This window comes from Phaeobacter sp. JH20_29, assembly GCF_048056175.1.
GTDB classification, from domain to species: domain Bacteria; phylum Pseudomonadota; class Alphaproteobacteria; order Rhodobacterales; family Rhodobacteraceae; genus Phaeobacter; species Phaeobacter bryozoorum.
Window position 1 is genome coordinate 1 of record NZ_JAYMWO010000018.1, and the last position, 57671, is coordinate 57671.

Sequence of the window (57671 nt, forward strand, 5' to 3'; positions counted from 1 at the left end):
GATTGTATCGTTCCCGGATCCGCCGGTCACGGTGTCGTTGCCGCCGCCTGCGATAATCTCGATCCCGCCTGTGTCGCTGGTAATATCCACCACATCGGCTGAGGCGCCCAGGATCAGCCGCTCGATCTGCGAGAAGCTGAGCGTGCTTGTTCCGTCGCTTATCGTGCCCGCGCCGGAGCCGGTGAAGGTCACGGTGACCGGGTTGGTCACGGCGGAAAGGTCGATGGTGTCGTAATCCGTGCCGGTGGTGACCCCTTCGCCGCCGATGATCGTGTCCGCGCCAAAGCCGTCCTCGACCACAAACGTGTCGGCATCGTCCCCGCCCGACAGGCTATCAGCGCCAGTGCCGCCCGAAATCGTGTCCGCGCCCGCGCCGCCGTCCAGCAGGTTATTGGCGCCGTCGCCGGTCAGGCTGTCATTGGCGGTGCCGCCAAGGATGTTCTCAATCCCGCTATAGGTGTTGCCGTGCTGGTCCGTACCGGTCGTGAGATCGATGATGAAGTTGACATACGACGCATCAGAATTGACGATATCGTAGGTATCAATCCCGGCACCTCCGATAAAGGTGTCGGCGCCGAAATTGGCCAGAAGCGTATCATTGCCGCTGCCGCCATCGATTGTGTCGGCGCCGCCGCCGCCGTCCAGCACGTCGTCGCCTGTACCGCCATCGATTGTGTCGGCCCCGGCACCGCCGCCCAGAACGTCGTTGCCGCTACCGCCATCAATTGTGTCGGCGCCGGTGCCGCCGGTCACGCTGTCATCCCCAGATGAGGCATCAATCCGCATGCCGGTGCTGCCACTCGACAGGTCGATGGTGTCGTTTCCAAGGCCTGTGGAGATGAATTCAATCTCGGAGAAATTGATGGTCGAACTGCCACCGGTCACGGAACCGGCCTCGCTACTGGTTAGCGTGACGGTAAGCGGATCGTTTTCCCAGGCGCCGCCGTCCTCAAACGTCAGTCGTAGCCAGTCGCCATTCCCGTCTTCGTCCCCTTCGCCACCGATGATGCTGATCGTGCCGCCTATGCCTTCTGGTGCATAGTTATAGAAGGTATCGTCGCCGGTCCCGCCCTGTGCTGTATCGCCAGCACCTGTGACAAAGACGTCGTCGCCTGCGCCGCCAGTCATCAGGTCGGCCTCGGTTCCGCCGTAGATCGTGTCTTTGCCGTCTCCGCCGATCAGGGTATCGCTGCCGCTTCCGCCGTAGACGATATCGTTGCCCGCGCCCGCGACGATGCTGTCGTTGCCGGCTACGGCATAGATTGTATCGTCGCCCGCTCCAGCATCCACGGTATCGTCGCCGCCATAGGCGTTCATCTGGGTGCCGTCGGCATCGATATAGCTGGCGCCGATGCTGTCATTCCCTGCGGTGCCGTCGACCGTGCCGTCGATAAAGGCATCCTGTTCGAGGTCGGCAAAGGCAAAGGAGTAGTTGTCACCGATGACTGACGTGAGCTGAATGGATTCGATCGGCTTGTCGTCGAGAACGTTGTTGGCAGGGTCACCTTCTCTGTAGGGATTAAGGAACACCCGACCTGATGTATCCTGCAGGATCAGCATCTGCGTCGTAGCCGTGGTGCCATCGGAATAGGTGACAAGGACATTGTAGTCGATGGCGCTGTCGATATCGGAGGATATTCCGCCATAGATCAGCTGATCGGCGCTTTGTCCGTTGTCGTTCTCAAGGAGCTGCCCGTCACTGTTGAGGTCGTTTACTGTGAGGCTGTCGATGTTGTCATAAAGCGGCGCGCCCGAGCTGCCGAACGTGGCGCCAACCAGGATGGAGGAGTTTTCAGATGCAAAGTTGGCTTCGTTTGGATCCAGATCGGAAAACGTTCCGAGGTAAAACGATTCGATTGTTCTAGTTACCAATTTTCACCTCGGGTTACTGTACGATACGCAAGACGCGTTGTTTGTACCGGTGCTGGAGCCGTCCAGATCTGAGCGACTAAATTAGAAGATGGTGCTTAAAGTTTAGTTGAAACGGCCAAATCGGGCCCAAACCGCCGCTCCAAGTGGCAGGGAGTACAGCCTCCAGCGTGGATTTGGCCGCTGCCTGACAATGGTTTCCGCGGCTCCGGCAGATGTTCATCGCAAGCGGTTGCGGGCTGGGATCCGCCTTGAATCCTGCCTCTGTGTCGATCGGCGACGGCGTCGCAGGCGATGTTGCGGATGTTCCTGGGCAGGGCTATCAGTTGCCTCGTGGATGCGGGGGCGAGGTGACTGTGAAGAAGAACATTCTGATTGTCGGCGGAAGCTCTGGCGTCGGTCTAGCACTGGCGCGGCACTACGTTGCCGAGGGACACCGGGTCACCATCACCGGACGGGCCGATCCGGGCTGCAGCGGCGTACGGTTTCATGCACTTTCGGTGACTGAGGATTCCAGCGATCTGATCACGGAACTGGATCGGTTGGCGCGGCAGGTCGGAGATGTGCAGACCCTGATCTATTGCGCGGGCTTTTTGCAGCAGGGGACGATTGCCTCGCTAGAGGATGCCGCGCTTGCGCAGATGACCAATGTCGGATTGCTGGGGCCTATGATGCTGATCCAGCGACTGGTCCGGCAGGCATCCGGACCGCTCAAACTGATGCTGATCACCTCAAGCTCACAGTATATACCGCAGGCGGGAATGCCTGCCTACTGCGCGACCAAGGCCGGTCTTGGCATGTTGGGCGCGGCGCTGGTGCGCAGCGAGGGGATCGGCAAGGTGCTGGTCGTCGCTCCGTCAGCGATACGTACGAATTTCTGGGACGGCACCACGGAAGACACATCGACCATGCTTGACCCCGGCTGGGTGGCCGGGCGGATTGTGGAACTGTCCAGCGGTGCCTTCAAATACAAATACGCAAAGCTCCTGCGCAGCCCGGCAAGGGTTGAGGTGGTCGATCATCTCGACAATGCTTTCCAGCCGATAGATCCCTGATGGCACCATGCTCTGACCCGGGCAGGGGGCAGGGGTCAGGCCAGCCGCCTGAGGCAGCTGATCACATGATCGGTCTGCGCGTGGCTTTGATGCGGGCCGATGGGCAGGCTGATCACCTCCCGGGCCAGCTGAGTTGCCAGTGGCAGCATCGAATCCGTCAGACCCAAGGAAGCATAAGCTGCCTGCGCATGTGGCGGGATCGGATAATGCACCAGGGTCTGGACGCCGGCCTCGGCCAGATCTTTCGCCAGCCGGTTCCGGTCCGGGTGCCGCACCACAAACAGATGCCAGACGGGATCGGCCTTGGCCGCGACATTGGGCAGCGCAATGCCAAGATCGCACAATTCCGACAGGTAGCGCGCGGCGATCTGCGCCCGCCGTGCGTTCCAGTCGTCCAGCACCGCCAGCTTCACGGTCAGGAAGCTGGCCTGAACCGGATCGAGGCGGCTGTTGAACCCTGCAACCTCATTGCGGTATTTTTCGTGAGACCCGTAATTGCGCAGCAGCGATAGCCGGTCGGCCAGTGCATCGTCATTGGTGGTGACCGCGCCGCCGTCTCCCAATGCTCCGAGGTTCTTCCCCGGATAAAAACTCCAGCAGACGATATCACCGGTTCCGCCGATGGAGCGTCCGTCCCAGCGCGCGCCATGCGCCTGCGCGGCGTCCTCGATCACCTTCAGCCCCAATTCGCGGGCAACCGCCATGATCGCGGTCATGTCTGCGGGCTGGCCATATAGGTGAACGGGAATAACCGCCTTGGCGCCGGGCACCATGGCGGCGCGTATGCCGTCAGCCGTGATATTATGGGTTGCCGGATCAGGCTCCACCGGTACCGGAATCGCGCCACATTGCGATACTGCCAGCCAGGTGGCGATATAGGTGTTGGAGGGAACCAGCACCCGATCTCCCGGCCCGATTTCCAGCGCCACAAGTGCCAGGCGCAAGGCATCCAGCCCGTTCGCAACACCAAGCGCATGTGAGACGCCGCAGTAGCGGGCAAACGCCTGCTCGAACCCGGCAACATCCGGGCCGAGGATATACCAGCCGGAGCGCAGGCTCTCCAGCATCCGGGGTTCGCTGCGCTCTGCCAGCTCATCATAGGCCGCTTTCAGATCGAGAAACGGAACCTGCATCACGTTGCCCCCACAGCCTGCCGGAAGTCGGTGTAGTCGCGAATATAATCGCTTTCGTCATAAGGCGCGGATGCCATCACCATGCAGACCGCACCGGAGGAGAAGTTATCGAGATATCGCCACATCATCGGGCAGATGTAGATGCCGAAATATGAGCGGTTCAGATGAAAGCGTTTCTTGTCGAACCCGTCATCCAGAACAACGTCAAAGCTGCCGGACATCGCGATCATGAACTGGTGCAGACCCTTGTGCGCATGCGCGCCGCGATCCGATCCGCCCGGTACATCGTAGAGGTAATAGACGCGTTTGATATCAAACGGGATGTGGTTCATCCCTTCGACAAATGTCAGGTTGCCGCGGGCATCTTCGATCTTGGGCAAGTCGATAAATTTGCAGTCGCTGAGTGGCAAATCCGTACTCCGGTCTTGTGGCAACGACCGGCTTTGGCAGCTGATCGGAGCAAACGTCGGATCTATCATCGAATAAGAGCGATCCAGTCTGGTCTATTGGCACAGCTGTCTACCATATTGTCATCTCCGATCAATCGAATTGGCGCATGCCGCGCCTGCATTGCGGAACTTGGCCTACGTGGCTGTAACCGCCAGAAGACCGCCGGGATCACTCGATTGCGGTGCCAGCGGGCAGGCAGTGTCATTGGCTGCGCACACGGGCAACCGCAGCTGTCGGGCATGGCTCCTTCTTGCAAACTGCAGTATTGGTGGTCTAACGGCGTCGGCGTCCAGGTGGTAAGACAGGCCTGAGACCCGCAGGGGCAACAGCAATGGATTTTCTGCGCGTGCGTGCAGGTTGGATTGGGTTGAAATGAACAGATACAGCTACTCAGTTGTGCTTCTTACCTACAATCAGCGGGACTATGTGAAAGAGGCGGTTGAGGCCGTGCTGGCACAAGACTGCGATCCTATCGAGATTCTGCTGTCGGACGATTGTTCGCAGGATGGCACCTTTGAGGCGATGGAGGCGCTGGTCGCCGATTACTCCGGGCCACATTCCGTTGTGCTTAACAAGAACCCGCAGAACCTGGGCGTCAACAAACATATCGAACGATGCTTCAACCTGAGTACAGGTGACGTCATCATTGCCGCGTCCGGCGATGATATCTCTCTTCCGGGACGCGTGGCACGGACCATTGAAGTCTTTGAGCGTGACGATCCGCTTCTGGTCTTCTCGCACGGCCAGGTCGAGACATTGGACGGCAAACCGATGCCCAAAACCTATGCCAAGGCAACATTCTACACCCGGACCGATGCCATGTCCGCGGCCTGTTCAATGCAGTTGTTCCTTGGGGCGACCTGTGCCTGGCACAAGGATCTCTTCCGCAAGTATGGTCCGATCCAATATGCAGACTGCTACGAGGACCTTGTGCTTGGGTTCCGTGCTGCGCTGGAGGGGCGCGTCGCATTCATCGACGAAGATCTTATCATCTATCGGGTCGGTATGGGGCAGACCAGCACGCAGCAATCCATCACAGATGCCGAGGCTTTTCGAAAAAAACGTCTGGCAGAGGTCGGCCGCGAGGTTTCGCTTTTGCGCCAGCGCCTGTCCGATGCGCAGGCTTTCGGTCTGACCGAAGGTGACCCGATTCTCGAGGCCATCCGCAGCCGACTTGAGGAACGGCAACTTCGCCGCACCTATCTGAAGGGCGGGTTGCGGAAACTGGACAAATCGGCCTTGAAGCATCCCTGGTCGGTGCTGGGCTTCATTTTATCCGAGCGGCGGCGTCGCAAGAAGGCGCTCAAGACGTCTTAAGGGAGATTGCGGCGGCTCCGGGCGCTTAGCCGAAATCCTCCAATCGTTGCAGCAGCGTTTCGCAGGAGCCGGTGATGTGGTCGCGTGTGAGCGCCGCTGCAAGGTCAGCGTCGCCTGCAACACAGGCCTCCCAGATAGCGATGTGCTCACGATTGGCCCGTTCGTTACCATTGGTCAGCACCAGCTGCGCCCTCAGGTAGCTGTCAACGCGGTCCATCGCATTGTCGATCACATCCATGTGGTATTGCAACCCGCTCTCTCGATAGAGTGTGGAGTGGAAATCCCGGTTCAACTCGCCCCAGGTCATCGGATCTTCCGACTGCGAGAACGCTTCCAGGCAGGCCTTGGCATTGGCCAGCGCCAAAGGTGACATCCGCGGGACAGCACGGCGGATCACCTCCGATTCCAGAACCGCTCGGAAATCGAAAATCTCCTTGGCTTCCTGCGCCGACAGGCCTGAGACGACAGCGCCCTTGTAGCGCTGGGTTTTGACCAGGCCCTGTTCCTCAAGTCTGGAAATCGCTTCGCGCACGGGGATTCGGCTGGTGTTGAACATCTGGGCAATCTCATCCTGCCGCAGCGGCTCACCTTCCTTCAGGTCACCTTCGATAATCGCCTTGCGCAGGGCGTCAAAGACGATCGTCGAGGCAGACGCGGTCTTGGATATATCAACGGATTTCAACTTCATATCTTCGCTCCTTGTCCGGTTTATACCCTTGATCGTCATTGCGGGGAAAGTGCAGATAAATATCATATTGAATATTGGATCCAATATGTATTATGCAATGATGCATAGCGCCGAGAGCCAGCACCCTCGGGTTCATATCCATTGAAGAGGATCCAACAATGACACACCCCGTATTCTCCGGCTGTATCCCGGCCCTGATGACTCCCTGCACAGCCGACCGCCGACCGGACTTCGATGCGCTGGTCAAAAAGGGGCAGGAGCTGATTTCGAAGGGCATGTCGGCGGTGGTCTATTGCGGATCGATGGGAGACTGGCCACTGATCAGCGATGCCGAGCGGATGGAAGGCGTTGCCCGATTGGTTGCCGCTGGCGTGCCGACTATCGTCGGTACTGGCGCTGTCAATACGGCGCAGGCCGCTGCCCATGCCGCTCATGCCGCCGAGGTCGGGGCCGCCGGTCTGATGGTGATCCCGCGCGTTCTGTCGCGCGGCAGTTCCGTGGCTGCGCAGCGCGACCATTTCGCGGCCGTGCTCTCTGCCGCACCCACGCTGCCTGCGGTGATCTACAACAGCCCCTATTATGGGTTCGCTACGCGCGCTGATCTGTTCTTTGACCTGCGTCGTGACCATCCGAACCTGATCGGATTCAAGGAATTCGGCGGCGCTGAGGACCTGCGGTATGCAGCCGAGAACATCACCTCGCAGGACAGCAGCGTTACCCTGATGATCGGCGTCGATACCACCGTGTTCCACGGCTATGTGAACTGTGGGGCCGGGGGCGCGATCACCGGGATCGGCAATGCGCTGCCTGCTGAGGTGCTGCATCTTGTTTCGCTTTGCCAGTTGGCGGCCAAGGGCAATGCAACAGCCCGTCGGCAGGCGCTTGAACTGGAAGCTGCACTGGCGGTGCTGTCCTCCTTCGACGAAGGTGCGGATCTGGTTCTCTACTACAAGCACCTGATGGTGCTGAACGGCGACAGCGAATACCAGCTGCACTTCAACGAAAGCGACCGGCTCAGCGCCAGCCAGAAAGCCTATGTCGAAGCGCAATATGACCTCTTCTGCAGCTGGTACGCCGACTGGAGCCAGCAACCCGATGTTGCGGCGCTATGCGGGTAATCGACAGCCATACCGCTGGAGAGCCGACCCGTCTGATCCTCTCGGGCGGGCCGGACCTTGGCAGTGGATCACTGGCGGAGCGGGCCGAGCGCCTGTTCCGCGAGCATCGGAGCTTTTGCACATCGGTGCTGTCGGAGCCTCGTGGTCACGACGCCATCGTTGGTGCCCTGCTGGTGCCGCCGACAGATCCCGGCTGCGCCGTCGGTGTCATCTATTTCAACCCGGTCGGACCCTTGGGCATGTGTGGCCATGCCACCATAGGAACCGCAGTGAGCCTGCATCATCTCGGGCGCCTTGATCTGGGCCGACACCATATCGAAACGCCGGTTGGGACCGTCGGCGTCCATTTGCAGTCCGCCAATCGCGCCGCTGTCGAAAATGTCGAGAGCTACCGCTATCGCGCCAACGTCGTGGTCGAGGTGCCAGATCAAGGCCCCGTCACGGGCGATATCGCCTGGGGTGGAAACTGGTTCTTCCTGACCTCCGATGCACCGGCGCCGCTCACTTTGGCTCATATCGACCAGCTGACCGCGCGGGCCGTTGCCTTGCGGCTTGCCTTGGCCGAGCAGGGGATCACCGGGCGCGACGGCGCCATGATCGACCACGTCGAGTATGTCGCGCCACCGCTGACCTCCGAAGGGCATGCACGCAACTTCGTGCTTTGCCCGGGAACAGCCTATGACCGCTCGCCCTGTGGCACCGGTTCGGCGGCGAAACTGGCCTGCCTTGCTGGTGATGGCGATCTGGCGCCCGGCGTGACCTGGATTCAGGAAAGCGTGATCGGCAGCACCTATTCGCTGCAATACCGCAGAGGCTCCAGCGGCGGAGTGATTGCGACCATAACCGGCACGGCCTTTGTGACCGGAGACACAGTTTTGAACTTTGATCCCGCAGACCCCTATCGGGCGGGGATCACCACCCAAGAGGTATTTTGATGGACTATCGCAACCTGATCGCCGGCGACTGGTCGGAGACCGCCGCCGCCAGCGCCAATATCAACCCGTCCGACACGCAGGACATGTTGGGCTACGCCGCCAACAGCCAGGCCGAAGACATGGATCGCGCGATTGCCGCGGCGAAGGCCGCCGCCCCGAGCTGGGCCGCCAGCACGCCGCAACAGCGATTTGATGTATTGGACGCCATCGGCACCGAAATCCTGGCCCGCAAGGCCGAACTGGGTCGGCTGCTGTCGCGCGAAGAAGGCAAGACGCTGCCCGAAGGCATCGGCGAGGCGGCGCGGGCCGGGCAGATTTTCAAGTTCTTCGCGGGTGAAACGCTGCGCCAGGCGGGTGAGATACTTGCCTCGGTTCGCCCCGGCGTCGGTGTCGAAGTGACCCGCTCTCCGGTCGGGGTTGTCGGCCTCATCACGCCCTGGAACTTCCCCATCGCCATCCCGGCCTGGAAAGTCGCCCCGGCACTGGCCTATGGCAATGCGGTTGTTCTGAAACCGGCCGAACTGACACCGGGTTGCGCCCATGCGCTGGCCGAGATCATCAACCGCTCCGGTTTGCCCGATGGTGTCTTCAACATCGTCTTTGGCACCGGCAGCACCGTTGGTCAGCGGCTTGTGGACAGCCGTGATGTTGATGCTGTCTCCTTTACCGGTTCGGTTGAGACCGGCAGCGCCATTGCGGCTGCCTGCGGCGCGCAGCGCAAAAAGCTGCAGCTGGAAATGGGTGGCAAAAACCCAATGGTGGTGCTGGATGATGCCGATCTGGAGACCGCGGTCGAGGCCAGCCTCAATGGCGCGTTCTTCTCCACCGGTCAGCGCTGCACGGCCTCTTCGCGGCTGATCGTGACCGAAGGCATCCACGACCGTTTTGTCGCGGCTCTGGGCCAGCGGATGACAGATCTTCGGGTCGGCAATGCGCTGGATCAGGAGACCCAGATTGGTCCGGTTGTGGATGAGCGGCAGCTGGAGAAGGATCTCTACTATATAGATGTCGCCGCCAGCGAAGGCGGGCGGGTGCTCGGAGGCCAGACGCTTCAGCGCAGCACCAAGGGATTTTATCTTTCGCCTGCTCTGGTGACCGAGACCTCGAACGAGATGCGCATCAATCAGGAAGAGGTCTTTGGCCCGCTGGCATCGGTTATTCGCGTTGCCGACTATGACGAGGCGCTGATGGTTGCCAATGACACACCGTTTGGTCTCAGCGCAGGGATTTGCACCGGATCGCTCAAATATGCGACGCATTTCAAGGCCAATGTCGAGGTCGGCATGGCGATGGTGAATCTTCCGACCGCCGGGGTGGATTATCACGTTCCATTTGGCGGCACCAAAGGGTCCAGTTTTGGTGCCCGCGAGCAGGGCAGCCATGCGAAAGACTTTTATACAAAAGTCAAAACTGCCTATACCTTGGCGTAACGCCGGTTAGCAGGTGGCGGGGCGGGGGCCTCGCCACAGTCACGAATGGGGGGCAGATGACAAAGACGGTTGTGGTTATCGGTGCAGGTGTCGTGGGTGTCAGCACGGCTCTGCGGTTGCAAAGCGAGCTTGCAGCCAGCGGCGGGCAGGTTGTCCTGCTGGATCGCAAGGGCGTGGCCGAGGAAACCTCCGCAGGCAACGCCGGGGCCTTTGCCTTCACCGATGTTGAGCCGCTTGCGACGCCCGGCATCATGAAAAAGGCGCCGGGCTGGCTCCTTGATCCGCTTGGCCCGCTGTCTGTGCCGCCTGCCTACGCGCTGCAGCTGACGCCATGGTTGATCCGCTTCTGGCGGGCCAGCTGGCGGGATCGTTATCAGGCCGTGGTAAAGGCCCAGGCCGCTCTGATGCACCTTGCCAAGGCCGCGACGGAACGCCAGATCTCCGATACCGGCGGCGAAGCGATGATCCAGCGCGAAGGCGCCCTGCAGCTATATGAATCCGAGGCCGAGTTTGCGGCCAGCCAATACGGCTGGCAGCTGCGCCGTGATCACGGCATCCGGTTTTCTCTGCTCCACAGCCCGGCTGAAATCGCCGAGATCCAACCCGGTCTCAGCTCCCGGTTTACCCATGCAGGGTTTACGCCCGACTGGATGAACACCTGCGATCCCAAGGCCTGGGTTGAGCATCTGTTTCAGGCCTTCACAGCGCGAGGTGGCCAGTTTCGCAAGGGCGATGTGCGCGATCTGGAGACCGGCGACGATGGCATTCGCATCATGACAGAGAGCGAGCCGCTCTTGGCGGATCATGTCGTGATAGCCGCCGGTGCCTGGTCACATCACCTGGCACGCAGGCTGGGGGACCGGCTGCCGCTGGAAACCGAGCGCGGCTATAATACGACCCTGCCGGCGGGGTGTTTTGATCTGCGCACGCATATTACCTTCAGCCGACATGGCTTTGTGGTGAGCCGGATTCGCGGGGGAGTCCGTGTTGGCGGCGCGGTCGAACTGGGCGGGCTGAAACTGCCTGCGAATTTCAAACGCGCGGACACGCTCCTGGCAAAGGCCGCGCAGTTCATGCCCGAACTGGACACGGCCAATGGCACCCAGTGGATGGGTTATCGCCCCTCATTGCCCGATAGCCTGCCAGTGATCGGTACCGCCACCCGTGACTCGCGCGTGATCTATGCCTTTGGCCATGGCCATGTCGGCCTGACACAATCGGCGGCCACGGCCGAGCTAGTCGCGGATCTGGTCGAGGCGCGTCGGCCCGCCATCGACCTCTCTGCCTTTGCAGCGGATCGCTTCTGACACAACCGTCTGCATCTATTGTCGTTTTCGCCGTGCCGAAAGGCGCGGCGTTGTTTTTTCCACAGTTGTTCGCAAACCGAACGTGAACGAAATAGAAGGAATTGTCTGGCTATCTCTTAGGCTATTCGGTCGCCTTGCGACAGAATCGGCACTTTTAAGAGGAGACATGCGCGTCATGCCCAAGGCCCCGAAACTCTCGCTCAAGCTGAAATTGCCCCTGATTATGGTGGCCTTGACGGCAACGTTTCTGGTGACAGTCTCATTCCTCGTCTATTCGATGGCGGAGAAGAGCATTCGCGATTTCGTTTATGCGTCGAAAGCGACCACCGCCCGTTCCGGTGAGCAGGCGTTGAGCTTCATGATGGAGGCCGCGCGCCGCGACTTGTCGATCAACGCGTCGCAGCCAACGGTATTCCGGGCCATCAGCAACTTCGACCGCGTCTACACGATGATCGAAGAAGAGCCGGTTGGGTTCCTGCGGCGTCACTACATCGAGGAAAACCCCAACGCGGCGAACGAACGTCATCTGCTGAGCGATCCGGGCGATGGCTCCTATTACAGCCAGTCCCATGCGACCTATCACCCGACTTTCCTGCAGTCGCTGGAGGTCAACGGTTATGAGGATCTCTATCTTCTGAACGCATCCGGCCAGCTGATGTATTCGGTAAAGAAACGCGAAGACTTCATTCAGCAATTCGGTTCGGGCGAGAATGCCGAAAGCGGCCTAGGCAAAGTGTTCAGCGCAGCGCTCAACGCCGAGGAAGGTCAGGTTGTGACCGCTGATTTTGCGACCTATGCGCCGGGCGGCGGCGGTGCAGGTGCCTTTATGGCGGTGCCGGTATTCAACAAGAAAAAAGAAGTCATCGGCGTGATGGCGGTTCAGATTTCAAGCGCTGCAGTCGTGGCCGCGCTGACATCCAACATGGACGTCGATGGGCATCAGAACATCTTCCTGGTTGGCAGCGACGGCACCGCACGCAGTACTTCGGTGATCGAAGGGGAGTTTGCCATTGGCGATGCCTTGCCGGAGAACGCCGTAACCAAGGCGGCCGCGGCGGGCGATAGCGGTCTGTTTGAGGGCGCCACATCCATCTCTGGTAAACCCATCATTGCCATGGTGCGGCCATTGGACATTGCGGGCTTTGACTGGTCTTTGGTGCTACAGACCGAAGAACAGGCAGCTTTTGCAAAGGTTCGCGACATCCGGCTTGTGGCGATGCTGATGATCGGGGTTTCGGTCCTGATTGCTATCGTGGTGTCTTTCGTCGCGGCACGCCATGTCACCCGCCCGATTCTGGCGCTGCGCGAGGCTACAAATGCGCTGGCTGCCGAAGATTACGCAAGTGAAATCAGCGGCCGTGGCCGTGGTGATGAGCTGGGCGATCTGGCCCGGAGTCTGGATATGTTCCGCGACAAGCTGCTGATCGCGGATGAGGCCGCCGAGCGCGAAGAAGAGGCCGCAAAACAGACCGCTGCGGTTGTCGAGGAGATGAGCGGCGCCCTGGCCGAGTTGCAGCGCGGCAACCTGGCCTGCGACATCCAACAACCTTTTGCGGAGCACTACGAAACGCTGCGCGAGAATTTCAATCGCAGCCTGGTCAACCTGCGCGATTCGCTGTCTGAGGTGGTGGATGCGGCTCATAACGTCGACAAGTTTTCCGAAGAGCAGCGCGCCTCCGCCGAGGAAATGGCGCATCGGACCGAAGCGCAGGCCGGCACTTTGGAGGAAACCGCAGCAGCGCTGCAGGACCTGACCAATAGCATTCGAGAGACCGCCGACCGGGCCGGGCAGGTCGATGAGACCATGCGCGGTACACGCGACGAGGCCGAACACAGCAACCATATCGTGACGTCTGCGGTCCAGGCGATGGACCAGATTCAGGATGCCTCCGAGCAGATTTCGCAGATTATCAACATGATTGACGATATCGCCTTCCAGACCAATCTTCTGGCACTGAACGCAGGCGTCGAGGCGGCACGGGCCGGTGAGGCCGGTGCTGGTTTTGCAGTTGTCGCCTCTGAGGTGCGTGCCCTCGCAATGCGGGCCTCCAAAGCTGCTGGGCAGATCAAGGGGCTGACGTCGGCAAGCGAGGAACATGTGGCAAACGGGGTGGCCATGGTGGGGCGTGCGGGGGATGCGCTCAGCGGGATCATCGAAAAGGTCACGAATGTATCCGACCTCATCACTGAAATCGCAGATGGCGTGCAGAAACAATCCAAAGGGTTGGAGAACATCAACGGCGCTATGGGGCGTCTGGATGGCACCACTCAGCAAAACGCCGCAATGTCCGAGGAAGCCTCTGCCGCCAGCCAGCTGCTGCAACATGAAGCACAGGCGCTGACCGGCGTGGTTTCGCGGTTCCAGCTCGGCAATGGCGCAGCCAGCGCAGGCTCAGGTGACTGGGCGGCGGATGGGGCTGCTGGCGCACACTCAGCCTACGGCTGACCGCATCAAGACATGAGACAGAATCGCCCGGTCTGATTTTCAGATCGGGCGATTTTTTGTGATCGGGTGTTTGTTTTTCCGGGATCGACACCGCAGCTGCGCAAACTCATCGGTACGCCCTAGAGGATGTCTCGATCAGCAGAAATGGATGCAGTTCTGACAGCCGTCGCAGGTCGTGAACCACCGAAAGGGGTTATTTGGTGAGCGTCATGAACCCACCCTGCAAGGCAGTGACAGCCGTTTGATTGGTATCGGTCACAGCGTTGCGGTGGGCCATCCGCTCGAGATTGACGATGGTCGACAACATGATCCGGTCATGGCTCCAGTCGCCGGGCCGCTGCATCAGGAGCGCGGTGGCAATCACCCCGGTCGCCAGCATCGTCGAAACCAGCATCCAGCCGAACATATGGGGATCTTGGGGCTGCTGCGCTGCGGTGACCACATCAATGCGCCGGGCCAGCGTGGCCCCACGGCGCAGTTCGCGCCGATCTACCAATGCGACCGAGGGGCTGCGCTGCACGAAGCGGATCGGATCCCGCGCCGCCAGGGTGCAGGCCCGGATCAGACATTCGCAATAGGCGCGGATATCCCGCTGCCCGCGCGTCATCAGCGCCTGGTCACAGGCAAATTCCCGCAGCATCTGCACTTCACGACGCCAGAGGTGATAGGCGGGGTTCCAGAACAGGAAGGGGCGCAGTGCCTCCAGCAGGAATTCGCATTCCACATCCCACTGGCGGAAATGCTGCAATTCATGGGCAACGCTCAACCGCAGATCCGATGGGTTTGTGACCAGCGCGGAGGGCAGCACAACATAGCGGGTAAACAGGCCGCGCGTGGAGAAGGCGACTGTGCTCCGGTCGCTGATGCGGATTTCGATACGGCCAAGCCGCTTCCAGATATAGGCCTGTCGCAATCCCGCTCGCAGCCGCAGCACGGCCAAGCCCAGCTGCGCGAGAGAAAGGAGGGCACCGACAATGAGCGCGGCAATGGCAAGCTGCGCCCAGAGGCTGGTCTGCGCCATCAACGCCCTCACCAGATCTTCGCGCAGGCCAAGGATGCTCTCAAACCGTGTGGCGCTCATGTTGACATTGCCCTGCAGATACTGCGCCACCAGCATGTCCGACAGGGTGGGCGGCTGGGAGACGACATAGGTGGTCAGAGCAACCACCAGTATCGGTGACACCGTCAGCAAAAGCGTCATGCCGTTCAGCAGCCTGAGCTGTGGGCGAAACGCCGGGCCCAGCCGACTGCGTGCCAGGATCGCCCGCAGAGCCAGCCAAAGAACGGTGCCGGCAAGGAGCAGTAAATTCAGGTCAATATAGGCGTTCAGAAAACTCTCAGCGTTCATCGTCCCCCAACCTTTCATTCAGCAAGGCCCGTATCTCCACGAGCATCTCGTCGGTGACATCCTCGTCATCCACCAGGCGGGCGACGAGGGCCGCCGGGGCGCCGTTGAAGAGCTTGCTCGAAAGGTTCTTGAGAGTGGTTTTCTGATAATCCGCCTTGGGCACCGCAGGACGGTAGACCAAGGATCTGTCAGCTCGTTCGCTGCTCAGAAACCCTTTTTGTTCCATAATCTTCAGCACGGTCGCGACCGATGTGTAGGCCCGTTCTTGGCTTTTGTTCAGTTCGGCCAATATATCGCGCACCGTGCCGCCGCCGGTTTCCCAGACAACAGTCATGAATTCGAGTTCAACCTCTGTCAAAAGCGGGTTGTCCTGTTTCTTTCGCATCATGTCTGTCCGGTTGTCCTGGGCTTTGATCATGCTAGGGGATTGGGGGGAGGTTTGAAAACTACTTTTTTAAGAGAGTGGTCCCGAGACCGCGAAAAACACGGTGATGGTCTTGCGACAAAGGGCCCGCCAAGGGGCCCTTTGCCAATGAACTGCGGTCAGACCTTCCAGAAGGTGAAGACAAACCAGCCGATCGAGAGCCCCAGCGGCCACCACAGCGGCATCCCCACCAGACCCAGCCAGGCCAGGAAGATGTAGGAGGTGCCCAGCAGGCTGATGAACAGCCGGTCGCCACGGGTTGTCACCAGCCCCAGCGCGCCTTTGCGGGTGTCGCCTCCGGGTTGGCGGATTTCCAGAACGATCATCAGGCCGATGGCCGAAAAGATCCCGATGAACACAAGGGCGGTGGGCCAGGTCCAGGCCATCCAACTCAGCATTATACCCTCCCCATCGCAAAGCCTTTTGCGATGTAGTTGCGGACGAAATAGATCACGATCGCGCCCGGAATGATTGTCAATGTGCCCGCGGCCGCCAGCAGGCCCAGCTCATACCCGGCACTTGAGGCGGTTTTGGTCATGGTGGCCGCGATGGGTTTTGCGGCAACGGCGGTCAATGTCTTGGCCAGCAGCAGTTCCACCCAAGAGAACATGAAGCAGAAGAAAGCCGCCACGCCGACGCCTGCCTTGATCGACGGGATGAAGATCGTGGCAAAGAAGCGCGGGAAGGAATAGCCGTCCACATAGGCGGTTTCATCCAGCTCTTTGGGGATGCCGCCCATGAACCCTTCAAGGATCCAGACCGCCAGTGGAATGTTGAACAGGCAGTGCGCCAGAGCCACCGCGAGATGGGTGTCGAACAGGCCGACAGCGGAATAAAGCTGGAAGAACGGCAGCGCAAACACCGCAGCCGGCGCCATCCGGTTGGTCAGCAGCCAGAAAAACAGCTGCTTGTCGCCAAGAAAGCGGTAGCGCGAGAACGCATAGGCCGCAGGCAGGGCAACAGCGACGGAGATCACCGTATTGATCGACACATAGATGATCGAGTTGATGTAGCCCCAATACCAGCTCGGATCGGTAAAGATCGTTGCATAGTTCTCAAGCGTAAAGGTTTGCGGGAACAGCGAGAACCCGGACAGGATTTCATTCGTCGTCTTGAAGCTCATCGCCACCAGCCAGTAGATCGGCAGCATGAGGAACAGGATATAGACGATGGGGACGATGGTACGTTTTTGCATCGTATCAGATCCTCAATTCTGGTCGTCTTTGGTCATCAGCGTGTAGAACAGCCAGCTGACCAGAAGTGTGATTGCGAAATAGATGAGCGACATGGCGGCAGCCGGGCCTAGGTCGAACTGACCAAGGGCGATCTTCACCAGGTCAATCGACAACAGAGTGGTGGAATTGCCGGGTCCGCCGCCGGTCAGAACAAACGGCTCGGTGTAGATGTTGAAGCTGTCCATGAACCGCAACAGGATCGCGATGGTCAGCACCGTCTTCATCTTCGGCAGCTGGATGAACCGGAACACGGCCCAGTTGGAGGCACCGTCGATCTTGGCCGCCTGATAATAGGCGTCGGGGATCGACACGAGACCGGCATAGCTCAGCAGTACCACCAGCGAGGTCCAGTGCCAGACATCCATGGTCACGATGGTCACCCAGGCCGCAATCGGGTCCTGTGTCATATCATAGTTGATGCCCAGCACGTGGTTCAGGAAATACCCCAGGAGGCCGATATCCGGCAGGGTGAAGATGTTCCACATCGCGCCGACCACATTCCACGGGATCAGCATCGGCAGCGCCATGGTCACCAGACAGACCGGCACCCAGAACCCTTTGCGCGGCATCGACAGCGCAATGGCGATGCCCAGCGGCACCTCGATGATCAGGATCAGGAAGGTGAACAGGAACTGGCGTCCCAGCGCGGCATGGAACCGGTCAGAGCGCAGGATCTGCTGGAACCAGTCGAGCCCCTGCCAGAAGAACACGTTGTCGCCGAATGTCTCCTGAACGGAGTAGTTGACGACGGTCATCATCGGGATCAGCGCGTTGAAGGCAACGAGCAGAAGGACAGGCAGGACAAAGAACCACGCCTTTTGGTTTTCGGTTTTCATTATGCCTGCTCCTCGGTCGCGGTGGCAGATTGGGCAGCTTCTGTCGCGATCCAGCCATCGACATAAAGCCGGGTCTGGTCCTGACGGAAGGACAGGTGGACCGCCTCGCCCTTGGCGGGGCCTGCACCTTCGATCACGGCATTGATCCGCTGGCCTTCAGCTTCACATTCGACAACGGTGTGCCGCCCGACGTCCGAAACCTTGGTCACAGTTGCAGGCAGGCCGTTCGCGGCGAGCGTGACAAACTCGGGCCGGATGCCGACCTCGGTCTTGCCTTTGGCGTCACCCAAAATCGGGCCTTCCAGTGCAATCGGCTGGGTGCCGATATAGGGCTGGCCTGCGCGCAGGTCGCAAGGCAGCACGTTCATGCCAGGTGAGCCGATGAAATGGCCAACAAACGTATGTGCGGGGCGTTCGAACAGCTCAACCGGGGTGCCGATCTGTACCACCAGACCATCCTGCATCACCACCACCTGATCGGCAAAGGTCAGCGCCTCTGTCTGGTCGTGGGTCACATAGATCATCGTGGCCTTCACGCGCTGATGCAGTTCTTTCAGCTTCGAACGCAGTTTCCACTTCAGATGCGGGTCGATCACGGTGAGCGGCTCGTCGAACATGACGACGTTCACATCCTCGCGCACCAGGCCCCGGCCCATGGAGATCTTCTGCTTGTTGTCCGGGCTCAACCCTGCGGCGCGGGTGTTGAGCAGATCAGTCACTTCCAGCATCTCGGCAATGGCCATCACGCGCTCTTTGACCGTCGCCTCGTCACGGCCGCGGTTGCGCAGCGGAAAGGCGAGGTTGTCGTAAACGGTCATGGTGTCGTAGATCACCGGAAACTGGAACACCTGCGCAATATTGCGCTGATCTGGGGGCAGTTTGGTGACATCCTTGCCGTCAAAGAGGATCTGCCCTTCGGAGGGCACCAACAGGCCGGATATGATGTTCAGCAGCGTGGACTTGCCGCAACCCGAAGGACCAAGCAGGGCGTAGGCACCGCCATCGGTCCAGTCGAGGTCGATTTCCTTCAGGGCGTAGTCGGATTCGCTTGAGGGGGTCGGCACATAGCTGTGCCGCAGTTTTGAGAGTGTAATTTTTGCCATTTGCGCCTCACGCCACGCGGGAGCCATCAGGGGCAAAGACATATGCCGCTGAGGGATCCATATAAAAATCATGCAGTTCGCCGACCTCATAGGGGTGAACCCCCGCAGCAAGGGAGACCCAGCTGCCGTGATCTGCATCCAAGCCCATGTCGAAATGGGCACTGCTTTCAGAGCCGGACAGCTCCGTCACCTGCACCCGGCCCGACAGCTGCACCGTGGTCGCAGGGCTGGCGATCGGCAGAACGTGGTAGGGGCGGATCGCGATGGTGTAGGGGCCATCTGCCAGATCTGCCGCCGCGCCGGTCAGCGACCAGCTGACGTCATTGCCCAGGCGCGCTGTGCGGCCCTGCTTCACGATTGGGGCGGTGTTGATCGGCGGATCGGAGAATACGCGCGCCGCTGCAACATTATCGGGGTTGCGATAGATATCGGCAGTGGTGCCGAACTGGGTGACGCGGCCATCCTGCATCAGCGCGGTCTTCCCACCCAGCAGCAGCGCCTCTTCCGGTTCGGAGGTTGCATAGACCACAACGGCGCCACGACCAGCAAACAGCTCGGGCAGCTGATCGCGTAGCTCTTCGCGCAGCTTGTAGTCGAGGTTCGCCAGCGGCTCATCCAGGAACACCGCACGGCTTTCCTTGGCAATTGCGCGGGCCAGCGCGGTTCGCTGCTGCTGACCACCGGACAGCTCATGCGGGCGACGGTGCAGCATCGGGCGCAGCTGCAGGATGTCTGCGGCTTCTTCGACGCGGCCTTCGATCTCGGACTTCGCCATACCAGCCACCTTCAGCGGCGAGGCGATGTTCTCGTAGACGGTCATATGGGGATAGTTGATGAAAAACTGGTGCACCAGGCTGATATTGCGCTTCTGAGTGCTGAGCGAGGTCACATCCTGACCATCCATCAGCACCTGTCCGCTGGCAATCGGGTCAAGACCCGCCATCATCTTGATAAGAGAGGTCTTGCCTGACCCGGTGGCGCCCAGAAGGACGTTGAAGTGACCTGGCTCCAGCACAAGGGAGGTTTCCTTGATATGCAGCTGGGCGCCGACGCGTTTGGTCACGTTTCTGAGTTCGAGTGCCATCTTGCTTTGACTTTCCGGCGGACGGCCTGTTGCGCGCGGCATGCGCGATCTAATTTTGGGAAAAAATTGCCCCGGAGAGGGCCAGCCACGCTCCGGGGCGAAAGCGGGGAGCGCAGCGGATAGATCCGCGCGCTCCCCACGGCGAGGAGGGGTTACTCAGATGCCCAGCGGGCAACCAACTCGTCATAGTTGACGGTCTGGCCCTGCGGCTTCTCATTCTCCAGTTTCGGCTTGGCGCCGCCATTGGCATACCACCACTCGGCGTCTTTCTCTTCGTTCAGACGCGGGCCGCAGCCGCCATAGACATTCGCCTGCTCGTCTGCACGCTGCATACGGGCCATGGTGATGTCCATTTCCTCGGCCAGACGGTCCATGGCTTCCTGCGGGGTGAAGGCGCCGGAGTTCACGTCACCGATCTGCTGCCACCAGATCTGGGCCAGCTTCGGATAGTCAGGCACGTTCACGCCGGTCGGGGACCATGCAACGCGGTCGGGCGAACGGTAGAATTCGACCAGACCACCCAGCTTGGGCGCACGCTCGGTGAAGCTCTCGTGGTTCACGGAAGAGTCACGGATGAAGGTCAGACCAACGTGGGATTTTTTCACGTCAACGGTCTTGGACACAACAAACTGAGCATAGAGCCAGGCCGCCTTGGCGCGATCAACCGGGGTGGATTTCAGGAAGGTCCAGGAACCCACGTCCTGATAGCCAACCTTCTGGCCTTCTTCCCAGTAGGGACCATGCGGGCTGGGCGCCATCCGCCACAGCGGGTTGCCCTCGTCGTCAACGGTGTTGTTGCCTTCGGACTTCGGCTTCACCATGTCGGCGGTGAAGGCGGTGTACCAGAAGATCTGCTGGGCTACGTTGCCCTGTGCCAGAGCGGGCAGCGACTGGTAGAAGTCATAGGACGCGGCACCCGGAGGCGCGTATTTGCGCAGCCATTCGTCCCACTTGCGGATCGCATAGACCGCAGCCGGACCATTGGCAGCACCACCGCGGGTCACGCTTGCACCGGCAGGGTTGCAGGAATCCGCTTCCATGCGGATGCCCCATTCGTCGATCGGCACACCGTTCGGCTCACCTTTCGAACCGGCACCGGCCATCGACAGCCAGGCGTCGGTCATCCGCCAGCCAAGGTCAGGCGCGCGCTTGCCGTAGTCCATGTGACCAAAGATTGTGGTCCCGTCGATTTCCTTGACGTCTTCGCTGAAGAATTCGGCGATGTCTTCATATGCGGACCAGTTGACCGGAACGCCCAGATCATAGCCGTATTTTTCTTTGAACGCGGCCTGCAGATCTTCGCGGTCAAACCAGTCCTTGCGGAACCAGTAGAGGTTCGCAAACTGCTGATCGGGCAGCTGGTAGAGATCGCCATCTGGACCCGTGGTGAACTGGGTGCCCATGAAATCGCCGAGATCCAGACCGGGGTTGGTGACGTCGAAGAAGTCGCCTTCCATCATGTCGGTCAGGTTATAGGCCAGTTGCAGGCGCGAGTGGGTGCCGATCAGGTCGGAATCGTTGACATAGGCGTCATACAGGTTCCGCTTGGTCTGCATTTGCGTCTGCACGGCCTGAACCACTTCACCCTCGCCGAGGATCTGGTGATTCACCTTGATGCCGGTGATTTCCTCGAACGCCTTGGTCAGCACCTCGGATTCGTAGCTATGCGTCGGAATGCCTTCGGACAGGACGTTGATTTCCATGCCCTTGAACGGCTCGGACGCCTTGATGAACCATTGCATCTCCGAGAGCTGTTCATCCTTGGTCAGAACCGAGGGCTGGAACTCTTCGTCGATCCATTTCTTGGCAGCGGCCTCATCGGCATAGGCTGCCTGTCCCGCGACCACGGCAATAACCGCGGCTGCGGACAAAAGATACTTCCGCATCTTTCTCCTCCCTAGTGATTTATTGTGGCCAAAGATGCCCCGTGGCACCCGGCTGACAAACAGGTTCCATACCGCAGTCTACCTTGTCAAACTAATTTTTTAGTTTGTCGTAAGGCGCTGAATTTTAAAGGTAAGTAAATCTACCTTGAGGCGAGTGATCTGACCGTGCGGATGGGCTCTGCGGTGCTGCATCGCGGCAATCGTCGCGGGAATCCCACTGTGCGCGATCCGCACTTGCGTGCACGGCAACGGTAGCGGCCATCGCCGCCGCGCCGAATGGCGAAATTTGCCGTCGCTGACAGGGGGTTTTGCCGCTAAGGAGAGGTCATGGATACATGTGATACATTCGAGATCTTCCTGACCGCCCCTCCGGGGATGGAGCAGACCCTGCAGCGCGAAGCGACGGAGGCTGGCTTTGCCGGTGCCAAAACGGTACCCGGTGGCGTCACTTTTGAAGGCGGCTGGCCCGATGTCTGGCGCGCCAATCTGCAATTGCGCGGTGCCGCGCGCGTGCTGGCCCGTATCGGTTCTTTCCGTGCGTTTCACCTCGCGCAGCTCGACAAGCGCGCACGCAAATTTCCCTGGTCGGATGTGCTGCGCGCGGATGTCCCGGTCCGCGTGGAGACCACAACCAACAAGAAATCCAAGATCTACCACGCAGGTGCGGCCACCCAGCGTATCGAACGTGCGATCACAGAGGAGCTTGGCGCCGAGATCAGCGCCGATGCCCCCATCACGGTGAAACTGCGGATCGAGGATAATCTCTGCACCTTCAGCGTCGATACCTCCGGCGAGGGGCTGCACAAGCGCGGTCACAAGACAGCCGTGGGCAAGGCGCCGATGCGCGAGAACCTCGCCGCTCTGTTCCTGCGGGACTGCGGGTATGACGGGCAGGAGCCCGTGGTGGATCCGATGTGCGGCTCCGGCACCTTTGTGATCGAGGCGGCCGAGATCGCCAGAGGGCTGTTTCCCGGCCGCAGCCGCAGTTTTGCGTTTGAACAGATGGCCAGCTTTGATCCCGATGCCTGGCAGGCCCTGCGTGCTGAGCAGAACCCGCGCCAGACCAGCGCACGCTGCTACGGATCCGACCGCAATGATGGCGCGGTTGACATGGCCGCCGCCAATGCCGAACGGGCAGGGATCGGCGATCTGGTGACCATTGTTCAGCAGGCGGTCAGCGACCTGACGCCACCGGATCTGGGTCCGGAGGGCAAACCGGGTCTGGTGATCGTGAACCCGCCTTATGGCGCGCGGATCGGCAACAAGAAGCTGCTCTATGCGCTTTATGCGGCGCTTGGGGAAACGCTGATGGCCCGTTTCAGTGGTTGGCGCGTCGGCATCGTTACCAGCGAGACCTCCTTGGCCAAGGCGACGAATTTGCCCTTCAAACCCTTTGGTCCGCCGGTGGCCCATGGCGGTTTGAAGATCCGGCTGTTCCAGACCAATCCGCTGCCATAGGCGCTCTGGCAGATCCTAGGATGTGATGCCCCGCCAGGCCCGGACCAGACCGGCCAGAGCCATGCGATCGGCGTCGGTACGGGTAACCGGCACGCCCTGGTGATTGAGCGCAAGACAATAGGGCACATCCAGCGGCGCAGCTGCGATCAGGGCAACATTCTGCCCTAACCAATAGGGGCGCGCCGCCGACAGCTCTGCACCAAGGAGCAGCCCCCAAAGACGCGCAGAGGTTTCGCTTTCTGATCCGTCCCGCAGAACCTGAAGCTCGGCCAAACGCGCGGCCAGGGCTTCAGGTTTGGACTGGATGGTTTCCATCGCCGCTGTCAGAGCGGTGCGCTCGGCACTCTGAAATTCTGCGCCCCCTTCAATGCCCAATCCCGGCGCCAGGCTGCGCCACAGTCCGGGTGTCAGAAAGCTCTGAAAACTGACGACTTCCTCTGCGCTGATCAGTGCCCAATGGGTCGTCATCCCGGCAATGCAGATCACGCCGTCCCAGTCGGGGTTGAGGCTGAGGAACCCCGCAATGCGATTGACGGCACCGCGCATCACTCCAACAGGGGCGCTTTGTGACAGCCCGCCAAGCAACCGCAGCGGATGCGTCCCCAGCATCGCCTCTCCCATCGGCAGCTCCGTGACCTTGGCAGGCACCGCGATCGTGCCCGTCGTGCCGCCCCGCAGGCTGTCATCATTGAGCAGGATCGGCGTCTCCGGGGCGCAGCCATGCAGCGTGCCAACCAGCCCGGCCAGATCCGCCATCAAATCGGCGCCGGTTCTGGCGGAGACATGTTGCACGGCGTCCCCTTCGTTCATCAGCCAGACCATCAAGCGACCGTCTGCGTGATCCGCAGCCACCCAGTTGGCAGATTTCATCGGGGCGGCCCCGGCGGTTGATGCAGAGGATGGCTCAGAAGATGCAGCGCACATGTCGATGTCCTTTTGCCCAGATCCCGAAACGGGAATGCGGTGACGGCGGTTTCCGGCACCAGGCCCCTCCTTGCCAAGTTCCGGGTCAATGATCAACGTCAGCCCCGGATTTGGCGCCATTTGGCTTCAGGCGACATTCGGGCCCGGATTGGCGCTATTTTTGTTTCGGCAATGGCGGGGAAATGGTTAACGGATCCGGCCACTCGATAAAGAAGGTTAACATTCCTTATTGGATAAGCCGGGCGTGGACTCGAATTTAGCCATGAGTCTTGGCTGATTCCTTATACTTTTGGATAGGCTGCGGAGATAGTTCCTATCCTTTAGAGGAATTGTTTCTCAGTTGGCGCCCTGATTTACTGAAAATTGAGCGAATACTGCCCTATCTCCGATTTTACTGAGATTTGCGTAAAATTGCTTTATTAAGAAATGGCCGCAATTGCGGTTCGGAGGGCGACCTGAACGGGCCGCCTGATTGGGACGAAGGTGCCAGCCTCATGGGGGTGCGGCTGGAGAAGAACCATCGATCTTATTGGACTTGGGACCCGGGGCGCTGTCGTGCCGGGATACTCAGATTGGTGCGAGTACGCCCGCTTTGGCGGGGCAATGTCGCTGTTGTTTCAGCGCACGGGTGAGGATCGCGGGGGCGGTCCTAGATTGGGGTTGGAAATGAAGGATTTCGTGCAAGAGGGGGCTGCTCGCCCGCCTGGTGTTGCGGCCGGTCGCGCGACATGGTCGCGCTGGCCGTTGGTCGGAAACGGCTATCCTGTGGCATTGGTCAGGGAAGCGCGTTTTGTGTCTGTCGCCAAGTCCGTTGCCAATATGAATGCAGAGCTTTCGGCGCGATCATCTTCGCCGCGCCGGGCGCTCGACAGTCACCTGACCGGACTGCGCGACGACGTTCAGGCCCAGTCCTCGAAAATGTCTCGTCAGGGTTATGCCGTTCTCGGCAAACGTATGCTCGATATCACGCTGGTTCTGCTCACACTGCCGATCAGCCTGCCCTTGATCCTGATGGCCGCGCTTGCGCTTTGGCTGGAAGGGGGCAATCCCTTCTACACGCAGGATCGCCTTGGCCAGCGCGGGCGGGTATTCTCGATCCTGAAGCTGCGCACCATGGTGCGCGATGCCGACAAGCTGCTGGAGCGTTATCTCGCCAGCAATCCGGCCATGCGGCGCGAATGGGACGAGACGCAGAAGCTGAAGGCAGATCCGCGCATCACGCCGGTCGGCCGCTTCCTGCGCACCACGTCACTGGATGAGCTGCCACAGCTGTGGAATGTTCTGATCGGTGAGATGAGCCTGGTTGGCCCGCGTCCGATGATGCCCGATCAACTGTCGCTCTACGGCGATGCCACCGCCTATTTCGATCTCAAACCCGGGATTACCGGTCTCTGGCAGGTCTCGGTGCGCAATGAGAGTGGATTTGCCACCCGCGCCCGCGCCGATACCAGCTATCACGGCGACCTGAGCCTGCGCACGGATGTCGATCTTTTGCTGCGGACGGTGGGTGTCGTTCTGCGAGGCACGGGATATTAACCGATCGCATCTAACTGTGATGGGCCGGACTATAGGCGCATCTTGCCTAACGTGGTAGAACTGCGAGGGGGTTTCATGAAAGATGCGATCAACGACGCGGAGGCCCCTGGCACCTGTGGACAGAAACTGGAGTGGGACGACCCCATTGCAATGACGCAACAAGGCTTTAAGAGATTTCGCCGCCGCAAGGGGCGCAACTCCTCGGACCCAGAGCATGACACGGCTCTGACCGGGCAGCCTCAGTCTGCGCCGAACGCGCCACAACAGGGCGGTGAAAGTGCCCGAGAAATGGCGGCTGCCGCGCGCAGCGCGCAGGCCGATGAAGGCAGACGTTTTGCCCGGCGCCCTGAGAGCAGCAGAAACAGGCCGCTCGAAGGGATCTCAGATACGGATCCAAAGCCGCAGCGCCTGCCCGCGACCCTGCCCGAGATGTGGGAGCGTCTCCACCGCGTCCCACTGGACATTCGCGGCCATCAGGTGGCGCGCTCGCCGCTGGTGAATTTCTTTCGCAACTCCCCCACCGCAAACGCCTTTGACCTGCTGCGCACCCGCCTGCTTCACAGTCTGAAGGCACAGGGCTGGAAGCGGGTTGCCATCGCGGCGCCGACAGCCGGGTGCGGGGCCACGTTCTCTGCCGTCAACCTCGCGCTCAGCATGGCGCGGGTTCCGGGGACACGCACGGTGCTGATGGATCTGAATTTTCGCAGACCCGGTGTCGCCTCCGCGCTGAAACTGCCACCGGCCGGCGATATGCCGGGCTTTCTATCAGGGGAGCTGACGCTGGCAGAGCATCTGATCCGCCCCGCCGCGTCTTTGGCCGTCGGGCTGACCGCAGCCCCGGACCGCAACGCCGCCGAAATCCTGCATGACGGGCGGTGCGCCAGCGTGATCGACGACATGGTGCTAAGCACGGGCGCGGATGTGACATTGTTCGATCTGCCGCCGGTTCTGGAACATGACGATACCGCCGCCTTTCTGCCGCAGGTCGATGGCGTTCTGCTGATTGCCGACGGCACCCGTACCACGGCGGCACATCTCGCGGCCTGTGAAAAACTCTTTGATGGTCAAACCCAGTTGCTGGGCGTCAGCCTGAACCGCGCGCGGGGCGCCGGTTTGCTGCAATTTGGCCAATAGATCCGACCGGGGACCTCGCCGAGGTCCCTGATCCCGCCTCCCGGCGCGCGCGCCGTTTCTGAACCGACGACCAACCGCAACCAACCATCAAACGAGCCGACACATGGGACCGATCCGCACTCTGGATGACATTTTGGATATGCTGCGACGGCGCGCGTCGGTGATCCTTTGGGTTGTCCTGCTGGGTGCCATGGTGTCGCTATGGGTCGCGGCAAAGCAGCAGCATTTCTACGAAAGCTCGGCGGTCCTGCAGATCACCCGGCCGAAGATCGCCGACGAACTTGCCAAATCCACCGTTGACGGATCTTCGGCGCGGCGGCTGCAACTGATCGAGCAGCGTCTGATGGCGCGTGGTTCGGTCCTGGAAATCATCGAGAAATACGGTCTCTACAAGGATCTTCCAGGCCTTGTCCCCTCTGAAAAGGTGGCGCTGCTGCGCGACTCCGTCTCGCTGACCGGGGTTGCTGCCGCGCGGGAGGGGTTTGCCGATGACGGCACGATTTCGGTGCTGACCATCTCGGCGCTGATGCCGACGCCGGAACAGGCGCAGGCCGTTGCCAGTGAATTCGCCACCCGCACGATTGAACTGAGCCAGAGCTCGCGCATCGAACAGGCCCGGGAAACCCTGACCTTTTTTGCCGACAAGGAAGCCGCGCTCATCGGTGAGGTGGCCGAGCTCGAGAATGAGATCACCGCCTATCGCAACGCCAATAACGTTGCACTTCCCGGCGGGATCGAGATGCGCCGCGAGGAGATTTCATCGCTCAATACCGGCTTGCTGGAGATCGAGCGCGAGCAGATCGAGCTGCGCAGACAGGCGGATCAGACCACATCGAACCAGCGTCAGGCCACGGCCCGTCGCATGCTTGAAGTCTTTGAGGAGAAACTGGCCACGCTGGACGCGCAGCGCGAACTGCTGCTGAACCGCAGGTCGACGCTTGAGCGATCGCTGGAAACCACACCGGAGGTGGAGCGCCAGCTCGGCGTCTATGAGCGCAGGATGAGCCAGCTGCAAAGCGAGCTGGATGCGATTTCTCAGCGCCGGACCGAGGCGGAAGTGGGCTTTCGTCTGGAGGCCTCGCGCCAGTCGGAGCGCTTGAATATCATCGAATCCGCGCCGCTTCCGGACTATCCGGCAACAGGCGGGCGCAAGAAAAAGGCACTGATGGGCGGTGTTGCCAGTATCGGACTGGCCCTTGGCATCGCCTTCCTGCTTGAGCTGCGGCACCCGGTGCTGCGCAGCGTGGCGCAGATGGAGCGGGAGACCGGCCTGACACCCGTTGTTGCGATCCCCTATCTGGACACGGCACCCCGGCGGCGCGGCTTCCTCGCGCGGCTGCGCAGAGGCTTCAACAGGCGGCGCCCGCCGGGGGCCGAAGCAAGCGGCTGAAAGAGGCGTTCGGTCCTGGTTCTTAGCCAACCGCGGCGATCATCGCCGTCAGCCTGTCCCAGTGCCACCAGATCGCGGACAGGCCAACCATCAAAGCCAGAACCATAAACAGCAGGTCATGCAGCGGATCCCAGACATGGTGTTTGCAGGCCAGCCAGATCATCACCGGATAGGCCATTACCATCGCCAGCCCCAGCGCGGCGATCCCGCCTGTCAGGCCAAACAGCATCACCCCGGCCAGAAACAGCACCGTCTGCGCAATCCCTCGCGCCGCCGTAAAGACAAAGAATGACCGGCTGTCCCCGGCGGCCAACGCGGCCTGATCATAGGTCATGGTGATCACAGCCGGAGCCATGGCAAGCGCGATCAGAACCACCATCGGACCGGCATCGCCATATCGCGCATCATAGAGCAGATCGACAAGCCAGGGGCCAAGCCAGGCCATCGTCAGCAGGATCGACAGGATCATCATGCTCAGCCCGGCGCGCAGCTGGCGCTGTTTGCGCCGGTACTCCGGTGCGGCGTGGGCAGGCTTGTCGCGGTAAACCGGGATCATCAGCCGCTGGTTCACCGCATGGCCGAGTGCCATCGGGAAACTCGCCAGGAAAAACCCGATATTGTAGATACCAAGCACGTCCAGCGGGACGAACTTGCCCAGAATGGCCCGATCGCCCTGCGAGGTCAGAAACCAGAAGGCGGTCGACAGGAAAATCCATTTGCCGAAATGCAGCAATTCACGCAGCGCCGTCGGCTCCCATCGAAACCGGCTGGGCCGTCCCGGCAGTCCCAGATGCACGCTCAGCAGGAATACGCCTGCCTGCAGGACACTGCCCAGGACCAGGGCCAGAACCGATTGCGTCCACCAGGCCAGCAGAACCATGGCACCAATGCCAATGGCCTGGCTGATCAGCTCCAGCGCCGTTAGTCGACCGACCAGCAAATGGCGATGGGCCGTCTCCACGCGGATCGGGTCAAATCCGTTGAGCACCAGCGCGATACCGGCAATCGGCAGGTACCACAGCAATTCCGCTGCGCCATAGAATTGCGAAACAGGCCAGGCCAACAGCAGGGTCAACCCCCACAGGACAAAGCCACGCACCACCTGCACGCTCCAGGCCGTGTCGAGGAAATCCGGATCGTCGCCGCGCTTGCTCTGGGCAATGGACGGACCGATCCCCATATCGGAAAACAGCGCCAGCCCGGTGACTACAACGCTGACCAGCGCCATCAGGCCAAAGGCTTCGGGGAACAGCAGCCGCGTCATCACCAGATTCGCCGCCAGCCGCAGCGCCTGACTGCCGCCATAGCCGATCATCAGCCAGGAGGCCGAGCGCAACACGCGGGCGGCGAGGCGTTCTCCTTGGAAAAGCGACAGGACCTGCGGCATCAATATCCTCGAGGTTTTGCGATACACTTGCGATACTGATCCCAAAAGGCGTCAATTCCGCGGCATGATCGCGGCAATGCTGGGCAAGTGTGACAACTGACGATAGCCTGCGACAAGTCTTGCATAAAATGGGCCATCGTCCTCGTGAAAATAGCGTATATTCTCAATACCTATCCGCAGCCGTCGCATAGTTTCATCCGGCGCGAGGTACAGGCGCTGGAGCGCCAGGGTCACGTGATCCATCGGATCGCCATGCGGCGCAGCAGTGCCCCTCTGGTGGATCCCGGCGATCAGGCCGAGCAGGCGCGCACCATCTACGTCCTCGACCGGGGTGCAATCGGTCTGCTCCGGGCGCTGATGCGGTCTGCTCGCAGGACGCCGCGACGTCTGATCGGCGCGCTCTGCATGGCCTGGCGCCTGGGGGCGGCGTCGCAGGCGGGGCGTCTGCGTCATCTGATCTATCTGGCCGAGGCTGCCTACGTCGCCGATTATGCCGCGCAGCAGGAGATCGCCCACCTGCACGCGCATTTCGGCACCAATGCGACCACCGTTGCACTTCTGGCCTCTGAATTGGGCGGGCCGGGCTATAGTTTCACCACCCACGGGCCAGAGGAATTCGACGCGCCGCAACCCTTGTCCCTGGGGGAGAAACTGAACCGCGCCAGATTTGCGGTAGCCATCAGCAGTTTTGGCCGCAGTCAACTGAGCCGATGGGCGGCCTTTGGCAGCTGGGAACGGTTGAAGGTGGTGCATTGCGGGATCGAGCCTGCACGTTTTGCGGATCCCGCGCCATTGCCGGAAGGCGCATTGCGGATTGCCGCCATCGGTCGCTTTGTGGAGCAGAAAGGCCAGATGATGCTGATCGAGGCCATGGCGCATCTGGTCGCGGATTATCCCGATCTGCATCTTGCGCTGATCGGCGATGGTGAGATGCGCCCCGATCTGGAGGCCGCCATAGCGAAGCACCGGCTTGGCGATCATGTCACGCTGACCGGCTGGCTCTCCGAGGCTGATGTCAGGGCCGAACTGGCCCGCGCGCAGGCGCTGGTGATGCCCTCCTTTGCCGAAGGTCTGCCCATGGTGGTGATGGAGGCCATGGCAGCCGCACGTCCGGTTATTGCCACCTATATCGCGGGTACGCCTGAACTGGTGCTGCCGGGAGAGACCGGCTGGCTGGTGCCTGCGGGTGATCCTGCTGCTCTGGCGCAGGCCATCCGGGATCTGGCAGCGACGCCCCATTCCAAACGGGTTGCCATGGGGCAGGCCGGGCGCGCCCGGGTTCTGGAGCGGCACGACAGCGACACAGAGGCCGCAAAGCTGGCGGCGCATTTCCGATCGGCGATTGCTGGGCAGTCCAGCTAGGCCAGCGCAATGGCCCGCCTAGCGGCCCCGCGTCCAGCGGGTTTCCTGTCGGCCGCGAAACAGCGGCGACTTCACCGCGATGGCAACAGCCGCATAGGACATAAATCCCGCCGGGTCGCGCAGCGCCCGCGCGACAATTGCTGCGGGGCCAGGACGGGTGACGTCCTCATTGGCTAGCAGTGCGGGGAACCGCGCGGCAATCTCTGCAACCCCGGCATTCTGGCGTCTGCGCACGCGCACCAGATTGCGAAACCCCTCGATCAGCGGCCATTGGTAGCTTGCCTCCAGCCGGAGACGCTCGTGCGGCGCAAAGCTGAGGCGCGCGTAGATGTCGTCGGCGATTATGTCCGGCCAGTCTTCCCAGCGCCCGCGCCCGGCCCGGTTCATCGCAAAGAGGCCAAACCCCGGCACCCCCTGCTGGACAAAGGGCAGTGTTTCCCAGAACCGCCCGTAAAGGCGGCTGATCAGGCTCTTGGCCGGAGCCAGCCGGGGCGACCCGCTGGCATAGCGCGGCGCGGTGCAATCCAGCGCGTGGCATATCTGCGCCATCAGCGGTGGGGCGACACACACATCGGCGTCAAGATACACCAGGATGCCACCGGTGGCCTGCGCTTCTCCCTGTTGAAGAGCCCCGATCTTGCCGCCCTCGCGCCGATCAATCACCCTGCAATCCCACCCGGGCGGCACCGTCACCGCCTGCGCCGCCGCGACCGTGGTGTCAGTGCAACCGTTGGCGATCACCAAGACCTCGGCGGTGGCACCATCCGGCAGCGGATCACTGGCAAACAACGCCGACAGACACGACCCGATATAGCCCGCCTCATTATGTGCGGGGATCAGCACGCTCAACAGCGGTTTCATTTCGCCGCCTCCACAGCGCGCCAGCGCGGGTTTTCGTCGGTCAGGTAGCGCAGGCTGCCCCAGCTGCCCCATTTTCCGGGTGTCGAAACATCCGAATAAGCGGTGAACAGACTTCCGCCCAAGGCGGGCCAGCCCTGCAATAGGCTGCGATACAGGCCGCCCATTTCCTCGGTGTAATTGAAATGGCTGAAAAAACCGGTCAGCATGTCGTCATCGACCATCGGACCCAAGCCAACCACATGGCTGCCGCCCTCATACATGATCAGGTCGAGCCCGTGGGCCTCTGCAACTTTGGCATGATAGGGCAGAACCCGGCCCAGAAGATCGCTGATCGTGTCGTCGGAACTGCCGGAGACCAGCCCGTCCTGCAATTCTGCCGCTGCCAATGCGCTGGCAGCATCATATTGATGCGCCTCGACAAAATCGGCCGCGGCGGTTCCGCTGAGACCCTTGGCCCTGGCGGCGGCCTCAGCCTGCTCGCGGCTCTGGGCAATCCAGGCGCGCAGAATTGGCGCGCGTTCCGGCAGGCCGAGAACGCCGCCGAAATAGCCGGTCACCGCATAGGCGTCAAAAGCGCGGACCGGCGGTCGGCGCGTGGCATCTTCGGCAACCCAGAGCGGCGCGGTCAGCACCTGTTCCTCCAGCCCCAGCCACCCGGTCTGGGTAGAGATAACGCGCACCAGCCGGTCATCGGCCGCCGCGCCAAAAACCTCCGTCCAGATCGCGGCAACCTCGGCAGCGCGGCCACCGTAGAACTGCATCCACAGATCCTGGCCACCCCAGCGGGCGCGGGCCTGATCATCAGCCCAGACCGCCTGTTCGAATTGCCAGTTCCAGACCTCGTTGGAATATTCCACATAGGCGGTCAGCGCTGGGTCCAGCTGCTCCCGCACCAGCCGCGCGTAGTTACGGACATAGGTGTCGTCGGCCATATGGGGCAGGGTGAACCAGGGCGCGGTGCCAAGCTGATTGGCCAGCGCCACCAGCACCTCCGCTGGCGCACCTTTGGCCGCCCAGCTGTAGTCCTGCACCCTTGGGCGATCCTCCCAGCCAACCTGCGTGCTGTCGTTGGTGGCCATCCAGTCCATGAATCGCAGCGCTGCAAACCCACGCATCCGCGCCATGAAATCCGGATTGAAGATGGCGCCGGCCTGCCAGTCCGGTAGGTGTTTTTCCATCACCACCGCGATGTTGCGGATATAGTCACCGGTTCCCTGCCGGTCGCTGCGCTGAATGCGGATTTCGACCGCGCCGGGACCGGGCGTATAGTCAAAGCGGATTTCGGTCTTGCCGTAGCGGATGTTCTTGGCCCGCCCCGTCACCTCGACAATCCCGTCGCCGTCAAACAGCAGAACATAGCGCCCAGCGAGGCTGGCGGCCTCCGCAGGCAAATCGGTGAGGATCAGCGTCCCGACCGAGCCAAGCTCCGGTGGAATTGCGGTCGGCCAGCCATCAGGGTCCAGATATCCCGCTGCTGCAAGATCGGCATAATCCGCGCCCCCCCATTGCCCGGCCAGATGACCAATCCACGGACGGGCAGTTTTGAAATGGTCGAGAAACGGAGCCTGCGGGCTCCAATCGGCAATCGAGGCCAGGTTCATCGCAATCGGCTGAGGCGGCACCTCGGCGCCCTGGGGCAGCCCCTGCGCTGCGGCGATGTCGCGCGGCGCGCTGGTCTGGCTGGCCGGAACCACTCGGTTCAGCGCAGGCAGCATCGGGTCGTCGGGCAGCGGCGGCGGATCGGCAGGCAGGGCTGCCCGCTGTGTTCGGTCCTGAGCGGCATCCCAGGCAATCTCCTGCAGTCGTCGCGCCAGGTCCGGCGCGGGCGCCTCGTAGCGACCGCCCCATTTGGAGCGCAGCTGGTGCGGCAGCCCCACCGGAGACTGACCGGTCAGCACCGCATATTGCAGCGCGGACAGAAAATAAAACCCAAGATCATTGGGATGGATATCATCGGCAAAGACATCTTCGATCCGCGCAAGGCCCGGCACCGTACCTGCCTGTATGGCGTCATCCAGTCGCGCCATCGCCTGACCGGCCTTGAGCAGCCTGATCTCTCCGCCGGTCTTTTTGTTGACCGTGTCGACGACCTTTTGCCAGCGCGGCAGATCCGCCGCCAGCCGGTCGCGCCATTGCATTGTCGCCCCCGGATCAAAAGGCACCTCAACCCCGGTTCCGCTGTTCAGGCTGTGCCAAGTTTCCTGCAGATAGACCTCAACCTCAGGGTTGGCGGTGTGGGCAAGGTTGTAGAACTGCGTCAGCGCCCCCTCGGTATCGCTCCACTTCAGGTGGTTGGCGAGGGGGATCGCCTCGGTCACGATCAGCGCATCCACGCCTTCGGCCAGACGGGTGCGGGCATTGATCCCCTCGGCCTGATCGGCATGTGTCCAATTGTAGCTGAGCGGCGCGCCGTTGATGATCTGCGCCTCGACCCTGATCTCTTCGGCGATCTGTCCGGCAGTCGCGGCCGGTTGCCGGGCCAGGAGCTGGTCCAGCATCACCGGATTGTCGGGTCCGAACAGGGAATGCCCGACCATGACGACACTGGCCACCAGATCTGCCAGCGTCATGGGGAAACACCAGTGCGGGGGTGGCGCGTGATCACCTGCCAGACGATCTCCTGCACCTGCCGCGCGGCTTTGGCGCTGAAAGCATCCGCAGGCGAGCCATCGGAGCGTTGCAGCTGATGCGGCAGGCCAACCGGGCTTTTGTGATAAAGCACGCTGACATGGGTCAGCGCCACAACATAGGCGCCCAGATCGTTGATATGGATCGGGTCGAGCGCCCCCTCGGATGTGCGGGCAAAAAGCGCCTCGCGATGAGTCATCCCGTCGATCTGGCCGTCCTCGGCGGCGCGCACGACGGCGGCCATCACCTGTCCTGCGGGGATCAGATAGGCGGGACGTCTCGGATTGCGGCGGCTGTCAGATCCGGCCAGCCCGCCCAGCCAGAGCTGTTCCAGATCACCGTCGATCCGCTTCAGCCAGCCATCCGGCGTATCCAGCGGGTGCCAGGTTTCATAGAGGTATATCCGCGTCCGATCCGACCCCGCCCGGGCCAGATCAGCCCAGCGGCGAAAGTATCGCGCGCCTTTGAAATAGCGCAGCGCGTCGCGCAGTTCGACCATCTCCGTCAGGATCACGGCGTCATACTCACCGGAGCCAACCGCCTCGCGTGCATCTCGCCAGACCGGAGGGTGATTGACTTGATCGAAATGCAGGATATCCAGATCCGGCTCCCAGTGATCCTGCAACGGGGTGCCCGACCCCAGCTGGCTGTTGTAGCTGTGCCCTTCCGGTGCCAGTTGCCGCACCATATGCGGTATATCGCGACCAACCAGCGAATGGCCAAGGTGGAACACCCGCATTGGGCCCGTCGGGGCCTTCAACAAGGGCAGGGCAAAGGGGCTGGCCTGCGCGCGCAGTGGCAGCAGCGACAAGAGGGCGAGAAATCCGCGACGGCCGATCATTGCACCTCTGGCAGCTGCGCGGCGGTTGCGATCAGCCCCTCCCCGATAACAAAACGCCCGCCAATGGCGTCGCCTTTTCGAAACGGCAGCTGATCCGCCGTGAACCGCGCGCAAAACGTCCCGCTGATCTGATCGGTGCCCTGCGCCAAATCCATCTCAAGTTCCATCCCGTCAAAGCCAAAGAACCGCTCGCTCAGGCGGTACTGACATTTATAAGCCGCTTCCTTGGCCGAGAATATCACTTTGGCGAGCTGGCCGGGGCTGTTTTGTTGTGCGAGCCAGTCACGCTCGGCCGGGCGGCAGATCTGCGGGATCAGGTCATCAGCCAGCGGCGTGTCCTCCTCCACGTCGACCCCGAGCCCGCGCATCTGTTGGGGCAGGGCCATAACGGCGACGGCGGCGCTGTGACAATGGCTGATCGAGCCGACAACCTCAGGCGGCCAGACCGGCGCCCGTTTGGGGCCGACCGGAATGGCGCTGGGCGTCATGCCGAGGGACGACATCGCGCGATGCGCGGCAGCGCGGCCCGCCGCAAACTCGCGCCGCCGCTTCTCGACGGCATTTGGCGACAGGCAGGCGGCCTCCTCAGGGAAGGGCGGAGGCGGATCGTCCTGCGGATCGCAGGTTTCCACCACGACACAGGCGTCAAACAACCGGCGGATCAGCGCCTTGTGCCGGGCGCTGCGTGAGAGCGGATCGGCAAGGCTCATCCGCTGCGGGCCTTGCGGTTGGCCCGCATCGCACGGCGTTTCGACATCATATCGGATTTTGCCGCCGCATCGACGGCGGGGGCGGCGGTGTCCTCTGTCGGGGCCGCTCCGGTCAGCGTGTCGATATGGCTGGCCAGCCCCGACAGCGTCGGAAACCGGAAGATATCCGTGATCGAGAGCTTCGGCACATCCAGAGCGCCGCGAATGTCGCGGTGGGCCTGCACGGCCAGCAAGGAATGACCGCCGAGGGTGAAGAAATTGTCCTCCGCCCCGATACCGCTGACCCCAAGGATCCCGGCCCAGATCTCGGCAATCTTGCTCTGTGCTCCGGCGCTGAGCGGGGTGTCGGAGGTGGGAGCAGTGATCCGCACCGGTTTCGGGTCCGGCAGGGCCTTGCGGTCGATCTTCTTGTTCGGCGTCAGCGGGAAGGCGGCGAGATGTTCGATATGGCTTGGCACCATGACGGCAGCGAGCTGCTGCGCCAGCGCGGCCTTGAGCGCTGCCTGATCCGGCGGCAGCGCGCCGGTGACATAGGCAACCAGCCGGGTGTCTGCCCCGCTGTCGCGCGCCACCACAACCGCGCCGGTTATCCCGTCCATGGCTGCAAGCGCGGCCTCGATTTCGCCCAGCTCGATCCGCTGGCCCCGGATCTTGACCTGATGGTCACTACGGCCGAGGAATTCCAGCTGGCCATCGCCGCGCCAGCGGACCAGATCGCCGGTGCGATAAAGATGGGTCGAGGTCACCCCGGCGCCCGCATCGCTAAAGGGATCGGGAATAAACCGTTCCGCAGTCAGCTCGGGGCGCTGCCAATACCCGGCGGTGACGCCTGCGCCGCCGATCAGCAGCTCCCCCGGGACTCCGACCGGCTGCGGAGACAGATCCTCCTTGACGACATAAACAGTGGTATTGGCAATCGGCGCCCCGATTTGGGCGGTCCCGGCGGGCACGCCGGATAGGGGCTGCATGGTTGACCAGATCGTCGTCTCGGTCGGTCCGTACATATTGTGGATCTCTGCGCTGGTCGCCCCGCGCAGATCCGCGACCAGATCTCCCGGCAGCGCCTCCCCGCCGATCAGCAGGTGCGACAGCCGCCCCAGCACCGGGCGCGCATCGGCATCCGCGGTGATCATCCGCGCCATCGACGGGGTGCATTGCATATGGGTGACGCCATGGCGCAGGATCTGTGCCGCCAGCGAGACATCCTCCGCCGCCAGTTCCTGCGGGGCATTGGCAAGACGCAGCACCTCCGCAAGGGGTTTCAGCCCCTCCAGCACCACCTCGGGCGCGATGCCATAGTCGATCAGACAGGCGATTTCATCAACGCCAATCCGCTTCAGCTGTTCGACCCGCTGCATGGCATCGGCAATGGTTCCAAACAGGCCGGAGTCTTCGAAATACCGTTCAAAGGCGAAGTCCAGAATGGCCTCCAGCTCCTCTGTCGAGAGCATCCCGAGATCCATTTCAAACGGGTTTTTCACCCCCTCGGGTTTCTTGAACGCGGGGAAGGCCCAGGCGTATTGCTTGATCAGACCGGCCGCTGCGCGCAGGTAATCCTTCATCGGTTCACGGGCCGTGGCGCGGGCTTCCTCGCGGGTATCGGCAAGATAGCTGTGTAGCATCAACGTGACCTTGTGATCGCGCGGATCGTGACCAGCCGCGCGCAGGGCGTCGTGGTATATGGCGATCTTGCCCGCGACTTCGTCGATGCTCTGGCCCAGCAGATGGGTCAGCACATTGGCCCCGATGCTGCCAGCTTCGCGCCAGGTCTCGGGGTTGCCGGCCGTTGTCACCCAGACCGGCAGTTCCTTTGACACCGGGCGCGGCTGGGTCAGCACCGCGTGGTCGCCGCCATCCTTGCGCGGGAAGGCAACCTCCTCGCCGCGCCAGAGCTTGCGCACGGTCTCGATCGCCTCAAACAGCGCAGGCTTGTTGGCGGGGGGGGTGTTTTCGGGGCGCAGGATGAAATCATCCGGCTGCCAGCCCGAGGCAAAGCCAATACCGGCGCGGCCGCCGGTCAGATTGTCGATCACCGACCATTCCTCGGCAATCCGGGCCGGGTGGTGCAGCGGCGCCACGCAGGAGCCCGCGCGCACCCCGATATTCTTCGTCACCGCCGCCACCGCCGCGCCGGTTACCGCCGGGTTCGGATAGGGGCCGCCAAAGGCGTGGAAATGCCGCTCCGGTGTCCAGACCGCGTTGAACCCGTGCTGATCGGCGAATTTCGCGCCCTCCAGCAGCAATTCATATTTGCGCGGACCGGGGCCGTCGTCATTGCCCCAGTAGAACAGGTTGAAGTCCATGCCCCGGTCGCTGGTTGCGATGGGGCCATTGGACAGCTGCAACCGAGCCTCATCACTGGACAGCACCAGCTTGAAGCCGCGCGACAGGGTCCAGAACAGCTCAAGCACGGAGATATCAAACGACAGGCTGGTCACTGCCAGCCAGCAATCGCCCGGCTGATGCGGAACCCGCTGGTCCATTGCAGCAAAGAAATTTGCCACATTGCCATGGCGCACCATCACCCCCTTTGGGGTGCCGGTAGAGCCGGAGGTATAGATCAGATAAGCCAGATCCTGCGGTCCCGGCTGGGTGGTCGGCCCACCGCTGCCTGCGGGTGTCTCCGGCAGATCATCCAGACAGAGAACATCGGCAGATGCGGTGCCGGGCAGCTGGTCGCGCAGACGGCTGTCGGTCAGGATCACACTGGCCGCGCTGTCGGTGATGAAATGCGCGATCCGATCCGCCGGATAGGCCGGATCAAGCGGCACATAGGCCCCGCCCGCGGCCATGGTCGCCAGCGCCGCGATGACCAGCGCAGGGCTCCGCCCCAGATAGATGCCGACATGGCTGCCCGGCGCAACACCCCGGTGGCGCAGCAGCGCCGCCAGTTGTTCGACCTCCTCAGATAGCTCCGCGTAGGTCAGGCTTTGATTTTCGTAGACCAGCGCTGTGGCCTCCGGGGTCCGCGCCACCTGGGCTGCAAATTCTGCCGGGATGGTGGTGTTCTGCGTCCCGGTCAGAGCGGTTTCATTCCAGGCCACCAGAATCTGTTGCCGTTCGGTCTCTGGCAGAACGGGCAGATCGGCAAAAGTCCCCTCGGCCGCTGCGTCGCGCGCCGCGACCAGCATGTTGATCCGAGCGATCAGCAGGTCGACGGCCTGCGCATCAAGGCGTGTGCTATCGGCCTCCAGAGTCAGCCTGCCATCCGTCAGGCAAAGCGTCGCCGCACATCCCGCAATGGGCCGGTCGCTCCCCAGATTGCAGCCGATATCCGGGCAAAGGCCGCTGCCTGCGGTCTGCCGCAGCTCTGGCGCGCGGGCGATCAGATCGGATGCGAATCCGCCGCTGTTGCGGATGCTGTCGAGATCCTCGCGCAGGCGGGTTTGCAGGTCTGCCAGGTAGCTGTCGCGGCTGGATTGCATCGGCACCCAGTCACAGATCATCCCTGTGACCGCCGCCTGTTGCAGCGCATCATTGCTAAGCGCGATCCCCGCAGCCTCGGACCCTGAACTGCACAGCGCCAGGGCAAGCGCCGTGGTCACCGCATCGGCCTCCGTCATGGCATGGCCGTCGGGCAGGTTCAGCGCGTGGCTGGTGATATCGGCACTGGCATCGCCCGCGGGTCTGGCAAGCGGCAGATCCGTGGCAGGCAGCGCGGCGAGGGCCGCGCGCCATCTGGCTTCGCTTGCCTGTGTTGCGGCCAGCCGCCCTGTCAGATCGCGGCGCGTCTCCGCATCCAGCTGCCGCAGCACATCCCCGATTTGGACATGGGTGCCGGCGCGGATCAGGCGACCATCGCTATGGTGCAACCCCAGCAGCCGCAGCGCGCCGTCGCCGCAGGCCAGCGTGACGCTGGTGTCGTCGACGGCTAACACGGTGCCCGGTGCCGCCGATCCCGGCACCACCTCGGCAGAGCCGATCAGCACCACCGGCGCGCTGTCCTCCGTGCCCAGATGTAGCTTGGCCGCGCAGAGCGGGTTCCAATAGCCGTTGAAATCAAGCGCGCGGATCAGCCGGTGCACGTCAGCCGCAGGCTGCGACAGGTCCAGCAGGGCGCCGGCTTCGGGCCGATCAGCGCGGGTATAGAGCTTGCGGGTGCTGAAATCCTGCGCCTGCCGCGCCAGCGTGTCGGTTTCCAGCTGGCTCAGCACATCGCCGAAGCTGTCCATCGCCGCGGCGTAGCATTTGGCGTTGAGACTATAGGCCGTCTCATCCCCGGCAATCTCAAACAGGCGCTGGGCGAGGATGTCGCCCTCATCCACACCGCCTTCGATCATATGCCAGGTGATACCGTATTCCGTCGCCCCTTCGATCAGGGCCCAGTTCGGCGTATTGAGACCGGCATAGCGCGGCAAAGGTCCATCATGGAAATTGACGCCGCCCTTGGTCGCGCGGGTCAGCACGCTGTCGGGGATGATTTCGAGATTGGCGATCGACATCAGCCAGTCCACCGATCCGCCAAAGTCGCGCGCATCCTCCAGCACGCTCAGCCCCTTGTCAGCGGCCCACTGGCGGATTTCGGCGTCTTTGGTCACTACGGCGGCGATGCTGTGGCCACGGGCCATCAAGGTGTCGGCACAGGCGACAAGCAGCGATTCATTGCCAAGCACGATACAGGAGAATGGGGTCATTTCTGCTCCTCCGGTTGAGACGGGGTCTGGCGCGTTTCCATAGGCTGGGTTTGGCGGCGGCGAAAGATCGCGCGGCTATGATGAACGATCAGGTCCCGCAGAAAATAGGGCGGATCCGAGGCGGGTTTGTCCGAAACCAGCCGCCGCAGCCCATAGAGCAGGCTGCCCGTGATCAGCGCCAATGTGGCTCCGACCGTATAGGCGCGCCCATGGGTGCTGAGAAAGTAATGCAGCCTGCTGTCGAACCAGTATTGCGGTGTGCGCTGCCAATCCTTCATCCCGGTTGAGGCGGATCCCACATGGGCCACCTCGCTTTCCGGCAGATAATGCGTGCTCCATCCGGCGCGGGCGGCACGGTGGCACAATTCGGTTTCCTCGAAATAGAGAAAGAAGGTCTCGTCAAAACCTCCAACCGCCTCGATCACCTCGCGTCGGATCATCAGGCTGGCACCAGCGGTCCAATCCAGCTGAGTTGGCTCGGTCGGGATCTCCATGGGCACCACGGCATCTTTCAGCAGGCGGGTCACGATGCCGGTCCGCACCGAGGATTCGAATTCCCCCGCAATGGTCGGGAACCGGAAGGCGGTGCAATGGGGCGTCCCATCGGTGCCCCGCACATAAGAGCCGACCAGCCCGGCGGTTGGTGTGGCCTGCAAGAAATCCCGCAATGCGCGGATCGCTCCCGGCTGCACAAAGGCATCCGAGTTCAGCAGATAATAGAACTCAGGCGCGCTGCCATCGGCGAGGCCGAGGCGAAAGCCGATGTTCATGCCCGCCCCAAACCCGCCGTTGCGGTCGCTGGCGATCAGGCGCAGGCGGCCGCTGTCCAGCCAGCCACGCTCCTGTACCGCCGTCAGCAATTTGTCATAGGACCCATCGCCAGAGCCATTGTCTATGATCACCACCTCACCTTGCAGCGCGTTCATCTGCTCCAGCGCGGCGGCGGCACAGTCCAGCGTCATTTCCGGCGTCTTGTAGTTCAGGATGATGGTCAGAATACGCGCCTGTTCGGCCCCGGCTGCCGGGCGCGCGCAAGTCTCCGTCTGCTGTGGGGCGGGGCTGTCGGTCATGGTCATTCTGCCGCCTTTGGCGCGCTTTGGCGCAGCGCGGCGGCGTCGGCTGCATCAAGCCGCGCCTTGACCTCGCCTGCCAGCACGCTGACGTTGGGCACCAGCACCATGCTGTTGTGATCACCCGGCACCTCGACGACCTCGATCGCTGGCGCCCAGCGGGTCCAGTCGTTGTCGTCATAGACATATTCGCGCTCGCGGCTGACCCAGTTCCCTGCCGAGACCTGCCAATGGCGATCAAGCGGCGGGCGGAACAATGTGAGAGGTCCGCTCCACGGGCGCAGCTCATAAGCGGGCAAGGCGGCGCGGAAGGCCAGTTCGACCTTGCGGTTGTTGAACACCGGTGCGCTGCTGTCTTCGCTGGCGGCATACCGGCGTTTTTCGATCTCCCAGGCGATGCGATTGCCGATCCATTCGCCCAGATACCCGATGCCCTTGCGGCGCAGCTCGGCCCATTTGATCAGCGCCTTGTCGCGGTGGTTCAGCTCAGGTCGCATCGGCAACGGTGTGTCCAGCAGGATCAGCGCGGCGGTGTCTTCGCCGCTGGCGCGCAATTGCTGGGCCATTTCATAGGCGGTCAGCCCGCCGCCGGAAAACCCGCCCAATAGATAAGGCCCCTCCGGCTGGATGCTGCGGATTTCGGCGAGATAGTCGCGGGCTGCCGCATCAAGCCGGTCATGCGGGGCGTCGTCGCCGATCAGGCCACGGGCCTGCAGCCCGTAGACCGGGCGGTCCTTGCCAACCATCAGCGCCAGATGGCGCAGGTTCAGAACGTTGCCGAACATGCCGGCCACCAGAAAGAAAGGCCGTCGCCCGGTGCCATCGCCGGGGTGGAGCTGCACCAGATGGGTATATGCCGGCGTCTCGGCCTGGGACGTGCCTGTGTGGTCGGCAGAGGTTTCGGTGGTGAGGCCGCCGCCGGTGCGGGCGATCACCAGTTCGGCGAGCCTCGCGACGGAGGGGGCCTCAAACAGGGTGGAAATCGCCAGATCGACTCCAAAGCTGCGCTTGATCTGTGCAAAGAGCCGGACCGCGACAAGGGAATGGCCGCCAAGGTCGAAGAAGCTGTCGTCGACCCCGACCTGCGCCACCCCAAGCAGCCGGGCAAACTGCGCCGCGATCTCCTCCTCGACCGCGTTGCGCGGGGCGAGGTAGTCGGTGTCGAGCTGTGGCCGTTCGAAGCTCTGGCTGTCCTCGCGCGCCTGCTGCGGAGGCTGATCGGCCTGTGCCATCAGATCCGGCAGCGCGAGGGAGGATACCACCACCTGCGACAGGCCAGTCGCCAGCGCCCGGCGCAGCGCGTCCGGGCCTTCTTCGGCGCGGATGCCCTGGCTGATATTGCGCTGCAGTCGGCGTTCCTCGGGCGACAGCGGCTGTGCGCCCGGCGATGCGGCCAGCCCCAGATCCGCGCCGCTGGCGTCTGCTCCCTCTGCCGGGGCCAGTTTGGTTTCACCGGGCAGCTGCTGCATCTGAAAGCCCCGGACCTCAACCAGCACGGTGCCATCTTCGGTGGTCAGGGTGATGTCGAACCGGGCACTGGTCGCATCGCTGTCCATCAGCCGCATATGGCTGAGCACGTCGCAGGGCAGCGGAGCAAAGACCTCGATACCGTCATAGGACACCGGCACCCAGAGCGCGGCACCGCGATAGGCGGGAATCAGGTCAATCGCCCATCCGGTGGCAAGATCCATCAGGCCGGGTGGCAGCAGCGTGCCGTCCTTGGCGGCGATGGCCGGCAGTTGCAGCCGGGCAATGCCTTCGCCCGTCCCCTGTCGCATCTGTTGCAGGACATGCCAGCGCGGGCCGAACTTCAGATGCGCCTCCTGTGGCGTCCGTAGCCGTTCGCGCTTGGTACAGGGTGACGTTTCGATGGCCACCGGTAGCAGATCGGGCAGGGGGTGCCGACCGGGCTGCCGCGCCGCGATATCCGTCTCCAGCAGCGCCTGAACATGCAGGGCATAGCCCTCCGCCGTGCGGCTGTAGACGGCAAACTCATAACCGCGCTCGACCGGCAGCAGCCGCACGACCATATCGCAGGCGGCTGTCTCCGAGACCACGAGCGGGCGCAGGAAATAGAGATCACGCAGGGCAAAAGGCGCCTCATGCCCCAGTTCGGCAAGTGCCTCGGCAGCATATTCGATATAGCCGGTGCCGGGGATTAATGCAGTGCCATCCTTGGTGCGGTGTTCATCAAGGATCCACTGGTCGCTGCTCAGCCGACGATGAAACAGCACCCCGCCATCCGGGGCAAACTGGCGGCTGTCAAACAACGGCTGATCACAGGGGATCGGATCATCACCGACCTCCTGCTGGCGGGCGCCAATGGCATCTGCCGCCATGCCGACATCTGCCCAGACCCCCCAATCGACGGCAACGACGCGGGTTATGTTGCCCGCAGCCCCGGCAGCGCTGCGGTGCTTGGCAAAGGCGTTGAGATATTCATTCGCGGCGACGTAATCGACCTGGCCGATCGGGCGCGTCACCGTCGAGGAGGAGGAGAACAGCACCATCAGCTCCAGCGTGTCGGTGCCGAAAATGGCGTCCAGTACCCGCAACCCGCTGACTTTCGGGGCGAGCACCTGGGAAATGTCGTCCTCGGTCTTGGCCAGAACCGGCGCGTCATTGATCTGGCCTGCGCCGTGGATGACACCGGTGATGGGGCCAAAGGCGGTCTCGGCCTTGGCGACGGCGGCGCGCATCTGTTCGCTGTTGCAGACATCGGCTGCCAGCGGCAAGACCCGGCCCCTGCCAATGGCGTCCAATGCCATCACGGCGCGGATGCGCTGGGCGGTTGTATTGGCCGGGCTGTGGCGGTTCAGATAGCTGTCCCACTGGTCACTCGGGGGCAGGCCACCGCGCGAGATCAGCACTACATTGGCGCCATAGCTCTGCATCAGATCCGCCGCGATGGTGCGTCCGATGCCGCCGTAGCCGCCGGTGATCAGATAGGTGCCACCCTCGCGGAAGCCGGGGAGTGACGATGTGATCTGATCCTCCTCCGACAGCTCCACCGGGCGCCACCGCAGGGTGTAGCGCTTGTCACCACGCCAGAGTGCGGTGTCATTTGCAGGCTCCGCCAGCAACTCCTCCAGCAGGCGATCCGCAATCGACGCGGGCTGGTCCTCCGCCAGCCAGCGCCGCAGCCCACCGGGGCGGCGCGGCAGTTCGATATCGACCGTGGCGCAGGTGAGGCCGGGAATTTCGCGCGGCAGCACACCGGCAGGGCCCGCGATCATCGCCTTTTCGGGGTAGGGCAGCGGTTCGTCGCGCAGCTGGGCCGCGCCGGTGGTGAACACTGTCATATGCAGCGGCTGCGGTAGGTCGATCTGGGCCAGAGCCTGCCCCAGCGCGGTCAGCGCATAAAATCCCATCTCCAGATTGCGATCAAAGAAGGAGGCGCCGGGCCGGAAGGTCTCGCCCTCGGTCACCAGCCAGAAATGGCCGATACGGCTGGGCAGAAGATCGGCCAGCGCCAGATCGGCAAGCAGCGCATCGTAGCCCGCGCGCCCCTGTTCGGGCGCCAGCATATAGCGGGTCTCGCTCAGTTGCGCATAGGTGTCGCCGGGGCGCACCCGCACCACCCGGTGGCCAGCCTGATCCAGCCTTGCGGCCAGTTCAGAGCAGAGTCCGGCGTCGTCTTCAAACAGCAACCAGGTTTCGGGCTGCTGATCCAGTTCGCCGGTGACGTCCAGATCGCAGCTTGCCAATGCGGGCCGCCAGCTGGGGCGCGATCCCCAGTGCGACAGCTGGTCGTGGCGGGCCGGGGTGATGATGGCAGCCTCGGCGCGGGCCGGGGCCGCGGGCTCGATGAAATAGCGGCTGCGCTGAAACGCATAGGTTGGCAGCGGCAGGCGCTGACGCCGTGCATCGCCCCAGATCTGATCCCAATCGGCGTCCAGCCCGCAGGCCCAGAGCCGTCCGATCACCCCAAAGAAATAGGCATCATCCGCCATCATCTGCTCGGGATGGCGCAATGAGCTGAGCACCTGACCGGGTTTGATCTTCGGCGCCATCTGCGCCAGCGAGGACAGCGCCTTACCGGGGCCGACCTCCAGATAGATCCGGTTCGGCACGTCAGCCAGCGTATCAAGACAGGCGGCAAACATGACCGTATTGCGCAGCTGGGCAACCCAGTATTCGGGATCGGTGGCCTCGGCGTCGGTCAGGATCTGGCCGCTGCGGTTCGACAGGATCGGGCGTCCCGGTGCTGTCAGGGTCAACCCGCGCAGGAACTGGCGGTATTCATCCAGAATGCCCTCCAGCATCCGGCTATGGGCGGCAATATCAATCTGGATCCGCTGGTGATCCACCTCATCGGCGGTGAGCTGAGCCGCAAGCGCATCCAGCGCCTCCTGCGGGCCGGACACGGCAGTGAGGCGTGGGGCATTGACGCTGGCGATGTCCAGATCCGGCGAAAGCCGGGCCTCAACCTCGTCCAGCGGCAGGGAAATCGACAGCATCCCGCCGGCGGGCACCTTGTCGAACAGCCGTCCGCGCAGCAGCACCAGATCGATGCAATCCTCAAACGACAGCACACCGGCCAGACAGGCGGCGGTGTTTTCACCCATCGAATGTCCCACCAGCGCGGCAGGGCGGATGCCCCAGCTGATCCAGAGCTGCGCCAGCGCAAATTCCACGATCATGATCAGCGGCAATTGCACCGACGGCTGTTGCAGCCGGGCATTGGCGGCGTCTTCTTCCCCCGGTTCCGGCAGCCACAGCGCGCGGATGTCATAGTCCAGCTGCGCCTGAAGGTGGTCGAGGCCCCGGTCCATCCAATCGGCAAAGACAGGCTCGGTTTCGTAGAGATCCCGCGCCATACCCGCATATTGCGCGCCGCCGCCGGGGAACATGAAAACCACCTCCGGCGGACGGTCGGCGCTGTCGTGGTCAAACACGCGTCTGGGGTCGCCCGCCTCAAGCAGCGCGGCGGCCTCCTCGGCGGTTTCGGCCACCAGGGTGCGACGCTTGGCAAAGCTGCGGCGGCCCTCCTTCAGCGTATAGGCCACATCGGCCAGAGGCAGATCCGGGTTCGCGCGCAGATGCGCGGCCAGGGCACTGGCATTGGCATTCAGCGCGGCCTTCGAATGGCCCGAGAGGCAGAGCACCTGAAACGGAAAATCGCTGTCCTCCGGTGCGGGGCGGGGTGCGGCCTGTTCCAGCACGACATGGGCATTGGTGCCGCCCACCCCGAGGGCGTTGACCGCAGCGCGGCGCGGTCCCTTGGCCGAGGTCCAGTCTCGCAACCGGTCATTGACCACAAAAGGCGCGGTTTCAAAATCAATCGCCGGATTGGGTGCCTCATAGCCGAGGCTGGGCGGGATCTGACCATGATGCAGCGACAAGGCGGTCTTGATCAGCCCGGCGACGCCGGCGGCGGTATCCAGATGGCCGATATTGGTCTTGACCGATCCGATACGGCAGTAACCCACGGCGGCGGTGGTTTCGCGGTAGGCTTCGGTCAGCGCGGTGACCTCGATCGGGTCACCAAGATAGGTGCCAGTGCCGTGGCATTCGACATAGTCGATGGTGTCCGGCGGGGTCTTGGCGGCGCGCAGCGCCTGTCGCACGGCGCTGGCTTGCCCCTCGACCGAGGGGGCCAGATAGCCGGCCTTGTCGGCGCCATCATTGTTGATCGCAGAGCCTTTGATCACCGCCCAGATATGATCGCCATCGGCCAGCGCATCTTCCAGCCTGCGCAGGGCAACCGCTCCGGCACCGGAGCCAAAGACCGTGCCCTGTGCGCGGTGGTCAAAGGCGTGGCAGTGGCCGTCGGGCGACAGGATCTCGTTTTCCTTGAACAGGTAGCCGCGGCCCTGTGGCAGTTCGATGGTGACGCCGCCGGCAAGAGCCATGTCGCAGTCGCCCTCGCGCAGGGCCTTGCTGGCATAATGCACCGCCACCAGCGAGGTGGAGCAGGCCGTCTGAATGTTGACCGATGGTCCCTTCAGATCAAAGACATGGCTGACGCGGGTCGACAGGAAATCCTTGTCGTTGCCGGTATGGCGCAGCAGGAACATGCCCACGTCATCCACCAGCGGTTTATTGGAGCAGATGTTGAAGTAGAAATAGCTGCCCATGCCGCAGCCCGCATAAACCCCGATGGGGCCGTTCAGGCTTTCGGGCGGGTGACCTGCATCCTCCATCGCGCCCCAGGCGACTTCGAGGAATTTGCGGTGCTGAGGGTCGAGAATGGCCGCCTCTTTTGGGCTGAAGCCAAAGAACTCGGCGTCAAATTCGGCGTAGCCGTCCAGCGCAGCGGTAGCGGCGACGTAATTGGGGTCGGACAGCGTCTCGGGGTCTTCGCCTGCGGCCAGCAGATCCTGTTCGCTGACGGGTTTGATCGATTCCACACCGTCACGCAGGTTTTGCCAGAACGCTTGCGGCGACTGCGCTCCCGGCACGCAGAGCGACATGCCGACAATGGCGATATCGCCGCTGTAGCGTGACGCGTCAAACGGAGTGCGATCTGTGGTTTTCGCGGATGTTTTCAATTGCCCCAATCGTCCTCAACCCATGTGTCCGAAACAAGAGCCTTGCCCGAACGTAACCCTAACCAATCAACAACACTGACCCTGCGAGCGCAAAGGTCTTGCAACAGTGGCACGAATTGGTCCCCAATCTGTGAACAGGGCGTGCGCCCGCTGGCCCCCAAGCCGACGGATTACCCTGTGCGCAGTGTGAACCCTGCAAAATATATACGGTATCGATAGGGACAGATTGTGTCCAATTCGGCCTGAATTGCGAAGAGAATGCGGCATCACAGCACACTGCGCCGTGCCTTGGCCAGCGGCGCGGTGGCGAGCGCCTGATGGCCGTCGAACAGCTGCCGCTTTGGCGTGAACAGGCCGGGGTATCGCAGGCGCTCAGCATAGCCAAGCACCGACCCGGCACAGAGCCATGTCACCGGGGTCAGCGTCGCGTTCAGCAGCATATCGACCAGCGTCGCCGCCAGCATCAGCGCCAGAGGCGCGGCAAAGGGCGACAGTGTTGCAGCCGCATGGCGGCGCATCTGTTGCCACAGCAGCACCAAGGGCCCGGCCAGAAGGCCCATCTCCGCGATATAGCCAACCCAGCCAAAGGTACCAAAGACAAGGATCCAGCGACCGTCCGGGATCGATTCGATCTCTCCACTTTCGAGGTTGCGTACCAGATTGCGCCCCCAGCCGCCCCAGCCGAACCAGGGTTTGTCGGCGGCGCGATCCAGCATCAGCGCCTCATTGGTGAACCGAAAGCCCAGCGATTGCGCCCGTTCGGGACTGAAGGCCTGCGCCTGCGCAAGGATGGCATCCACGGGCACCAGCCCAAGGTTGCGCAGCATCGGATAGACAATCGCCACCACCCCCAATGCCAGCGCCAGCCGCATCTGCATCCGGTAGGAAGCCATCGCCACAAAGGGTGTGAAGATCAGGCCATAGACCAGCGAGGCGATGCTCTTGCACAGGATCAGCACCGCAAAAAGGTAAATCGCCGCCATGGTGTAGCGTCGCTTGTCCGGGCCTTCGGCACTGCGGGCCAGCGATGTTGCGGCCAGCACGGACATCAGCACGAACAGCGCCAGCCACAGGCTATGGGGCAGGAATACAATCGGTCGGAACCCGCCCTGACGCATGGTCTGGCTGAAATCATGCTGAAAGAATCCATAAACCCAGGTGTTTATCTGCGGGCTGAACCGGACTTCGAACAGCGAGGGTATCGAATAGATCAGCCCGGCCACCATCAGCACCATCACCAGCTGCCGCTGCTGGTCGGGATGTGAGAGGTAGCGGCGCGCCAGAAAGAATGGCAGCAAGACGATCAACTGGTTGATCATCACCGATCCGAGGTCGCGCCAGCGCAGCCCGGGCAGGGCATAGGTCGGAAAGACGATGGGTTCGGCGTTTTCAAGAACGCGGAACACGATCGGGTCACCATTGGTCAGCACGGTTGCAATGACCGAACCGAGGAAGAGAGCCACAAGCGCCCGCATCACCGGATGGCGGGGCCAGATCTCCACCCGCTTACGCAGGATATAGACACAGATCACAAAAGCGACGACGGCCGGAATGGAATCCTTGTCCATATCCGGGACCAATGGCAAGTCGAACACCGCAAGCGGTGGCAGGAACAGATATCCGCCGATGACGCACCAAAGAATAGACTGCTGCAACGGCAGACGCCGAAACAGTTTGTATGCGATCACCGGCCAGGCGATCAGCATAAGATAGGCCAAAGCATTTGGCATCGCGTGCGGCCCTGCGCTCCTGTATTTGCCCCCGTGACCATGAGTTTAGCCCCAGATGTCTGCGCTGTCGCCCGCATTCGTATTCTGAGGTAAACTCTTGAAACAGATGCAAGGCCATGTGATCGAAGAGGGGCGTCGCTTCTGGCGCATGAGGGGGGATGCGGGTGTATTTTGATATTCGGGACACACGGATTGATGTGAACATTGCCGATCCGGCGCGGCTGGAACAGGCGGTGATGGGGCATTTCCAGACCCGTCGTGGCTTTGCGCTGGCGACGGTGAATTTGGATCACCTGGTGAAAATGCACAGCTCGCCTGCCTTTCTGAAAGCCTATGCCGCACAGGATTTCGTGGTGGCTGATGGGCGGCCCATTGTCTGGCTGTCGCGGCTGGCACAACGACCGGTGGCGCTGATGCCGGGCTCTGACATGGTGCTGCCGCTTTGTCGTTGGGCCGCGCGCGCCGGGGTGCCTGTTGCTCTTGTGGGCAGCACCGAAGCCGCGCTTCAGGATGCCTCCGCGGCATTGAAAGCTGAGGTGCCGGGGCTTGAAATCGCCTGGTGCCACGCGCCGCCGACGGGCTTTGACCCCGGCAGCGAGGCTGCGGAGCAGATCCTGCGCGAGCTTGCGCGCAAGCAGATTGGCCTGTGTTTTCTGGCGCTTGGCGCCCCCAAACAGGAGATCTTGGCCGCCCGTGGTCGCGCTCTTGCGCCCGAGGTCGGCTTTGCCTCAGTTGGCGCGGGGCTTGATTTTCTGGGCGGCCATCAGAAAAGAGCGCCCGCCTGGGTGCGCCGATTGGCCCTGGAATGGCTGTGGCGGGCGCTGAGCAGCCCGCGCCGCCTGGGTCCGCGCTATCTGCGCTGTCTGGCAATCCTGCCGGGTCAGCTGCTTCACGCGCTCAGGCTGCGCCACCCCTGACGGAAACTGGCCTGACCTGGCCGGTATGGCGGCAGTTATTTGTATTCCATCAATCCGCGTTTGCGCCCCCGCAGCCGCAGCCAGTGATATTCCATCGCGCCCTGTGCCTCGGCAAATTTGCCGAGAATGGAATAGAATGCGCGACGACGGCCCATCCGGGTAGCCAGCCGCAGGAACTGCACCGGGTAGACCAGCAACAATAGCAGCGCCCAACCGGAAAACGGCAGCAGCATCAGGATGCAGGCCGGGATTCCGGCGCCCCAGATCAGCGCCCGCCTGGTTTCCGCAACCCAATGGCGTTCGGGACCGGCGCCATGCAGCGCCGCCCCCTCGGCAAAGGCAAAACCCGCACGGCGGCTGCGCTGCCACCACTGCGAAAACCGCAGCATCTGGGCATCGTGCAATGTCATCTCGGCATCCAGCCGCCAGATTGACCACCCCGCGCGTGCCAGACGCAGGCACAGCTCAGGCTCTTCGCCCGCGATCAGGTCGTTGCGATAGCCGCCAACCTCCTGCAGGGCGCGAAGCCGCATCAGGGCGTCGCCGCCACAGGCCTTCGCCGGGCCGACCGGAGTGTCCCATTCGTGATCGCAGAGCTGGTTGTAGATCGAGCTGTCGGGGTGACGTTCGCGCCGCCGCCCACAGACCACCGCCAGCCGGGGATCAGCCTCCAGCCGCGCGGTTGCGCTGGCGATCCAGCCCGGCACCACCTCGCAATCGCCATCCACCAGCTGCACATAGGTACAGTCGCCGTCGAGATGTGCCAGACCTGCATTGCGGGCGCGGGCAGCGGTGAACCGCTCGCTCAAATCGAGGCTGACAACCTTTACCCCCAGCGCCTCGGCCGCGGCGACCGACCCATCCGTCGACCCGCTGTCGACGTAGATCACCTGACGCAGCTGACCTTGCAGGCTGCGCAGGCAGGCCAGCAGCCGCGCCCCTTCGTTGCGGCCGATGACGACAGCATCGACAATCGGCGGCGTCTGGGCGGCGACCGGCGGATCCTGCACATCTCGGGTCATGCTGCGCTCTCCGCCAGATAACGCGGGGAAACCTGCAGGAAACCGGCCTCGCGCAGCTGTTGCGGCCCGGTTTCCGGCCCGTCATAGCGCTGAGCCTTTTCGGACCATAGGCTGAGATCCGGCGTCGTGGCAAAGCCCGCAACACGCAGCGCATCCTCGCCATGGGAGATAGCCGCGCGGGACAGGGAGGCCTGATCCCGCGCCATCGGATCATTGGCAAATTTATAGTGTTTCAGAACTGCCATCGTGTCGGCGACCTGCACACCGGTCGACAGATGCGGATGCACCGCCGGGCCGACGTCTGCACCGACAAAAACCAACGGGTGTTTGCTGAGGCAACAGTTCTCTCCAAAAACCGCGCCGCGAATGCCACCGAACTGCATTCTGGGTGCAGGCGCGGGCGCATCTGGCAGCCGGTTCTGGGACAGGAAGAACCCCAGCCCGGTAGCCGGATCATGATAGGGCAGGGCGCGCACCGCGCTGATGTCATAGTGGCAGAAGCTCTGCTGCACCTCCGGGTAGGCGTGCTGCGCGACCGATTGCAGCGGCGCCTTGGGAAACATTTCCAGCATCTGCGCCATCATCGCGCTATACCCATGCCGATCCAGATAGCGCACCAGCCCGGTCAGGCCGAGCTGCGCCTGCCCCTCGAATTCAAGGATTTCGTCCATATCGGCGAAAAGACACCAGCGACCGGCGCAAAACTTCCGCGCCGCATAACCGCGAAAGATATTTTCAAAGCGGCCCCAGGGCAGGCGGGATTGCAGCACCGTGACATCCGGTTCTGCCGCCAGCCGGGCCAGCGTATCGTCGCTGGAGCCGGTGTCGCAGAAGACGAAATGCGCCGCCCCAAGCGCGCGGTAATGGGCGAGAAAAACATCAAGGTAATAGGCTCCGTCCCGCACCAGCGCGACCACGGTAACCGCTTCGCGCGGTTGATGAATTTGGCGCGGCCCCGACAGGTGCCGGAGCGTTGCACGAAACCGCAGGCGATCAAATGGCATGACGATCCTGCTGTCGAACCGATCCGCAAGACGGGCACGAAACCGGCGGGTCAGCCCATCGGGCGCTTTCGGCGCGGCGGGGCTGGGAGGATCATCTGTGCCGGTCATCGTGGCTCCTGGTCGGACAGTTCCAACTGTGCAAAAACATCGATCCGTGGCAAGTATATTGCATTATGTTAGCGCTAAAACTATGACCGTCTCAGAATTGCATTTCGACGCTGAATACGGCAGTGTCTCGCAAAAATCGGACATGCAGAGGGACAGAGCACATGGGCTCGGACATGACAGTGCTGGTTGGCGACGTGGGCGGCAGCAATACGCGGCTGGCCCTTGCCGGTCCTGAAATCGGCGTCACGGCGCTGCAAAGCTTTGCTAATGATAGCTTTTCCAGTCTCGATGACGTGCTTGCAGCCTATTGCTCGCAGCCCGATCTGCCGCCTTTGGCCGGTGCCTGCATCGCGGTGGCGGGGCCTGTCTATGGCAATGAATATCAGCTGACCAACCGCAACTGGCAGGGGACGGCAGCGGACCTGGGCCGACAGTTGCAGCTAGGCGAGGGCGCGCGGGTTGACGTGATCAACGATCTGGCCGCGCTCGGGCATTCGCTGCCCGCACTGATCCCCGGCCAGCTGTCGTCGCTGCGGGCGGGACACCAGCGCGGACAGCAGGCGCTGGTGGCGGGCATCGGCACCGGCTTCAACGTGTCCTTGTCGGTGGATGGCCACACTGCCGAGGCCGAGATGGGCCATACCAGCCTGTCGGCGCCTGTCGCGCGTGGTCTGGCCGAACGGCTTGGAGAGCGAGCTGCCGGTTTTGCAACCAATGAGGATCTGTTCTCCGGGCGCGGGCTGGTGCGCTATCATCAGGCGCTGCATGGCGTCGCGGCAGAGGGCGGCGCGCAGATCGTCGCGGATTATCTTGCCGATGCCGACAGCCCTGCCGCCGAGACGGTGACCAGCTGGGCGCGGCTGCTGGGGGATTTTGCCCGCGAATTGGTGCCGACCTATATGCCGGGACAGGGGATCTTTTTTGCCGGCAGCGTGGCACGGGGCGTGCTCGGCACCCCGGCCTGCGAGATTTTCCTCAAAAGCTTCCTGCAACCTGCGACCGGCGTGCAGAGCCGGTGTGAAACCACGCCGCTGTGGTTGATCACCGACGATGCCGCAGGCGTCAGCGGGGCGGCGCGTTTTGCAATCGAAATGGCCGGCCGCAGTCGCTGAACCGCGCCCATGGCTGGGGCGCAGATCAATAGTCGCGTTTGAAGAAGAGGCCGATCCCGGTCTCGCCTTCGCCATCCACCTTGCCGGTGACGGTGAGGCTCTTGCTCACATCCAGATTGATGCTCAGCTCACTGTCGCCGCGGGTGTTGACATTGAAATCGGTATAGACGTTCTCCGACACATAGCCGCCGATATCCAGAAGGCCCGCGCCGATATTGTCGAGACCCAGCTCAACATTGCTGGCGCCGGTTTCATCGCGCAGTTTGCTCTCGGCCCGATTGCTGCCGCCGCGCCCGCTGAGCGTGGCCACGGAGCTCGCCAGCCGTGCCAGCGCCAGCGGGGAGAGGTCCTGAATATTGTCGCCAAACAGCAATAGCGCCAATGCCTCCTCGCTTGGGCGTTCCGGCTCGGAGGTCACCTTGATCGAGGGGCTGTCGATCAGCCCGGAGAGTTCGAGCGTCGCGGTGCCTTCGGAGGTCGCTGCCGAGGAGCGCAAGAGCAGATAGGGGCGCAGGTCGCCTTGCAAGGTGATCTGCCCCTCATCAAGCGCCAGCCGTCGTCCAAGAATATCAAAGGTGCCACGGATCAGGCTGATCTGGCCTGATGGCGCCAGGTTCGCGGTGCTGCCGCGCAGCTGGATCTGGCCGCCCAGCTCGGCACGAACGCCACGCCCACGGGCGTTGATGCGATTGGGCGCGCTGATCAGCACGTCAAGCAGGGTTCGGCCAGCGCCGCCACCGCTGCCGCCGGTGTTGATCAGTCCCGCACGGGCGCGCGTGCGGCGCACCTCGGCAGGCTCACCCTGATGGCGGATATCCGGGATCGGCGCTGCGGTAACGGAGCCGCCTGCGGTCGCAAGGTTGATATTGGTCTCGCCCACATCAATCCGCCCTGACAGGCTTTTGGTTCCGATCAGCCCCCCGGTCAGAGACAGCGCACCAGAGAGTTGCGTGTCATAGGACAGCTGATCGCTGAGACCGACATTGGTGAGCGCGATCTGCAACTGCGCATCAAAGGGCGCGATCAGCCCGATGGGTCCGCTGACCCGCAGCTGGCCGCCATCGCGGGGCTGCGCCGTCAGCTGAAGAACGGCTCTGGACCGCGCAATAGAGACGGTGGCGGTGATGTCATCTATCCGCTGGGCGGCAGCCGGAATTGCCAGCGACGTCCCACTAGTACGGATCTGCCCGCTGAGGTTGGCCAGCGATGGCTCCCCTTCCAGCGAGAGATCGAACTGGGCGGGGCCACGGATCAGATTGGGTGACATGAAGGGGTTCAGCCCCTCCAGACGCAGCTGTCCCCTGGCATCAATATCGGCACGGCCCTGCACCTCGTCCCAGCTGCCCGCTACGGTGCTGGTGACGCCAGCCGGGCCAATCGCGCGGCTATCGATCTGCCAGACCCCATCGCGGCGACGGGCGGTGCCTTCGGCGGTCAGCCGCCCCGGCAGCCCGGGAACGAAGCGCTGTACCTCGGCCACCAGCGCGTCAAAGGTAATATCAGCGTCCCCTTTGTTTTCGGAGACCGTACCATCGAGATCAGCCGATAGCCCCGCCGGTCCTTCGGCCGCGCCGTCAAAGGTCCAGACCCCGGCGCGGCGGCTGGCAGTGCCCTTGGCGCTCAATGATCCGGCGAGGGTCGGTACAAAACGTTCAAGCGCGTTGATCGCGGCGTCGAACTCCAGATCGCCATCGCCGTTGATATTGATCTGGCCGGTCAGTTCCGCGCGGGAGGATTTCGGGCCTTGCAGCTCGGCAATGCCAGAAAACGTTTGGTTCTCGCGGGTGATATCCGCGCTGAATTGCAGCGCTCCGGGGGCCTGCGGCAGGACCTTCTCCAGCTGCTTCAGCGTGGCGCCGAGGGACAGGTTGCCGCTGGTGCTGCCCAGTTGCCCATTGGCCCGCGCGCTCAGCCCTTTGGCCTCCAGCGCGAAGCGGTCGATGCTGAGCCCGGCCTCGTCCCGGCCGGCCTTGAGCGCAATGGTGGTGGTGCCGCCGATCAGGTCATCGACAGGCCGCAATCCCGCCGAGAGGTCCTGACCCCGAACTGCGAGGTCAATGTCAAAGGCCCCAGACAGCGGGGTGGTGGAGCCGACGGCCTTTGCCGTCATCCGCCCGTCCAGAGATTGTCCCGCAAGGCTGGAGAAACGCGCAAGATTCTGGGCGTTGGCGTCAATATCGGCGGAGATGCGCAGCCCGCTTTCCAGACCGTCGATGGTGACCGCGCCGGTCGCACCGTAATCCGCGCCCAACAGCAGCATATTGGTGATACGCAGCGCGCCGGGTCCATCTGTGGTGACCTGCCCGTCAAAGGTGATTGCCGCCCCCAGGGCCTCGGCCAATGCAGGGTCGGTGGGGCGCAGCCCGGTCAGCGCGGCGGCGATCTGCCCATCCAGCGCCAGACCGCTGCTCTGGTCCAGGGTGCCGGTCATCTCCAACTCGGCACGGGCAATGCGCAGCGCGGGGTTGGCCAGCCGTTTCATCCGTGCGGTCACGGTCCAGTCGCGGCCAGCGGGTTTCCGTGCATGGAGCGCAAGCTCGGTGACCGTGGTCGAACCGCCTGCCACCGGCAGGACCACCGCTTCCTGTCCCGGCGGAGGGGTGACCGCAGCGCTCAGATCGGCGCTTTCAAGTTCGCCACCGGCGGCCATTTCAACAAAACCGGAAACCTCCAGCGCCTGTGTCGAAAGCGCCAGATCGTCGATCATCACCCCGCCCATGGCGCGGGTCTGGCCGCGCAGCCGGGCGCGCATGTCTGGGCCGAAGAACGGCTGATAGACCGGATCGACCAGCGCGGTGATATCGCCGTTCAGATCCGCACGAAAGCCAATGGGGCGGCTGCCCGCGCTGGGATCCGCCGGGGCGTCGCCGGCAGGCGACAGAACAACAGTACCGCCGAGGCGTCGGGTGCCGTCGGTATCCAGTGCCAGTTCGGCGCTGAAATCCTCAACCGGTCCGCGTCCTTGCAGGGCGAGACGGATATCGGGGCCGCCCGGCAGGCCAAGCGCGGTGGACACAAGCCCGCCGTCTTCCTCCTGCAACACCATATCAACCGTGATATTGCCGGTGTCATTGGCAAAACCCGCCTCCAGGGTGAGCTGATCACTGTCGCGGTCCAACCGGGTGATCTGCAAGGCGCTGTCGAGCGCGCCATTGGCAAGGCTCATCGAACCATCAAGGGTCAGCACCGCCGCCACCCCGACCAGATCCTGCCCAAGTGTCAGCCGCCCAACCTTGATTTCACCGATATTGATTGACACCGGCAGCTCCGGCAGCTGGAACGGCGCCGCCTCGGGGTTTGGCAGGTTGGGGTCGTCCAGCGGCGCAGCGGGTGCGCGTTCGATATGAATGCGATCCGCCTTTAGCGTGTTGATGGAGAAATCACCGCGCAGCAGGCCTAGGCGGTTCCAGTCCAGTACTGCGCCCTCAATGGTCAGCCAGATGCCTTCGCTATCTGCCACGGTCAGCTTTTGCAGCGTAGCCTGAGAGGACAGCGCCCCCTCCAGCCCGGTAACGCGGATGGCGCGGCTCTCGCCCGAGAGCGTGTCTTCGAGAAAATCAACCAGCAGGCCACCGCTCTCTTGGCGCTCCTGCGCGGGTGTTTCAAGAGGGGCCATTGTCAGCGCCACAGCCAGGAGCAGCGGCGAGAACAGGGTGGCAGGGCGGAGGGCTGCGAGAAGATGTTT

40 protein-coding genes (2 of these 40 only partly in view) are annotated in these 57671 nt (G+C 62.6%); 14 read left to right on the forward strand and 26 right to left on the reverse strand.

What is annotated here, in order from left to right:
• A partial coding sequence (locus VWZ85_RS15015; protein WP_416588859.1) for a calcium-binding protein occupies positions 1-1872 on the reverse strand: 1872 nt, incomplete at its 3' end.
• A gap of 248 nt (positions 1873-2120) precedes the next feature.
• On the opposite strand from VWZ85_RS15015, the gene VWZ85_RS15020 reads away from it, so the two are divergent.
• The gene (locus tag VWZ85_RS15020; protein ID WP_416588861.1) at positions 2121-2924 is read left to right on the forward strand and encodes an SDR family NAD(P)-dependent oxidoreductase; all 804 of its coding nucleotides are present in this window, start codon (positions 2121-2123) and stop codon (positions 2922-2924) included.
• A 35-nt stretch (positions 2925-2959) separates the two neighbouring features.
• On the opposite strand, the gene VWZ85_RS15025 is transcribed toward VWZ85_RS15020, so the two are convergent.
• Positions 2960-4057 (reverse strand): DegT/DnrJ/EryC1/StrS family aminotransferase, encoded by a 1098-nt coding sequence (locus tag VWZ85_RS15025; protein ID WP_416588863.1) that lies wholly within the window; start codon positions 4055-4057, stop codon positions 2960-2962.
• Entirely contained in the window at positions 4057-4467 is a 411-nt protein-coding gene (locus VWZ85_RS15030; RefSeq protein WP_416535556.1) for a sugar 3,4-ketoisomerase, read from the reverse strand. The genes VWZ85_RS15025 and VWZ85_RS15030 overlap by 1 nt, the downstream gene beginning before the upstream one ends.
• A 412-nt stretch (positions 4468-4879) precedes the next feature.
• Here VWZ85_RS15030 and VWZ85_RS15035 point away from each other — a divergent pair, with 412 nt between their 5' ends.
• Positions 4880-5824, forward strand: coding sequence for a glycosyltransferase (locus tag VWZ85_RS15035; RefSeq protein WP_416588865.1), 945 nt, complete (start codon positions 4880-4882; stop codon positions 5822-5824).
• A gap of 25 nt (positions 5825-5849) precedes the next feature.
• On the opposite strand, the gene VWZ85_RS15040 is transcribed toward VWZ85_RS15035, so the two are convergent.
• Entirely contained in the window at positions 5850-6512 is a 663-nt protein-coding gene (locus VWZ85_RS15040) for a GntR family transcriptional regulator (protein WP_340544483.1), read from the reverse strand.
• 158 nt (positions 6513-6670) lie between these two features.
• Here VWZ85_RS15040 and VWZ85_RS15045 point away from each other — a divergent pair, with 158 nt between their 5' ends.
• The 5 genes from VWZ85_RS15045 to VWZ85_RS15065 all read left to right on the forward strand — a co-directional run bounded on the left by VWZ85_RS15045 (position 6671) and on the right by VWZ85_RS15065 (position 13748).
• Positions 6671-7630, forward strand: a complete 960-nt coding sequence (locus VWZ85_RS15045) for a dihydrodipicolinate synthase family protein (RefSeq protein ID WP_416588867.1) — start codon at positions 6671-6673, stop codon at positions 7628-7630.
• Positions 7621-8565 carry a proline racemase family protein gene (locus tag VWZ85_RS15050; RefSeq protein WP_416588869.1) on the forward strand — a complete coding sequence of 315 codons (945 nt, stop codon included), beginning with the start codon at positions 7621-7623 and terminating at the stop codon, positions 8563-8565. The genes VWZ85_RS15045 and VWZ85_RS15050 overlap by 10 nt, the downstream gene beginning before the upstream one ends.
• Positions 8565-9995 (forward strand): aldehyde dehydrogenase family protein, encoded by a 1431-nt coding sequence (locus tag VWZ85_RS15055; protein WP_416588872.1) that lies wholly within the window; start codon positions 8565-8567, stop codon positions 9993-9995. Before VWZ85_RS15050 ends, VWZ85_RS15055 begins: the two co-directional genes overlap by 1 nt.
• A 56-nt stretch (positions 9996-10051) precedes the next feature.
• The gene (locus VWZ85_RS15060) at positions 10052-11302 is read left to right on the forward strand and encodes an NAD(P)/FAD-dependent oxidoreductase (RefSeq protein ID WP_416588874.1); all 1251 of its coding nucleotides are present in this window, start codon (positions 10052-10054) and stop codon (positions 11300-11302) included.
• Positions 11303-11468: 166 nt separating this feature from the next.
• On the forward strand, positions 11469-13748 hold the full coding sequence (locus VWZ85_RS15065; RefSeq protein WP_416542545.1) for a methyl-accepting chemotaxis protein: 2280 nt from the start codon (positions 11469-11471) through the stop codon (positions 13746-13748).
• A gap of 193 nt (positions 13749-13941) precedes the next feature.
• Here VWZ85_RS15065 and VWZ85_RS15070 read toward each other — a convergent pair whose 3' ends face one another.
• The 8 genes from VWZ85_RS15070 to VWZ85_RS15105 all read right to left on the reverse strand — a co-directional run bounded on the left by VWZ85_RS15070 (position 13942) and on the right by VWZ85_RS15105 (position 21664).
• Complete coding sequence (locus VWZ85_RS15070) at positions 13942-15096, reverse strand: M56 family metallopeptidase (RefSeq protein WP_340544492.1); 1155 nt, start codon at positions 15094-15096, stop codon at positions 13942-13944.
• Positions 15086-15481 (reverse strand): BlaI/MecI/CopY family transcriptional regulator, encoded by a 396-nt coding sequence (locus VWZ85_RS15075; RefSeq protein ID WP_340544494.1) that lies wholly within the window; start codon positions 15479-15481, stop codon positions 15086-15088. Before VWZ85_RS15075 ends, VWZ85_RS15070 begins: the two co-directional genes overlap by 11 nt.
• A gap of 158 nt (positions 15482-15639) precedes the next feature.
• Positions 15640-15918 carry a DUF2160 domain-containing protein gene (locus VWZ85_RS15080; protein ID WP_340544496.1) on the reverse strand — a complete coding sequence of 93 codons (279 nt, stop codon included), beginning with the start codon at positions 15916-15918 and terminating at the stop codon, positions 15640-15642.
• Positions 15918-16715, reverse strand: a complete 798-nt coding sequence (locus tag VWZ85_RS15085; protein WP_008561997.1) for a carbohydrate ABC transporter permease — start codon at positions 16713-16715, stop codon at positions 15918-15920. The genes VWZ85_RS15080 and VWZ85_RS15085 overlap by 1 nt, the downstream gene beginning before the upstream one ends.
• A gap of 12 nt (positions 16716-16727) precedes the next feature.
• Positions 16728-17591 (reverse strand): carbohydrate ABC transporter permease, encoded by an 864-nt coding sequence (locus tag VWZ85_RS15090; RefSeq protein WP_340544503.1) that lies wholly within the window; start codon positions 17589-17591, stop codon positions 16728-16730.
• Positions 17591-18694, reverse strand: coding sequence for an ABC transporter ATP-binding protein (locus VWZ85_RS15095; protein ID WP_340544505.1), 1104 nt, complete (start codon positions 18692-18694; stop codon positions 17591-17593). Before VWZ85_RS15095 ends, VWZ85_RS15090 begins: the two co-directional genes overlap by 1 nt.
• A 7-nt stretch (positions 18695-18701) precedes the next feature.
• Positions 18702-19778: an ABC transporter ATP-binding protein gene (locus VWZ85_RS15100; RefSeq protein ID WP_416542544.1), complete on the reverse strand. Its 1077-nt coding sequence runs from the start codon at positions 19776-19778 to the stop codon at positions 18702-18704.
• A 152-nt stretch (positions 19779-19930) separates the two neighbouring features.
• Positions 19931-21664, reverse strand: coding sequence for an ABC transporter substrate-binding protein (locus VWZ85_RS15105; protein ID WP_340544511.1), 1734 nt, complete (start codon positions 21662-21664; stop codon positions 19931-19933).
• 327 nt (positions 21665-21991) lie between these two features.
• Between VWZ85_RS15105 and VWZ85_RS15110 the strand changes: the two genes are divergently transcribed.
• Positions 21992-23122 (forward strand): THUMP domain-containing class I SAM-dependent RNA methyltransferase, encoded by a 1131-nt coding sequence (locus VWZ85_RS15110; protein WP_416588877.1) that lies wholly within the window; start codon positions 21992-21994, stop codon positions 23120-23122.
• Between the two features lie 15 nt (positions 23123-23137).
• Here VWZ85_RS15110 and VWZ85_RS15115 read toward each other — a convergent pair whose 3' ends face one another.
• Positions 23138-23992 (reverse strand): 2-dehydro-3-deoxygalactonokinase, encoded by an 855-nt coding sequence (locus VWZ85_RS15115; protein WP_416588879.1) that lies wholly within the window; start codon positions 23990-23992, stop codon positions 23138-23140.
• 720 nt (positions 23993-24712) lie between these two features.
• Between VWZ85_RS15115 and VWZ85_RS15120 the strand changes: the two genes are divergently transcribed.
• The 3 genes from VWZ85_RS15120 (at position 24713) to VWZ85_RS15130 (ending at position 28106) form a co-directional block, all read left to right on the forward strand.
• A complete protein-coding gene (locus VWZ85_RS15120; protein ID WP_416595502.1) occupies positions 24713-25582 on the forward strand; it encodes a sugar transferase in 870 nt (289 codons plus the stop codon).
• 75 nt (positions 25583-25657) lie between these two features.
• Positions 25658-26716 carry a CpsD/CapB family tyrosine-protein kinase gene (locus VWZ85_RS15125; protein WP_416537279.1) on the forward strand — a complete coding sequence of 353 codons (1059 nt, stop codon included), beginning with the start codon at positions 25658-25660 and terminating at the stop codon, positions 26714-26716.
• A 103-nt stretch (positions 26717-26819) separates the two neighbouring features.
• Positions 26820-28106 carry a GumC family protein gene (locus VWZ85_RS15130; RefSeq protein WP_416540640.1) on the forward strand — a complete coding sequence of 429 codons (1287 nt, stop codon included), beginning with the start codon at positions 26820-26822 and terminating at the stop codon, positions 28104-28106.
• Positions 28107-28128: 22 nt separating this feature from the next.
• Here the strand turns inward: VWZ85_RS15130 and VWZ85_RS15135 are convergent, their stop codons facing one another.
• On the reverse strand, positions 28129-29493 hold the full coding sequence (locus VWZ85_RS15135) for an oligosaccharide flippase family protein (protein WP_416540639.1): 1365 nt from the start codon (positions 29491-29493) through the stop codon (positions 28129-28131).
• A 144-nt stretch (positions 29494-29637) separates the two neighbouring features.
• On the opposite strand from VWZ85_RS15135, the gene VWZ85_RS15140 reads away from it, so the two are divergent.
• On the forward strand, positions 29638-30855 hold the full coding sequence (locus VWZ85_RS15140; protein ID WP_416588881.1) for a glycosyltransferase: 1218 nt from the start codon (positions 29638-29640) through the stop codon (positions 30853-30855).
• 18 nt (positions 30856-30873) lie between these two features.
• Here VWZ85_RS15140 and VWZ85_RS15145 read toward each other — a convergent pair whose 3' ends face one another.
• From VWZ85_RS15145 to VWZ85_RS15180, 8 genes are all read right to left on the reverse strand, one after another.
• Positions 30874-31716: a glycosyltransferase gene (locus VWZ85_RS15145; protein WP_416588884.1), complete on the reverse strand. Its 843-nt coding sequence runs from the start codon at positions 31714-31716 to the stop codon at positions 30874-30876.
• Positions 31713-34286: a hypothetical protein gene (locus VWZ85_RS15150; RefSeq protein WP_416588887.1), complete on the reverse strand. Its 2574-nt coding sequence runs from the start codon at positions 34284-34286 to the stop codon at positions 31713-31715. The genes VWZ85_RS15145 and VWZ85_RS15150 overlap by 4 nt, the downstream gene beginning before the upstream one ends.
• A complete protein-coding gene (locus VWZ85_RS15155) occupies positions 34283-35185 on the reverse strand; it encodes a hypothetical protein (RefSeq protein WP_416588890.1) in 903 nt (300 codons plus the stop codon). The genes VWZ85_RS15150 and VWZ85_RS15155 overlap by 4 nt, the downstream gene beginning before the upstream one ends.
• Complete coding sequence (locus tag VWZ85_RS15160) at positions 35182-35895, reverse strand: 4'-phosphopantetheinyl transferase family protein (RefSeq protein ID WP_416588892.1); 714 nt, start codon at positions 35893-35895, stop codon at positions 35182-35184. Before VWZ85_RS15160 ends, VWZ85_RS15155 begins: the two co-directional genes overlap by 4 nt.
• A complete protein-coding gene (locus VWZ85_RS15165; protein WP_416588895.1) occupies positions 35892-40529 on the reverse strand; it encodes a MupA/Atu3671 family FMN-dependent luciferase-like monooxygenase in 4638 nt (1545 codons plus the stop codon). Before VWZ85_RS15165 ends, VWZ85_RS15160 begins: the two co-directional genes overlap by 4 nt.
• Positions 40526-41599, reverse strand: a complete 1074-nt coding sequence (locus tag VWZ85_RS15170; RefSeq protein ID WP_416589381.1) for a glycosyltransferase family 2 protein — start codon at positions 41597-41599, stop codon at positions 40526-40528. Before VWZ85_RS15170 ends, VWZ85_RS15165 begins: the two co-directional genes overlap by 4 nt.
• A gap of 2 nt (positions 41600-41601) precedes the next feature.
• On the reverse strand, positions 41602-48093 hold the full coding sequence (locus tag VWZ85_RS15175) for a type I polyketide synthase (protein ID WP_416588897.1): 6492 nt from the start codon (positions 48091-48093) through the stop codon (positions 41602-41604).
• 266 nt (positions 48094-48359) lie between these two features.
• Positions 48360-49823: a hypothetical protein gene (locus tag VWZ85_RS15180; RefSeq protein WP_416588899.1), complete on the reverse strand. Its 1464-nt coding sequence runs from the start codon at positions 49821-49823 to the stop codon at positions 48360-48362.
• A 164-nt stretch (positions 49824-49987) separates the two neighbouring features.
• Here VWZ85_RS15180 and VWZ85_RS15185 point away from each other — a divergent pair, with 164 nt between their 5' ends.
• The gene (locus VWZ85_RS15185; RefSeq protein ID WP_416588902.1) at positions 49988-50740 is read left to right on the forward strand and encodes a WecB/TagA/CpsF family glycosyltransferase; all 753 of its coding nucleotides are present in this window, start codon (positions 49988-49990) and stop codon (positions 50738-50740) included.
• 35 nt (positions 50741-50775) lie between these two features.
• Here the strand turns inward: VWZ85_RS15185 and VWZ85_RS15190 are convergent, their stop codons facing one another.
• A complete protein-coding gene (locus VWZ85_RS15190; protein ID WP_416588904.1) occupies positions 50776-51762 on the reverse strand; it encodes a glycosyltransferase in 987 nt (328 codons plus the stop codon).
• The gene (locus tag VWZ85_RS15195) at positions 51759-52874 is read right to left on the reverse strand and encodes a glycosyltransferase family 2 protein (RefSeq protein WP_416544800.1); all 1116 of its coding nucleotides are present in this window, start codon (positions 52872-52874) and stop codon (positions 51759-51761) included. The genes VWZ85_RS15190 and VWZ85_RS15195 overlap by 4 nt, the downstream gene beginning before the upstream one ends.
• A 161-nt stretch (positions 52875-53035) precedes the next feature.
• Between VWZ85_RS15195 and VWZ85_RS15200 the strand changes: the two genes are divergently transcribed.
• Positions 53036-53986, forward strand: a complete 951-nt coding sequence (locus VWZ85_RS15200) for a glucokinase (protein WP_416537291.1) — start codon at positions 53036-53038, stop codon at positions 53984-53986.
• Positions 53987-54011: 25 nt separating this feature from the next.
• Here the strand turns inward: VWZ85_RS15200 and VWZ85_RS15205 are convergent, their stop codons facing one another.
• Positions 54012-57671, reverse strand: partial view of a translocation/assembly module TamB domain-containing protein gene (locus tag VWZ85_RS15205; RefSeq protein ID WP_416588909.1) — the 3' portion only. Its footprint extends 3 nt past the window's final position; the window shows 3660 of its 3663 coding nt (coding positions 4-3663); its start codon lies off the right edge, out of view; its stop codon occupies positions 54012-54014.
• Position 57671 carries a 1-nt sliver of an autotransporter assembly complex protein TamA gene (locus tag VWZ85_RS15210; RefSeq protein ID WP_416588912.1) on the reverse strand. Its footprint extends 1853 nt past the window's final position, so a 1-nt sliver of its 1854-nt coding sequence is all that appears in the window; its start codon lies off the right edge, out of view — the gene reads right to left on this strand; its stop codon straddles the right edge of the window (only 1 of its three bases is visible, at position 57671). The genes VWZ85_RS15205 and VWZ85_RS15210 overlap by 4 nt, the downstream gene beginning before the upstream one ends.

What these genes read in the sequence shown, in the direction of transcription:
- VWZ85_RS15025 (WP_416588863.1), bottom strand. Translation starts at nt 4,057, where the DNA reads ATGCAGGTTCCGTTTCTCGATCTGAAAGCGGCCTATGATGAGCTGGCA.
- VWZ85_RS15035 (WP_416588865.1), top strand. Translation starts at nt 4,880, where the DNA reads ATGAACAGATACAGCTACTCAGTTGTGCTTCTTACCTACAATCAGCGG.
- VWZ85_RS15040 (WP_340544483.1), bottom strand. Translation starts at nt 6,512, where the DNA reads ATGAAGTTGAAATCCGTTGATATATCCAAGACCGCGTCTGCCTCGACG.
- VWZ85_RS15045 (WP_416588867.1), top strand. Translation starts at nt 6,671, where the DNA reads ATGACACACCCCGTATTCTCCGGCTGTATCCCGGCCCTGATGACTCCC.
- VWZ85_RS15050 (WP_416588869.1), top strand. Translation starts at nt 7,621, where the DNA reads ATGCGGGTAATCGACAGCCATACCGCTGGAGAGCCGACCCGTCTGATC.
- VWZ85_RS15055 (WP_416588872.1), top strand. Translation starts at nt 8,565, where the DNA reads ATGGACTATCGCAACCTGATCGCCGGCGACTGGTCGGAGACCGCCGCC.
- VWZ85_RS15060 (WP_416588874.1), top strand. Translation starts at nt 10,052, where the DNA reads ATGACAAAGACGGTTGTGGTTATCGGTGCAGGTGTCGTGGGTGTCAGC.
- VWZ85_RS15065 (WP_416542545.1), top strand. Translation starts at nt 11,469, where the DNA reads ATGCGCGTCATGCCCAAGGCCCCGAAACTCTCGCTCAAGCTGAAATTG.
- VWZ85_RS15070 (WP_340544492.1), bottom strand. Translation starts at nt 15,096, where the DNA reads ATGAACGCTGAGAGTTTTCTGAACGCCTATATTGACCTGAATTTACTG.
- VWZ85_RS15075 (WP_340544494.1), bottom strand. Translation starts at nt 15,481, where the DNA reads ATGCGAAAGAAACAGGACAACCCGCTTTTGACAGAGGTTGAACTCGAA.
- VWZ85_RS15080 (WP_340544496.1), bottom strand. Translation starts at nt 15,918, where the DNA reads ATGCTGAGTTGGATGGCCTGGACCTGGCCCACCGCCCTTGTGTTCATC.
- VWZ85_RS15085 (WP_008561997.1), bottom strand. Translation starts at nt 16,715, where the DNA reads ATGCAAAAACGTACCATCGTCCCCATCGTCTATATCCTGTTCCTCATG.
- VWZ85_RS15090 (WP_340544503.1), bottom strand. Translation starts at nt 17,591, where the DNA reads ATGAAAACCGAAAACCAAAAGGCGTGGTTCTTTGTCCTGCCTGTCCTT.
- VWZ85_RS15095 (WP_340544505.1), bottom strand. Translation starts at nt 18,694, where the DNA reads ATGGCAAAAATTACACTCTCAAAACTGCGGCACAGCTATGTGCCGACC.
- VWZ85_RS15100 (WP_416542544.1), bottom strand. Translation starts at nt 19,778, where the DNA reads ATGGCACTCGAACTCAGAAACGTGACCAAACGCGTCGGCGCCCAGCTG.
- VWZ85_RS15105 (WP_340544511.1), bottom strand. Translation starts at nt 21,664, where the DNA reads ATGCGGAAGTATCTTTTGTCCGCAGCCGCGGTTATTGCCGTGGTCGCG.
- VWZ85_RS15110 (WP_416588877.1), top strand. Translation starts at nt 21,992, where the DNA reads ATGGATACATGTGATACATTCGAGATCTTCCTGACCGCCCCTCCGGGG.
- VWZ85_RS15115 (WP_416588879.1), bottom strand. Translation starts at nt 23,992, where the DNA reads ATGAAATCTGCCAACTGGGTGGCTGCGGATCACGCAGACGGTCGCTTG.
- VWZ85_RS15120 (WP_416595502.1), top strand. Translation starts at nt 24,713, where the DNA reads ATGAAGGATTTCGTGCAAGAGGGGGCTGCTCGCCCGCCTGGTGTTGCG.
- VWZ85_RS15125 (WP_416537279.1), top strand. Translation starts at nt 25,658, where the DNA reads ATGAAAGATGCGATCAACGACGCGGAGGCCCCTGGCACCTGTGGACAG.
- VWZ85_RS15130 (WP_416540640.1), top strand. Translation starts at nt 26,820, where the DNA reads ATGGGACCGATCCGCACTCTGGATGACATTTTGGATATGCTGCGACGG.
- VWZ85_RS15135 (WP_416540639.1), bottom strand. Translation starts at nt 29,493, where the DNA reads ATGCCGCAGGTCCTGTCGCTTTTCCAAGGAGAACGCCTCGCCGCCCGC.
- VWZ85_RS15145 (WP_416588884.1), bottom strand. Translation starts at nt 31,716, where the DNA reads ATGAAACCGCTGTTGAGCGTGCTGATCCCCGCACATAATGAGGCGGGC.
- VWZ85_RS15150 (WP_416588887.1), bottom strand. Translation starts at nt 34,286, where the DNA reads ATGACGCTGGCAGATCTGGTGGCCAGTGTCGTCATGGTCGGGCATTCC.
- VWZ85_RS15155 (WP_416588890.1), bottom strand. Translation starts at nt 35,185, where the DNA reads ATGATCGGCCGTCGCGGATTTCTCGCCCTCTTGTCGCTGCTGCCACTG.
- VWZ85_RS15160 (WP_416588892.1), bottom strand. Translation starts at nt 35,895, where the DNA reads ATGAGCCTTGCCGATCCGCTCTCACGCAGCGCCCGGCACAAGGCGCTG.
- VWZ85_RS15165 (WP_416588895.1), bottom strand. Translation starts at nt 40,529, where the DNA reads ATGACCCCATTCTCCTGTATCGTGCTTGGCAATGAATCGCTGCTTGTC.
- VWZ85_RS15170 (WP_416589381.1), bottom strand. Translation starts at nt 41,599, where the DNA reads ATGACCGACAGCCCCGCCCCACAGCAGACGGAGACTTGCGCGCGCCCG.
- VWZ85_RS15180 (WP_416588899.1), bottom strand. Translation starts at nt 49,823, where the DNA reads ATGCCAAATGCTTTGGCCTATCTTATGCTGATCGCCTGGCCGGTGATC.
- VWZ85_RS15190 (WP_416588904.1), bottom strand. Translation starts at nt 51,762, where the DNA reads ATGACCCGAGATGTGCAGGATCCGCCGGTCGCCGCCCAGACGCCGCCG.
- VWZ85_RS15195 (WP_416544800.1), bottom strand. Translation starts at nt 52,874, where the DNA reads ATGACCGGCACAGATGATCCTCCCAGCCCCGCCGCGCCGAAAGCGCCC.
- VWZ85_RS15200 (WP_416537291.1), top strand. Translation starts at nt 53,036, where the DNA reads ATGGGCTCGGACATGACAGTGCTGGTTGGCGACGTGGGCGGCAGCAAT.